This is a genomic window from Pseudomonas sp. OE 28.3 (assembly GCF_014268205.2).
Taxonomy (GTDB): Bacteria; Pseudomonadota; Gammaproteobacteria; order Pseudomonadales; family Pseudomonadaceae; genus Aquipseudomonas; species Aquipseudomonas edaphica.
In genome coordinates, this window is sequence record NZ_CP077082.1 from 629,064 (window position 1) to 686,734 (window position 57,671).

Sequence of the window (57,671 nt, forward strand, 5' to 3'; positions counted from 1 at the left end):
ATGCCAGGGCCTGGACCTGCGCGATGGCTTGAAGACTTCGACCAAGCTGGAAAAAGCCCGCGGGATCCTGCGCGACAAAGTGGCGTTTTATGAGAAGGACCGCTTCTTTGCCCCGGACATCAATGCCGCCAGCGAACTGCTCGCCAGCCGCTGCCTGAATGAGCTGGTGCCGGCCAAGCTCCTGCCGAGCTTGTAACCGCAACGCAACCCAGTGTGGGAGCTGGCTTGCCTGCGATAGCTATCTGTCAGTTGAAACATGTGTGACTGACATACGATCGTTCCCACGCTCTGCGTGGGAATGTTGCCCTGGACGCTCCGCGTCCGCTTTAAGAGTCGTGACGCGGAGCGTCACAGGATGTGTTCCCACGCGGAGCGTGGGAACGATCTTCTCCTCATAAAAATAATAGGGACGAGAAATGCACCAGCAAGAAAAGGGTTTGAAACGCGGGTTGAGCGCCCGACATATTCGCTTCATGGCACTCGGTTCCGCGATCGGCACCGGGTTGTTCTATGGTTCCGCCTCTGCCATCCAAATGGCCGGCCCTGCCGTGCTGCTGGCCTACCTGATCGGCGGCGCTGCCGTGTTCATGGTGATGCGTGCTCTCGGTGAAATGGCCGTGCACAATCCGGTGTCAGGCTCCTTCGGCCAGTACGCCAGCACCTACCTGGGGCCTATGGCCGGGTTTGTGCTCGGCTGGACCTACGCATTTGAAATGATCATCGTCTGCCTCGCCGACGTCACCGCCTTTGGCATCTACATGGGCTTCTGGTTTCCCGAGGTCGCGCGTTGGGTCTGGGTGCTGGGTATCGTGTTTTTGATCGGCGGCCTGAACCTGTGCAACGTCAAAGTGTTTGGCGAAATGGAGTTCTGGCTGTCGCTGCTCAAGGTCGGCGCGATTGTGGCGATGATCCTCGGCGGCTTTGGCATCATGCTGTTTGGCATTCATTCTGCTGGCGAAACCCAGGCCAGCGGCTTGAGCAACCTGTGGGCCCACGGCGGCTTCATGCCTAACGGCATTGGCGGCCTGATCGCCTCGTTCGCGGTGGTGATGTTTGCGTTTGGCGGCATCGAAATCATCGGCATCACGGCCGGTGAAGCCAAAGACCCGCAGCGCGTGATCCCCAAGGCGATCAATGCGGTGCCGCTGCGCATCCTGCTGTTCTACGTGCTGACCCTGTTTGTGCTGATGGCCATCTACCCGTGGCCACAGATTGGCAGCCAGGGCAGTCCGTTCGTGCAGATCTTCAGCAACCTTGGCATCGGCTCGGCAGCGACCATCCTCAATATCGTGGTGATCTCGGCCGCCGTCTCGGCCATCAACAGCGACATTTTTGGCGCCGGCCGCATGATGTATGGCCTGGCCCAGCAAGGGCAGGCGCCCAAGGGTTTTGCGCAGCTGTCCAAGCAAGGCGTGCCGTGGATGACCGTACTGGTAATGGGCGCGTCGTTGCTCGGCGGCGTGGTGCTCAACTACCTGATCCCGGAAAACGTGTTCCTGTTGATCGCCTCGATTGCCACTTTCGCCACCGTGTGGGTGTGGTTGATGATTTTGTTCACTCAGGTCGCGATGCGTCGTTCGATGACCAAGGCGCAGGTCGCTGAGCTGAAGTTCCCGGTACCGTTCTGGCCCTACGCGCCAGCGGCCGCCATTGTGTTCATGCTGTTCGTGTTTGGCGTGCTGGGTTACTTCCCGGACACCCAGGCCGCTTTGCTGGTCGGCGCCGTCTGGATCGTGTTGCTGGTCCTCGCCTACCTGCTGTGGGTCAAGCCCGCTGCCGGGCAGGGGGCCAAGGTCCATTACGACCCGGCTTTGTCTCATCGATAACTTAGGGAGGCGTTGATGAAAACGCTTTGGCAACACTGCCACGTCGCAACTATGGCCCAGGGCAAATACTCGATCATCGAGGATGCCGCCATGGTCACCGCGGGTTCGCTGATCGAGTGGATCGGCCCCCGCAGCCAGGCGCCAGTGGCGGATTACGCCCAGGTGCAGGACCTGCAAGGCGCGTGGGTCACCCCCGGGCTGATCGACTGCCACACCCACACGGTGTTCGGCGGCAATCGCAGCGGTGAATTCGAGCAGCGTCTTGAAGGCGTGAGCTACGCCGAAATCGCCGCCAAGGGTGGCGGTATTGCCAGCACCGTGCGCGCCACCCGTGCCGCCACGGAAGATGAATTGTTTGCCAGCGCTGAAAAGCGCCTGCGCAGTTTGCTGCGTGACGGCGTGACCACGGTGGAGATCAAGTCCGGCTACGGCCTGGACCTGGCCAACGAGCGCAAGATGCTGCGGGTTGCGCGGCGCCTTGGCCAGATGCTGCCGGTGAGCGTGCGCGCCACGTGCCTGGCGGCTCACGCGCTGCCGCCGGAGTACAAGGATCGCGCTGACGACTACATCGACCACATCTGCACCGAGATGCTCCCGGCGCTCGCGGCCGAAGGGCTGGTGGATGCGGTAGACGCCTTCTGTGAGTACCTGGCGTTTTCCACCGAACAAGTGGAGCGTGTATTCAAGGTCGCCCAGCAGTTGGGCTTGCCGGTGAAACTGCACGCCGAGCAGTTGTCCTCTTTGCACGGCTCCAGCCTGGCGGCGCGTTACCACGCACTGTCGGCGGACCACCTGGAGTTCATGACCGAAGAAGACGCCATCGCCATGGCCGCGTCCGGCACTGTCGCGGTGTTGCTGCCGGGCGCGTTCTACTTCCTGCGTGAAACCCAGTTGCCGCCGATGGATGCGCTGCGCAAGCACGGCGTGAAAATCGCCATCGCCAGTGACCTCAACCCCGGCACCTCGCCGGCGCTGTCGGTACGCCTGATGCTGAACATGGCCTGCACCCTGTTCCGCATGACCCCGGAAGAAGCCTTGGCCGGCGCCACGCAACATGCGGCCACCGCGCTGGGCATGGGTGACACCCACGGTTCGCTGGAAGTGGGCAAGGTCGCGGATTTCGTCGCCTGGCAGATTGATCGCCCCGCCGACCTGGCTTACTGGCTGGGCGGCGAGCTGGATAAACGCGTCGTGCGCCATGGCGTCGACGTCACCGTCTGAGGAGTGTTGTTGTGGATAAGGTTCTGAGTTTCAAACAAGGCCGTGTGCCGCTGCTGATCAGCATGCCCCACGCGGGGTTGCGCCTGACGCCTGCGGTCGAAGCCGGGCTGATCCCCGAGGCGCAAAGCCTGCCGGACACCGACTGGCACATCCCCACGCTGTATGACTTTGCCGAGGCATTGGGCGCCAGCACCTTGTCGGCCGAGTACTCGCGGTTTGTGATTGACCTGAACCGGCCGTCCGACGACAAACCGCTCTACGCCGGCGCCACCACCGGGCTGTACCCGGCGACCCTGTTCGATGGCGTGCCGTTGTTCCGTGAAGGGCAGGTGCCGTCCGAAGAAGAACGCGTAACCTACCTGCAAAAAATCTGGGGCCCGTACCACCGCACCCTGCAAGAAGAGCTGGCGCGCCTCAAGGCCGAGTTCGGCTACGCCTTGCTGTTTGATGCGCACTCGATCCGCTCGGTAATCCCGCACCTGTTCGACGGCAAGCTGCCGGACTTCAACCTCGGCACCTTCAACGGCGCGGCGTGTGACCCCGAGCTGGCCAGCCAGCTGGAAGGCATCTGCGCTCAGCATCCGCAGTTCACCCATGTGCTGAACGGGCGCTTCAAGGGCGGGCATATCACTCGCCACTATGGCGACCCGGCGCAGGATATTCATGCGGTGCAGTTGGAGCTGTGCCAGAGCACGTATATGGAAGAGGTTGAGCCGTTCCGGTATCGCCCTGATTTGGCTGCGCCGACCCAGGTTGTGTTGAAGCAGTTGCTGGAAGGGTTGTTGGCCTGGGGGCAGAAGCGCTACGGCTGATATCGCTATCGCAGGCAAGCCAGCTCCCACATTTGGATGTATTCACAGATCAAAATGTGGGAGCTGGCTTGCCTGCGATGGGGCCTTCCGGGTCGCCCCAGTGCAACTGCCGGTCGCCACAGTTCGTGTCAGCACAGGTTCCGCTGGGTAAGGTTGTGGGTACGGCGCACCAGACGCCACTTCCCACAATAAAAGCTGCCCAGTGAGACCTCATCCATGAAAAGACTGTTGTTGATCCTCACCGGCGTGGCTTTGATCAGCGCCAACGCCATGGCCGCAGAACCTGCATCCTGTAAAACCATCCGCATGGGCGTGGTCAGCTGGACCGACGTCGTCGCTACCTCAGGCATGGCCGACGTGCTGCTCAATGGCCTGGGCTACGACAGCAAGCAGACCAGCGCGGTGCAGCAGATCATCTTTGCCGGCATTCGCGACAAACGCCTGGATATCTTCCTCGGCTACTGGAAACCGGCGATGGATAACAACATCGCGCCGTTCCTGGCCGCTAAGCAGGTCAAGGTGTTCGACACGCCCAGCCTCGCCGACGCCCAAGCCACCCTGGCCGTGCCGCAATACGTGGCGGATGCCGGGCTGAAGACGTTTGCCGACATCGCCCGCTTCAAGGACAAACTCGGCGGCAAGATCTACGGCATCGAGCCGGGCAGCGGTGCCAATACCGATATCCAGAAGATGATCGACACCAATCACTTCGGCCTCGGTGGCTTCAAGCTGGTAGCTTCCGGTGAAGCCGGCATGCTCGCGGCGGTGCAGCGAGCGGTGAACCGCAAGGAGTTCGTGGTGTTCGTCGGCTGGACCCCGCACCCGATGAACATCAATATGAAAATGGCCTACCTCACCGGCAGTGAAGATGTGTTCGGCCCGGACGAAGGTCGCGCCACGGTTTCCACCGTCACCGCGCCGGACTTTGGCGAACGCTGCCCCAACGCCAACCGCCTGCTGGCAAACCTGACCTTCACCGCCGCCCAGGAAAGCCAGTTGATGGTGCCGATCATGGAGCGCCAGTCGCCGCAGGAGGTGGCCAGGCAATGGTTGCGTGACCACCCAGAGGATTTGCAGCGCTGGTTGGCCGGGGTCAAGGCGTTTGATGGCAGCGATGGCGTGGCGGCAGTGCAGGCCAGCCTCAAACCCTGAAAACACCGCCGGGCAAAAAATGCGGGAGCTGCGGTGCGACGATTCGACTGGCCTGCGATAGCGGTGTATCAGTGAATGAAGAGGTGACTGACACACTGCTATCGCAGGCAAGCCAGCTCCCACGTTTAGATCTCCATTCTCAGGGATATTGAGCATGTATCCGATTTCAGCGCAGCTTGCCGCCTTCATCGCCAAAACCGAATCCTTCACCAGTGACGACTCTTCGCTGGCGGGCTTGCGCCATAACTACGACCGTATGTGCCAGGCCTTCACGCCACCGAAGCCTGAAGGGCTGCAACTGTCGGACTTTTCCCTGGGCGGTGTAGGCGTGCGCAGTTACCTACCCACGGCGCCAGCGCCGACGGAGGGCTGGCCCTGTCTCCTTTATATGCACGGTGGCGGCTGGGTGGTCGGCGGGTTGGACTCCCACGACTTTATCTGTTTCGAACTGGCGAGCGCGTTGCAGGTCCTGGTGATCGCCATCGACTACCGTCTGGCGCCGGAGTACCCGTTCCCGGCAGCCTACCAAGACTGTCGCGCCGTATGGCAGGCAATCCAGGCCGCGCAGGGGCCGCACGCCATCAACCTGCAACGCCTGGTGGTGATGGGCGACAGCGCGGGCGGCAATCTGGCGGCGGCGCTGTGCCTGGGGCTGCGCGACGACGGCCAGCCGCTGCCCGTGGCCCAGGTGCTGATTTACCCCGGCCTGGGCGGGCCTGCCGATTTGCCCTCGCGGCGTGACTGCATGGACGCACCGCTGCTCAGTACTGCCGACACCGACTGCTACCTGGCAATGTACCTGCATGCTGCGGGCACGCCATCGGCCTATGCCATGCCTTTGTTGGCCGAGTATTTCGGCGGCTTGCCCAAGGCGTTGATCGCCGTGGCCCAGTTCGACCCGTTGCGCGATGACGGCATGCTCTATGCCGAACGGCTGCAACAGGCGGATGTGCCCGCCGTGCTGTATCCCGGCAAAGGTCTGGTTCACGGTTGCTTGCGCGCACGCGGCCAAGCCCCGGAGGTGGATCAGCTTTATAACTATCTGCTGCATTACCTCAGGAGCGAAGGGCTGACACAGGTCTAAGTATTCAAGGACATGCTCATTGCACAATTCGGGTTTATGATGCCAGACGGCAAGAATAATAGACGTCCCCTCAGGGATGAACCCGACACCCTATGGAGCGCGCAATGCAGACTTGGTACCCGCAGATCAAACCCTACGCCCGGCACGATCTGGCAGTCGATGACACCCACACGCTGTACGTCGATGAAAGTGGCTCCCCCGAAGGTTTGCCTGTCGTCTTCATCCATGGCGGCCCCGGCTCCGGTTGCGATGCCCAGAGCCGCTGCTATTTCGACCCGAACCTGTACCGCATCGTTACCTTCGACCAGCGTGGCTGCGGGCGTTCCACGCCGCGCGCGAGTCTTGAAAACAACACCACCTGGGATCTGGTCGCCGACCTCGAGCGCATCCGCGAACACCTGGGCATCGACAAATGGGTGCTGTTTGGTGGTTCCTGGGGCTCGACCCTGTCGCTGGCCTATGCGCAAAGCCACCCTGAGCGTGTGCATGGTTTGATCCTGCGCGGCATCTTCCTGGCCCGCCCGCAGGATATTCACTGGTTCTACCAGGAAGGCGCGAGCCGCATGTTCCCGGATTACTGGCAGGACTACCTTGCCCCGATCCCGGCGGACGAGCGCCACGACATGGTTGCCGCCTACCACAAGCGCCTCACCGGCAACGACCAGATCGCCCAGATGCACGCAGCCAAAGCCTGGTCCGGTTGGGAAGGGCGCATGCTCGGCCTGTGCCCGAGCCCGCAGCACGTCGAGCGTTTTTCCGAGCCGCAGCGCGCCCTGTCGATTGCGCGTATCGAGTGCCACTACTTCACCAATAACTCTTTCCTGGAGCCCAACCAGCTGATTCGCGATATGCACAAGATCGCCCATCTGCCTGGGGTCATCATCCATGGCCGCTACGATATGATCTGCCCGCTGGACAACGCCTGGGAGCTGCATCAGGCCTGGCCCAACAGTGAGCTGCAGGTGATTCGCGAGGCTGGCCATGCGGCATCCGAGCCGGGCATCACCGATGCGTTGGTGCGTGCGACCGGCGAGATGGCACGGCGCCTGCTTGATCTGCCGCCAGAAGAAGCATGAAGGGCCTGTTGCAACGGGTGCGTGGCGCCCGGGTCGAGGTGGCGGGTGAAGTCGTAGGCTCGATAGACCAGGGATTACTGGTGCTGGTCGCCGTGGAACCTTCAGATACGCCCGAGAGTGCCGACAAACTGTTGCACAAGCTGCTTAACTATCGGGTGTTCAGCGACGATGAGGGCAAGATGAACCTGTCCTTGAAGGACATTGGCGGTGGTTTGCTGCTGGTATCGCAGTTCACTCTGGCGGCGGACACCAAAAGCGGGTTGCGGCCCAGCTTCTCCACAGCGGCCCCACCGGCCCTGGGAGCCGCGCTTTTTGAACACTTGTTGTTACAAGCGCAACAATTGCATGGCAAGGTGGCATCGGGGCGTTTTGGCGCTGATATGCAGGTGCATTTGGTCAATGATGGCCCTGTGACCTTCCTCTTACAGACATGAATGTATTAAAAACGACTTTAATGCCTAAAAACGCAGGGTTTCGCTACAAATACTTCGTTGTCCCTGATGCGTTGTTTCGCGGGCTACTAGATAATCGCGCGCTATGGGGATCAGCGTAAATTGGTCCATTTTTGACTTAGGTAGAGACTTGTCCGACGGCCTTTGGGGAATCATTTTGACCCAGAGGAGTCGGAACAATGCTCGCCAACCTGGCATATAGATAGCTGGCCGTTGGTTTTTTGATCTGTTTTCGGCGAGGGTTGCTCGTGATTGTTAGTCCCTGTAATGCACCAAAATTGTCTGCCAAACGGTTACGAAACGCACTGGTAACGGGCTCTGCCCTGTTTTGCCTGTTCGGGGCGGGTCAACTGTGGGCATTCAGTCTGGATGATGTGTCGGCCAAGGCAAAAGAGCTGGCCGGGCAGAAATACGAAGCTCCGCGCAGCAATCTGCCGAACGAATTTCGCGAAATGAAATTCGCGGACTATCAGAAGATTCGTTTCCGCAACGAAAAAGCCGAGTGGGCCGATCAGAACACGCCATTCAAGCTGTCCTTCTATCACCAGGGCATGCACTTTGACACGCCGGTGAAAATCAACGAAGTGACCGCCGACAGCGTCCAGGAAATCAAGTACGACCCAAATCGTTTCGATTTCGGCGACGTGAAATTTGATCCTAAAGCCACCGAACAGCTGGGTTATGCCGGTTTCCGTGTGCTGTACCCGATCAACAAGGCCGACAAGCAAGACGAAATCATGACCATGCTCGGCGCCAGCTACTTCCGCGTCGTCGGCAAAGGCCAGGCCTATGGCCTGTCGGCCCGTGGCATGGCGATCGACACTGCATTGCCGTCCGGTGAAGAATTCCCGCGTTTCACCGAGTTCTGGATTGAGCGCCCAAAACCGGGCGAGAAACAGCTGGTGATCTTCGCCCTGCTGGACTCGCCACGCGCAACCGGCGCCTATCGCCTGACCCTGCGCCCGGGCACCGACACCATTGTCGACGTCAAATCCCAGATGTTCCTGCGTGACAAGGTCAGCAAGCTGGGCATCGCCCCGCTGACCAGCATGTACTTGTTCGGCGCAAACCAGCCGTCCAAGGTGCTCAACTACCGTCGTGAATTGCACGATTCCAGCGGCCTGTCGATCCATGCCGGCAATGGCGAGTGGATCTGGCGCCCTCTGAACAACCCTAAACACCTGTCGGTCAGCAACTTCGCCGTTGAAAACCCGCGTGGTTTCGGCCTGCTGCAACGTGGCCGCGACTTCAGCCACTACGAAGACCTGGACGACAACTACGACAAGCGCCCAAGCGCCTGGATCGAACCTGAAGGCGACTGGGGCAAGGGTTCTGTCGACCTGGTAGAGATTCCGACCGCCGACGAAACCAACGACAACATCGTTGCGTTCTGGAGCCCGGCCGAGCTGCCGAAAGTCGGCGAGCCGCTGGACGTCAGCTACCGCCTGCACTGGACCATGGACGAGAAAGACCTGCACCCGGCCGACAGCGCCTGGGTCAAGCAGACCTTGCGCTCCACCGGTGACGTGAAGCAATCCAACCTGATCCGCCAGCCTGACGGCAGTGTGGCCTACCTGGTGGACTTCGAAGGCCCGTCCCTGAAGAACCTGCCACCGGATGCGCCAGTACGTAGCCAGGTGAGCGTGGGCGACAACGCCGAAATCGTTGAAAACAGCGTGCGCTACAACGAGCACACCAAAGGCTGGCGCCTGACCCTGCGCATGAAGATCAAGGACGCAGGCAAGCCTACCGAAATGCGTGCCGCGCTGGTCGAAGACATCGTGAAGCCTGAGCCTGAGAAGGTTTCGACCCAGGTGCTCAAGGCCGACAAGCTGCTGGCCAAGCAACACGAAAAACAGGCCAGGAAAGACGCCAAGGAAGCGAAAGACAAGGACGCCAAGCAGCCAGAGGCTGCCCCCGCCAATCCGGAGCCGGAAAAGACCGAACACGTCCTGACCGAAACCTGGAGCTATCAGTTGCCTGCCGATGAGTAATTCTCAAGCCACGCCAGAGACCCTGTCCGAGTACCTGGCGCACCTCCCGATGACCGCAGAGCAGCGCGCCGAACTGGCGGGCTGCACCTCCTTCAGCGAGCTGCACGAACGCTTGTCGTCAAAGACTTTCGACGCACCCACCGAGGCCGCCCAAGCCTCGGTCGGCCGCCGGTTGACGCTCAATACCGCCGAAGAGCTGCAAGACGCCGAGATGCTGGCGCTTGACGCCAACGGCCGGGTTTGCCTGAAGGCCACGCCGCCGATCCGTCGGACCAAAGTGGTGCCGGAGCCATGGCGTACCAATATCCTGGTGCGTGGTTGGCGCCGGATGACCGGTCGCACCAACCCTCCGGCCCCGCCGAAGGATGAGCGCGTATTGCCGGCAGCACGCTGGCGTACCGTGGGTTCGATCCGTCGCTATATCCTGCTGGTGCTGATGCTCGGCCAGACCATTGTGGCCGGCTGGTACATGAAAGGCATCATGCCGTACCAGGGCTGGTCGCTGGTCGACTTCGACGAAATCCGCAACCAGACCCTGCTGCAAACGGCCACCCAGGTGCTGCCTTACGCCTTGCAAACCAGCATCCTGATCATGTTCGGGATTCTGTTCTGCTGGGTCTCGGCCGGTTTCTGGACCGCGCTGATGGGCTTCCTGGAGCTGCTGACCGGCCACGATAAATACCGGATCTCCGGTAAAAGTGCTGGTGACGAGCCGATTCCAAAGGATGCCCGCACCGCGCTGGTGATGCCGATCTGCAACGAAGACGTGCCCCGGGTATTTGCCGGCCTGCGCGCTACTTTCGAATCGGTAGCCGCCACTGGCGACCTGGACCGTTTCGATTTCTTCGTGCTCAGCGACAGTAACGAAGCCGATATCTGCATCGCTGAACAGCAAGCCTGGCTTGATGTGTGCCGCGAAGCCGGTGGTTTCGGCAAGATCTTCTATCGCCGCCGTCGCCGTCGCGTAAAGCGCAAGAGCGGCAACCTCGACGACTTCTGCCGTCGCTGGGGCGGTGAATACAAGTACATGGTGGTGCTCGACGCCGACAGCGTGATGAGTGGTGAATGCCTCACCAGCCTGGTGCGCTTGATGGAAGCCACGCCGGATGCCGGGATCATCCAGACCGCGCCACGTGCGTCGGGCATGGACACCCTGTATGCGCGCATGCAGCAGTTCGCCACCCGTGTTTATGGCCCGCTGTTTACCGCTGGCCTGCACTTCTGGCAGTTGGGTGAATCCCACTACTGGGGTCACAACGCCATCATTCGTATGAAGCCGTTTATCGAGCACTGCGCCCTGGCGCCGTTGCCGGGTAAAGGCGCGTTTGCCGGTGCGATCCTCTCCCACGACTTCGTTGAAGCCGCGCTGATGCGCCGTGCCGGCTGGGGCGTGTGGATTGCTTATGACCTGCCGGGCAGCTACGAAGAACTGCCGCCGAACCTGCTGGATGAACTCAAGCGTGACCGTCGCTGGTGCCACGGCAACCTGATGAACTTCCGCCTGTTCCTGGTCAAAGGCATGCACCCGGTGCACCGTGCGGTGTTCCTGACCGGCGTGATGTCCTACCTGTCGGCGCCGTTGTGGTTCTTCTTCCTGGTGCTGTCGACGGCGTTGCTGGCGGTGAACACCTTGATGGAGCCGCAGTACTTCATGGCGCCACGCCAGCTGTACCCGCTGTGGCCACAATGGCACCCGGACAAGGCGGTGGCGCTGTTCTCCACCACCATCGTGCTGTTGTTCCTGCCTAAATTGCTCAGCATCATCCTGATCTGGGCCAAGGGCGCGAAAGAGTTCGGTGGCAAGTTCAAGGTGACCTTGTCGATGCTGCTGGAGATGCTGTTCTCCATGCTGCTGGCGCCGGTGCGCATGATCTTCCACACCCGTTTCGTGCTCGCCGCGTTCCTGGGCTGGGCTGCGACCTGGAACTCGCCGCAGCGTGACGACGACTCCACGCCATGGAGCGAGGCAGTCAAGCGCCACGGTCCACAGACCCTGCTGGGCTTTCTGTGGGCACTGTTGGTGGTGTGGTTGAACCCAAGCTTCCTGTGGTGGCTGATTCCGATCGTCGGCTCGCTGATGCTGTCGATTCCGGTGTCGGTGATCTCCAGTCGGGTCAAGCTGGGCCTCAAGTCTCGCGACGAGAGCCTGTTCCTGATCCCAGAGGAATACAACCCGCCGCAAGCTTTGCTGTCGACCGAGCAATACACCCACGAAAACCGTTGGCACGCCCTCAATGACGGGTTTGTGCGCTCGGTGGTCGACCCGCAGCAAAACGCACTGGCCTGTGCCCTGGCGACCTCGCGTCACCGTGAGGCGGAGCCCATCGAGCACTTGCGTCAGGAACGTGTGCGCCACGCGCTGAAAGTCGGCCCCGCCGGCCTCAACAACGGCGAGCGCCTGGCATTGCTCAGCGACCCGGTAGCCTTGGCTCGCCTGCATCAGCAAGTGTGGACTGAAGGTCACGCCGAGTGGCTCGGTGCCTGGCGTGCTTCGGTCAAGGCTGATCCGCACGCGCCATTGCTGCCGCTGCAACCGCTGTCTTCCCAGGCCCAACCGGCCTGATTCCGACGCCCCCGAGGGCTCACCTCGGGGGCGTTAGATGCGCTGGTCCTACAGCGTTTAGAACATCTTCTTGATAACGCTAACCCCTTGTTATTTCGAAACAAAAGACCTTTGTTCGAAGCGTATTGCCGTGCCTGTCGCTGGGGTAGCATCGCCCCCAAATTGACTAGGTCGCAGGGGGATTAATGATCAAAAGGTATTGTTTGGCGGTGCTGAGCGGCGTCATCGCATTGATTTACGCAGGCTGGTTGAGCGCTGGTGCCCTCGATGAAGCGGTTCGACGCGGTGTGCTTAAAGTCGGCACCACGCCCACCTATGTGCCCTTTGAAATGAAGGACAAGCAGGGCCGTATCGTCGGTTTCGAAATCGACTTGCTGCAGGCGATGAGCCGCGCGTTGGGCGTCGAGCTTGAACTGGTCGCGGTGCCATATACCGAGTTGCTACCGGGGCTGATGGCGAAGAAGTTCGACCTGATCGGCAGCGGTATGACGGTGACGCAGGAGCGCAACCTCAAGCTGAACTTCAGCGACTCCTTTATTGTGGTCGGCCAGACCGTGCTGCTGAACCCCAGCCTGGCCGGCAAGATTGCCAGCATCGAAGATCTCGACGAGGCGGGTTACCGCATCGCCGCGACTGAAGGCACGACCGGCGAAGCGGCTGCGCAGCGGTTTTTGGGCGCGGCGCGCCTGAGCACTTTTACCACGCCGGAAGAAGGCGTGCGCCAAGTGGTCGAGGGCAAGGCCGACGCCTTCGTCCATGACGCACCCTACAACCTGATTGCGCTGGCCAGGCCGGAAAACCACCGGCTCTTTGCCCTTGAGCAACCGTTTACCTTTGAGCCTCTGGCGTTTGGCCTGAAAAAAGGCGACTACGACAGCCTCAACTGGATCAACCACTTCCTCAATCAAATTGCCCAGGATGGCACCTACGATCGGCTGCACGACAAGTGGTTCAAGGACACGGACTGGATGGCGGAGATCGACTAAGCGTCATAACTGCTTACACATCAATGAATTGCCGGCCTGTTGCACTGATGTGTCTAGCCCCTGCGCAGTGATGCACCATTGTGGGGCTTTTGCGACATGCGCCGATAACATTTACCCGTGAAACCTTTGTGACGGGCAACGAGTGGGTTAGGATCGCACCCCGAATGGGTGCAGCCCTTTTGCGCGCCGGCCTTATAAGAATCTTTCAGGGGACTTGATGATGAAAAAGTATCTTTCGATGCTGATGCTCGGCGTCACCGCGCTGGTCGCGGCCACTGCGGCGCATGCGGGCGCCATCGACGATGCGGTCAAGCGCGGCACGCTGAAAGTCGGCATGGACCCGACCTACATGCCGTTCGAGATGACCGACAAGCGCGGTGAAATCATCGGCTTTGAAGTCGACATTCTCAAGGCCATGGCCAAGTCCATGGGCGTCAAGCTGGAGTTGGTGTCCACCGGCTATGATGGCATTATCCCGGCCTTCCTGACCGGCAAGTTCGACATGATCGGCAGCGGTATGACCCTGACTCAGGAACGCAACCTGCGCCTGAACTTCAGCGAACCCTTCATCGTGGTCGGCCAGACCCTGCTGATTCGCAAGGACCTGGAAGGCACGATCAAGTCCTACAAAGATTTGAACGACGAGAAATACCGCCTGACCTCCAAGCTCGGCACTACCGGCGAGATGGTTGCCAGGAAACTGATCTCCAAAGCCAAGTACCACGGCTATGACAACGAGCAGGAAGGCGTGCTGGACGTGGTCAACGGCAAGGCCGATGCCTTTGTGTATGACGCACCTTACAACGTGGTCGCCGAGAAGAAAGTCGGTAATGGCAAGCTGGTGTTCCTGGAAGAACCCTTCACCTTCGAGCCCCTGGCGTTCGGCCTGAAAAAGGGCGATTTCGACAGCATCAATTACATCAACAACTTCCTGCACCAGATCCGCAACGACGGCACCTACGATCGCATCCATGACAAGTGGTTCAAGAGCTCCGAGTGGCTCAAGGACATGGAATAAGGGCTGACACCGAGTCGACTTCATCGCAGGCAAGCCAGCTCCCACAGTTGAAATGCGTTCCCTTGTGGGAGCGGGCTTGCCCGCGATGACGACATGCCAGGCGATACATCTTCGGAAAGTGAAATGAAACAGAAAAAAGCCCAATGGCCCTGGCACCTGCTGACCGTGGTCGTGCTGGTTGGCCTGGCCGGCGCGTTGTACTACGCCACCTCGTTGATGTCCTACGAGTGGCGCTGGAACCGCGTGCCGCAGTACTTCGCCTATCAGGCCGAAACCTCCCAGCGCGCCGCCGACATCTCCACTGTCATTGAGCTGGTGCGCAAAGGCGATGTGGCCGAAGTCACCTTGCGCAACGACGCAGGCGCCGAGCAAAAGCTGACCGTGGCCGACAACAGCCTGCAAGTGTCACGTGGCGATGACGTGGCCGAAGGCGATGTTATTGGCGTAACCCGGCATTGGGCGCTGGGCCCGCTGATGTGGGGCTTGTGGACGACCTTGTGGTTGTCGGTGGTCTCCGGAATCCTCGGCCTGGCGATTGGCCTGGCAACCGGCTTATGCCGTTTGTCGAGCAACCCGACCTTGCGCGATCTGTCGACGATCTACGTCGAACTGGTGCGCGGTACGCCGCTGTTGGTGCAAATCTTTATTTTCTACTTCTTCATCGGCACGGTGCTCAACCTGTCCCGCGAATTCGCCGGTATTGCCGCGTTGTCGCTGTTCACCGGCGCCTATGTGGCGGAAATCGTCCGCGCCGGCGTGCAGTCCATCACCCGTGGTCAGAACGAGGCCGCCCGTTCCCTGGGGTTGAGCGCCAGCCAGTCGATGCGTCATGTGGTGTTGCCGCAAGCGTTCAAACGCGTGCTGCCGCCATTGGCTGGGCAATTTATCAGCCTGGTGAAAGACACTTCGCTGGTTTCGGTGATCGCGATTACCGAGCTGCTTAAAAGTGGTCGTGAAGTGATAACCACCTCGTTCTCGCCCTTTGAAATCCTGTTCTGTGTGGCAGGCCTGTACCTGCTGATCAACCTGCCGCTGTCGAAAATGGCCAGCCGGCTTGAGCGGAGGCTCGCGCAAAGTGATTGAAGTTCGCGATCTGGTAAAAGTCTTCGACACCCGTGGCCAAGTGGTGCGCGCCGTGGACCACGTCACCACCCGGGTAGCCAAGGGCGAAGTGCTGGTGGTGATCGGTCCTTCAGGTTCGGGCAAGTCCACGTTCCTGCGCTGCCTTAACGGCCTGGAAGAGTTCGACTCGGGCTCGGTGAGCATCGATGGCCTGCAATTGGCCGACCCGAAAACCGACGTGAATGCCTACCGTCGTGAAGTCGGCATGGTGTTCCAGCACTTCAATTTGTTCCCGCACATGACCGTGCTGGAAAACCTTTGCCTGGCGCAAAAAGTCGTGCGCAAACGCGGCAAGCAAGAGCGTGAAGCCAAGGCTTTGGCACTGTTGGAAAAGGTCGGTATCGCGCAGAAGGCCAACGAGTTTCCATCACGCTTGTCCGGCGGCCAGCAACAACGGGTAGCCATTGCCCGTGCGTTGGCCATGGAACCCAAGGTAATGCTGTTTGATGAGCCCACCTCGGCGCTGGACCCGGAAATGGTCGGCGAAGTGTTGGACGTGATGAAGACCCTGGCCCTGGAAGGCATGACCATGGTCTGCGTCACCCACGAGATGGGCTTTGCCCGTGAAGTGGCAGACCGCGTGCTGTTCTTCGACCACGGCAAATTGCTCGAAGATGCGGCCCCGGCCGAGTTCTTCGATGCGCCCAAAGACCCGCGCGCCCAAGCGTTCCTGCGCCAGGTCCTGTAATTGAAGGCCGAGCTTCCTGTGGCGAGCAAGCTCGCTCGCCACAAGGGCCGTGAGTATCAAAGCCTGAATTTGCCCACCAGCGTCTGCAAATCCAGGCTCAATCGGGTCAACTGAACACTCGCAGCGGCCGTTTCCTCACTGGCCGCAGCGGTTTGTTCGGTGACATCGCGCACCTTCAGCACACTGCGATTGATCTCTTCCGCCACCGCGCTTTGCTGCTCGGCGGCGGCGGCAATCTGCGGGTTCATTTCCTGGATGATCGACACGGTACGCGTGATCGCTGCCAAGGCATCGCCGGCATCGCGGGTCAGGCCGACGCTGTTGTCGGTCAGGCTGCGGCTGTTGTCCATGATGTCCGCGACCTGCTGGGTGCCGGTATTCAGGCCGAGAATCAAACCTTCAATTTCTTCGGCGGATTCCTGGGTGCGCTGGGCCAGGCTGCGCACTTCGTCGGCCACTACCGCAAAACCCTGGCCGGCACTGCCCGCACGCGCCGCTTCGATGGCAGCGTTCAGGGCCAGCAGGTTGGTTTGCTGGGACACTGATTTGATCACGTCGAGCACGCTGCCGATTTTCTGGCTTTCATGTTGCAGCGCAATCATCGCCTGGCTCGAACGCGCCATCTCATGGGCCAGGTGCCCGATTTGCTCGACGGCCTGGGTCACCACTTTTTCGCCGGCGCTGGCCTCCTGGTCGGCTTCATTGGCCGCGACGGAAGCCTGCTCGGCATGCCGGGCGACCTCCTGGGCGGTGGCGAGCATTTCATTCATCGCCGTGGCCACTTGATCGGTTTCCTCCTTCTGGTCATTGACCCCGGCGCGGGTCTGCTCGGTGACGGCTGATAGCTGCGTTGCGGCACTGGCGATCTGCCGGGCGCTGTCGCCGATACCGCTGATCAGGTTGCGCAGGTTGCGGGTCATTTGCCCGATGCTCTGCTGCAACTGGCCCAGTTCATCGCGGCGGTCCTCTTGAATGTCTCGACTCAGGTCGCCGTCAGCAATGCGGTGGGCGGCGGTGAGGATCGCGCGTAAAGGCACGACTATTTGCCGCGCGATCCACCAGGCGGCCAGTACACCGAGTAGCAAGGCCGCCACGGTGACGCTCAGCAGTCGTGTGTGGGTCTGCTCGGCTTCGCTGTCACGCTTGCTGTTCTGGCCGTCACTCAGTTGATGGCTTTGCTCGCGTAAATCATTGAGTTGCTGTTCAAAGCGGTTTTGCAGGGTTTCGGTGTTGAGCTGTGCGTCCTTGAGCTTGGTCAATTGTTCGCGATAGTTGGCCAGGTCGGCTTTGAGCAGGGCCGCGTCCACGGGCAGTGCGGTCACCGCTGCTTGTGCCACGTTCAGGGCTTCGAGCGCCTGGGTGAGTGCGTCGGTGTAGGCTTGCAGCGACTCGGCCGCCCAGGCGGGGCTTTGGGCGCGATCTTCGGCCTGCTCCATGGCCTGGCGCAGGTTTTCGATAGCATCCAGAGCCTTTTCGTCTTCCTGGTTCGGTAAGTCGCTGGCGAACTGGGCGAGAGTATCGCTGGCTTGCAACGCGGTTTTCTTGAGGGTCGGGCGGATGCTTTCGCGTTGCTCAATCAAAGCGGGCAAGGCCGCCAGCGCTGTCTTGAAGCTCGCCACCAAGCGTGTTGCTTCCTGCAGTCGCTGCAAGTCGGCCGGGTGTTTGAGGCGGCTTGAAAGGTCGGCCAGATGCTGGTCGATCTTTTCGGTCTGCGTGTTCATTTTGGCCAGGCTGCTGGCGTCCGTCAGGGTCCGGTACACGATCCTGTCGGCGCGCATGGACTCGGCGTCCAGGGCCAATTGCCCCAGGATCGCCAGGCTGTGTGAGCGATAAAGCACGTCGTTCAAGGCCTGCCAGCCGGTCGCGGCAATCAGGATGCTTAACATCAACACTTGGCCGAAACCCAGTGCGAGTTTGAGACGGACGCTGGCGTTGACCAGCAAGCGGGTCAGCCGAGGAAACATGGTGAACCTCCAAATCTGAGGAAGCATTTCGCAACAGCTGAAACGCTAAATCGATTCGAGGTTGTGGCGGGCTGATAACCGCGTAGGAAATTTCACAAGTTACGGCGGCCTTGCTCTGGCCGCCGTGTGGGGGCGGGTCAGATGCGGAAGCGCCCGACCAGAGACTGCAAATAGATCCCCAAGCGTGCCAGTTCGGCACTCGATGCGGCAGTTTCCTCACTGGCCGAGGAGGTCTGCTCAGACACGTCGCGCACATTCAACACGCTGCGGTTGATCTCTTCGGCCACAGCGCTTTGTTGCTCGGCGGCAGTGGCGATCTGCGAGTTCATCGCCTGAATGGTTGAGACCGTGCGCGTGATATTGCTCAGCGCGTTGCCGGCACGTCGGGTCAGCTCGACGCTGCTGTCGGTGAGCCCCCGGCTGTTGTCCATGATGGTCGCCACCTGCTGAGTGCCGTTTTGCAGGCCGACGATCAGCTCTTCGATCTCCTCGGTGGACTTCTGTGTGCGCTGGGCCAGGCTGCGCACCTCGTCGGCCACCACCGCGAAGCCGCGACCGGCTTCACCGGCACGCGCCGCTTCAATCGCCGCGTTCAGCGCCAGCAGGTTGGTTTGCTGGGCGACAGACTTGATCACATCGAGCACGCTGCCGATCTTGTCGCTTTCGCGCTTGAGGTCGCCCATGGCCACCGTGGAGTTACCGACCTCGGTAGCCAGGCGCTCAATCTGCGCGATGGCCTCACCGACTACCTTGTCGCCTTCACGGGCCTGTTGGTCCGCTGCAACGGCAGCTTCGGAGGCTTCTTCGGCGTTGCGCGCCACTTCCTGCACGGTGGCGGCCATTTCGTTCATGGCGGTGGCCACTTGGTCGGTCTCAACCTTTTGGCTGTTAACCCCGGCGCTGGTCTGTTCGGTCACGGCCGACAGTTGTTCGGCAGCGCTGGCAATCTGGGTGACACCGTCGCTGATACCGCCGATCAACTCGCGCAGGCCCAGGGTCATGCTCTGCATGGCGCGTTGCAGTTGGCCCAGCTCGTCCTGGCGGGCGGAGTTGAGGTTATGGCTCAGATCGCCCGAGGCCACACGCTCGGCGACTGTGAGGGTCTGGTTAAGCGGGATCACGATCTGGCGGGTGATAGCCCAGGCGGCGAGAATGCCGAAGATCAGCGCCAGCACGGTGGCCAGCAGCAACAGCTGTTTAGCCTGCGCGGCATCGGCATCGCGCACGGCGGTCTGGGAGGTGGTGAGTTTTTCGCTGTGCCCCAGCAGGATATCGCCTTGGGCGGTCATGATTTTCAGCGCGGCGGCGCTGGCCACTTGGGAGTCACGGTACTGGCTGACCGCGGCGCGGTAGGCTTGCAGTGACACGCCGGCCTCTTGCAGGTTGGCCTGGTATTGCTCAGGCAGCTTGCCTTGCAGGTCAGTGATTTTCTTCAGGGCATTGTCGATGGCATCCAGGGCTGGTTGCTCGGCCTCGGTCTTGCCGCTGTAGGTATAACCGCGCACCTGGAAGCGCGACTGTTGGATCAACTTGCTCAGCTCGACCACGCTGTTGAACTGCGTGACGCTGTCGCCTTGCAGCAGGCTCGCTTCGATTTCATTGATCTTGGCCACGGCGTTGTCGGCGGTGTCGCCGAGTTTGCTGCGTGCACCCTCACGCTTGAGGCCGGCCAGGACCATTGTGCCAAAGGCTTTTTTGTATTGGCCCAAGGCTTCCAGCTGTTGCTCTACCAGGGCTTTGTCGCCGGGTTGTTCAATCAGCGTTTGGGCGGTTTTGAGGCCATCGTCCAGTTGCTTCAGCAGACCGTTGACGGCATCGGTGCCTTGTTCGCCCCGGCGCATTTCAAAGTCCAGGCGCGCCAGGCGCAGGTCTTTGGTCAGGCCGTTGAGGCTGGAGATAAAGCCCAGTTTGTCGCCGCGACTGATCACGTCGCCCAAGCCGGTCCAGCCGGTGAAGGTGATCAACAGCGTCAGGATCAACACCAAGCCAAAGCCTATGCTCAGCTTGCGATTGACGCTCACATTCCCCAGTTTTTCGGCTAACCAACGATACATGCTGCGATCTCCTTTGGAACAAGGCTTGGACTTATTCAGAGGCTATCGGCAGCGTAGGAAGTTTCTGTAGGTTCTCAGAACCAATGTGGGAGCTGGCTTGCCTGCGATGCAGGCACCTCGGTACATCAGGCATACCCAGGTGATGCAATCGCAGGCAAGCCAGCTCCCACTTTTTTCGGGGCGGGTCGGTGTTCAGAACAACCGGGCGAGCAGGGCGGTCACGGCGGTTTCTACGCGCAGGATGCGCGCACCCAGTTGCACCGGTTGCAAGCCGGCCTTGGCCAACAGCTCCACTTCGTAGGGGATCCAGCCGCCTTCCGGGCCGATGGCCAGGGTCACCGGTTCGTCCAGCCCACGTGGGCAGGCCGGGTAATCGCCGGGATGGCCGATCAGGCCCAGAGTCCCTGCGGTCATGGCCGGCAGGCGGTCTTCGACGAACGGCTTGAAGCGCTTTTCGATGCTGATCTCGGGCAGCACCGTGTCCCGTGCCTGCTCCAGGCCGAGGATCAGTTGCTCGCGAACGGCCTCCGGTTCCAGGAACGGGGTTTGCCAGAAGCTTTTTTCGACCCGGTAACTGTTGACCAGCACCACCTTCGGCACGCCCATCGCCGCCACGGTTTGCAGCACCCGGCGCAGCATCTTTGGACGCGGCAGGGCCAGCAGCAGGGTCAGCGGCAGTTTGGTCGGTGGCGGCTGGTCGAAGCTCACGTGCAGCTCGGCTTCACCGGCTTCCAGGCGCAGCAATTGCGCATTGCCCATTAACCCGCCGATTCGCCCGACCCGCAGGTTGTCGCCCACCACCGCGCGGTGGACTTCCTGCATATGCACCAGGCGCCGATCACGCAGGATCACCCGGTCGGCCGCGATAAAGTCGGCCCCCTCAAGCAACAGCAGGTTCACGGGTGCGTCGCTGGCGGCTGGTCGTCGTCGACGGGTTGGTCATCCGGGTGGTCGCCACGCTTGCTGATCAGGCTGCCAAACAGGATGCCGATCTCGAACAGCATCCACATCGGCACGGCCAGCAGGGTCTGCGAGAAAATGTCCGGCGGCGTGAGGATCATGCCGACCACGAAGCAGCCGATGATCACGTAGGGGCGCACTTTCTTCAGGTATTTGACGTCGACCACGCCGATCCACACCAGCAGCACCACGGCCACCGGGATTTCGAAGGCCACGCCAAAGGCGAAGAACAGCGTCATCACGAAATCGAGGTAGCTGGTGATGTCGGTCATCATTTCGACGCCAGCCGGAGTGGCGGCGGCGAAGAATTTGAAGATCAGCGGAAACACCAGGAAATACGCGAAGGCCATGCCGGTGTAGAACAGCAGGATGCTCGACACCAGCAACGGCACCGCAATGCGCTTTTCATGCTTGTACAGGCCCGGCGCAATAAAGCCCCAGATCTGGTGCAGGATCACCGGGATCGCCAGGAACAGCGAGACCATCATGGTCAGCTTCAACGGCGTCAGGAACGGTGACGACACGTCGGTGGCGATCATCGTCGCGCCGGCCGGCAGGTACTGGCGCAAGGGCGTGGAGACGAAGGTGTAGATCTGCTGGGTAAAGGCGAACAGCCCGGCAAAGATGATGAAAATGGCCGCTACGCAACGCAGCAGGCGGGTCCGCAGCTCGGTGAGGTGCGAGACCAGCGGCATATGCTGGTCGTTTTCCGGTTTATCAGCGCTCATGGGGCTCGCGGCGGCAATGTAGGGTCATGGGGAGCGGGCGACGCCACGGGCGTCGGCGCTGGCTCAGTCGGGGCGGGCGCGGTTGGCGATGCTTCGGCGGCCGGAGCAATGCTGTTTTCGGGCACAGGTTCCACCGGTTTGGCGGGTTCCTGAACCGGCGACAGAATCTTGCGCGCCTCCTGCTCCAACGACAGGATATGTTCGTTGTGCAGCTGGCGGCGGATCTCGTCGGCGCCGATTTCCCGTTCAACTTCCTGTTTGATGGCGTTGAAACTGCGTTTCAGGCGCCCGATCCACAGGCCGGCCGTGCGTGCGGCACCGGGCAGGCGTTCCGGCCCCAGTACCAGCAAGGCCACGAGGCCGACGAGCAGCAGTTCAGAGAAGCTGATACCAAACATTAGTCAGTGCTCACGAGTCTTTGCGGGTCGGCTCTTGGACTTTTTCAGCCTGCACGTCGAAGGTACGACGCTCGGTGATCGGCTGGGTGGCCTGTGGGTGTACAGGCTGCGCCGGTGGTACCGGATTGGCCATCGGGTCGGCCGGTTTTTCATCGTCGTTCATGGCTTTACGAAAGCCCTTGATCGACTCGCCCACGTCAGTGCCCAGGTTCTTGAGTTTCTTGGTGCCGAACACCAGTACCACGACCACCAGAATGACGATCCAGTGTTTCCAGTCAAAAATGCCCATGCTGCAATTCCTCTGTAAAAGTTATTCAGGCGGACGGGCGCGAGGCCTTTTCTGCATGCCCGGACAAGCCGAAGCGACGGTCCAGTTCATCCAACACGGCCTGTGGGTGCTGCCCCAGTTGGGCGAGCATGACCAGGCTATGGAACCACAAGTCTGCGGTCTCGTAGATTACATCGCTGTAATCACCGCTGATTTGCGCATCTTTGGCGGCAATAATCGTCTCGATCGACTCTTCGCCAAGTTTTTCCAGAATCTTGTTCAAGCCCTTGTGGTAAAGGCTTGCGACATAGGAGCTGTCGGCGTCCGCGCCTTTGCGGTCTTCCAGCACCTGGGCCACACGGTTCAGGGTATCGCTCATGTTCAGTGTCCTGCGGAATAAATGGCGTGCGGGTCTTTGAGCACCGGTTCCACAACCTTCCACTCGCCGTTCTCGAACACGCGATAGAAGCAGCTGTGACGGCCGGTATGGCAGGCGATATCGCCGATCTGCTCGACCTTCAGGATCACCACGTCGGCGTCACAGTCGATGCGCATCTCATGCAGGGTCTGCACGTGCCCGGACTCTTCGCCCTTGCGCCACAGTTTGCCACGCGAACGTGACCAGTAAATGGCGCGCTGCTCAGTGGCGGTGAGGCTCAAGGCCTCGCGGTTCATCCAGGCCATCATTAATACGCGCCCGGTCTTGTAGTCCTGGGCAATGGCCGGCACCAGGCCGTCACTGTCCCACTTGATCTCGTCCAGCCAGTCTTTCATGTTCGGCTCCGGCAATTTGCGACAGTGTATAACCGGATCGGCTATCGGCGCACGATCAGATAAACACCCACGGCGACCATGATGCCAGCCGGCCAATGGCCCAGTTGGTTCAGCGGCCCGCCAATCGCCAGCATCACGCCGCCGACCAAATGGGCGGCGCCCAACAGGCGCAGGAACCAGTCGTCCTTGCGCCTGTGCCACGGCGGTGCAGGGTCTTTGGCGTGGGGCTGGGACATGCGCTCCAGCAGGTCGCGGGTCATGTTGGCCAGGTGCGGCAGTTGTTCGAACTGGCTGTGCAGGTTGCCCAGCAGGGTTTTCGGGCTGACGCGCTCGCGCATCCAGCGTTCCAGGAACGGCTGCGCGGTGTTCCACAAGTCCAGGTCCGGGTACAACTGGCGGCCCAGGCCTTCGATGTTGAGCAAGGTTTTTTGCAGCAGTACCAGCTGCGGCTGCACTTCCATATTGAAGCGCCGCGCGGTCTGGAACAGACGCATCAGCACCTGGCCGAAGGAAATATCTTTTAACGGTTTTTCAAAGATCGGCTCGCACACCGTGCGGATCGCGGCTTCGAATTCGTTGAGCTTGGTTTCGGCTGGCACCCAGCCCGAATCGATGTGCAACTGCGCCACGCGGCGGTAATCGCGCTTGAAAAAGGCGAACAGGTTGCGTGCCAGGTAATCCTGGTCTTCCGGGGTCAGGCTGCCGACGATGCCGCAGTCGATCGCAATGTATTGCGGGCTCCACGGGTTGACGGTGCTGACGAAAATGTTGCCCGGGTGCATGTCGGCGTGGAAGAAGCTGTCGCGAAACACCTGGGTGAAGAAGATTTCCACGCCGCGCTCGGCAAGCATCTTCATGTCGGTGCGCTGGTCGGCAAGAGTGGCGAGGTCGGTGACTTGCACGCCGTAGATGCGCTCCATCACCAGCACTTTGGGACGGCACCAGTCCCAATACACCTGCGGCACGTACAGCAGCGCTGAACCTTCGAAGTTGCGTTTGAGCTGGCTGGCGTTGGCCGCTTCGCGCAGTAGGTCGAGTTCGTCGTAGATGGTCTTTTCGTAGTCGGCAACCACGTCCACCGGATGCAGCAGGCGCGCATCGGCGGAGAAACGTTCGGCGGCGCGGGCGAGGATAAACAGCCACGCCAGGTCCTGGCCGATGATCGGCTTGAGGCCGGGGCGAATCACCTTCACCACCACTTCTTCGCCGGTCTTCAATTGTGCGGCATGCACCTGCGCCACCGAGGCCGAGGCCAGTGGCTCGACGTCGAAACGGCTGAACACCTCGCTGATCTTCTTGCCCAGTTGTTCTTCGATCAGCTTCATCGACTGCTGGGAATCAAACGGCGGCACGCGGTCCTGCAACAGCATCAGCTCGTCGGCAATGTCTTCGGGCAGCAAATCGCGGCGTGTCGAGAGGATCTGCCCGAACTTGATAAAGATCGGCCCCAGGTCCTGCAACGCCAGGCGCAGGCGCGCGCCACGGCTCAGTTCCAGCGGTTTGCGCGGGAACCAGCGCCACGGCAACACATAGCGCACGGCCAGCAAAAACCACGGCAACGGCAGGGCGAACAGCAGGTCATCGAGGCGGTAGCGGATTACGACGCGCTGGATACGAAACAAACGGCGGACGGCGAGCAGCTTCATGCGTTATCGCTTGGATCAAGGGAACGGCTCAGGCGCTCGAAGCGTGCCTCAAGGCGTTCCAGGTCGATTTTGGCCTTGTCGAGTTCGCGAAAGCGCGCTTGCGCTTCCCGTTCTCCGACCAGGGTGCGCGATTCTTCGCTCAGGTATTCGGCGAGGTTCTGGTTGAGGCTGGCGAACCCTTGCTGGTACCAGCGCGAGCGGCTGCGCAGGTGCCCGCTGATCAGTTGGGTGGCCACCGGACCAATCCAGCGTGACAGCTCGTATTCCCAATCCAGTTCCAGGTCTTGCAGCACGGCGGCCAGGTCCATCAGCACGGCGCTGTCGCCTTCCAGCTCCACGTCGGGGCTGTGCAGGATCGCGGTCTTGTTGCGGCTCAGCGCCAGGTGCAACAGGCTCGAGGCGGGTGCGCGCAGGGTGCAGTCGGCCTCGGCGGCCCAATCGCCGGCGAGCAGCAGGCCTTCATCGCTGGGCAGGATAAACAGCTGCAGGGCGGGGCTGGTGCAATCGACGGCAATGACTTTGCCGTTCAAGTGCGCAAGCCGCGCCAGGGCGGTGCTGTCCAGGCGCAGGACACGGTTGATGCCGTGTTCGACGCTGGCGAGGAGGCCTGCGAACAGCATCAGGGCTTGATGCCGCGGTGCAGGGCGACGATGCCTGAGGTCATGTTGTGGTAGGTCACGCGGTCGAAACCGGCTTCTACCATCATCGACTTCAGGGTTTCCTGGTCGGGGTGCATGCGGATCGATTCGGCCAGGTAGCGGTAGCTTTCGGCGTCATTGGTGATCAGCTTGCCCATCAGCGGCATGAAGGCGAACGAGTAGGTATCGTAGACCTTGGACATCAGCGCGTTGGTCGGCTTGGAGAACTCCAGCACCAACAGGCGGCCGCCCGGCTTGAGTACGCGCAGCATCGAGCGGATGGCGTCCTCTTTATGGGTCACGTTGCGCAGGCCGAAGGCGATGGTCACGCAGTCGAAATGGTTGTCCGGGAACGGCAGCTTTTCCGCATCGGCCTGGACGAACTCGATATTGCCGGCCACACCTTTATCCAGCAGGCGATCACGGCCGACCTTGAGCATCGAACCGTTGATGTCCGCCAGCACGACCTGGCCGGTCGGGCCAACCAGCTTGGAGAACTTGGCCGCCAGATCGCCCGTGCCGCCGGCGATGTCGAGCACGCGGTTGCCGGTGCGTACACCCGACAACTCGATGGTGAAGCGCTTCCACAGGCGGTGCATGCCGCCCGAGAGTACGTCGTTCATCAGGTCGTACTTGGCCGCAACGGAGTGGAACACCTCAGCGACTTTTTCCGCTTTCTGGCTTTCCGGAACGTTCTTGAAGCCGAAGTGAGTGGTGGGTTCGGCATCGCTGCCTTTGCGCTGATCAGTCATATCGCTGTCACCAAAAGAGAATGCGGGACATGATAATCCCCACCGCCTGCTTTGTCTTGGCAAGGCTGAAGGTAAGATAGGTGTTCATCGAGACCTTTTGCCGCATGGCAGGTGTTCTGAGTCGATATAAAAGAGGAGTCATTGCAATGGCCCGTATTACCGTTGAGCGTGCACATTCCCTGGGTAAAGAAGGCGCGCGCGCGAAGGCCGAGAAGTTGGCGCACAAACTCAAGGAGCAATATGGCCTGGAGTCATCGTGGTCGGGCGATAGCCTGAACCTCAAGCGTTCGGGGGTTAAAGGCACGGTGTTAGTCGCCGATGAATCGCTGCGCATTGATGTTGAATTGGGCCTGTTGATGTCGGCCATGAGCGGCACCATCAAGTCTGAAATCGAGAAAGCCCTGGATAAGGCGCTGGCCTGATCAATGTGTTCTTAGGGTGCCGATTCTAATTTTCCAGCCTACTTTGTGCCCAAGCCCTCAACTCCTGCGGGCCGTTCCTCGACCCTAATCTGCGTGAGGTGCACCATGGCCAAAGTTATTTTGAAGAAAAAAATCGACCTTCAGTCCACTGCCCTGAGTGACGTTAAAAGCTACGCCCGCAAGATCTGGCTGGCAGGACTTGGCGCCTATGCCAAGGTCGGCAGCGAAGGCGGCGAGTACTTCAAAGAGCTGGTTAAGACCGGTCAACATGTTGAAAGTAAAGGCAAAAAAGTTGTGGTTGAACAACTTGATGCTGCCAACAGTCAGATTGACCAAGTAAAGAGTAATGTCTCCAGCGTCAAAGGTTTGGTTGAAGTTCAACTGGATAAAGTTGAAAAAGCTTTTGACACGCGTGTTGCAAGTGCCTTGAATCGAATCGGCATTGCGTCTAAACATGACGTGGAGACACTCTCTGCTAAGCTCGAAGAGCTGACGACATTGCTAGAACGTGTCGCGCGTAAACACTAAGGAGACATCGGGATGGCTGTTAAAAAGACTACTCAGAAAGAAGGCAGCTCGTGGATCGGGGAGGTTGAAAAATATTCCCGTAAGATCTGGCTTGCTGGTTTAGGCGTGTACTCGAAGGTTAGCAGTGACGGCGGCAAATACTTCGAGACATTGGTCAAGGACGGCGAAAAGGCCGAGAAGTTGACCAAGACCACGGTTGGTAAAAAAGTTGAAGCGGCCAAGGCCACTGCCGGCTCTGCCAAGTCGAGCATTTCTGACACTTGGGGCAAGTTGGAAGAAACCTTCGACAAGCGTCTCAACAGTGCCATTTCGCGACTGGGCGTGCCCAGCAAAGCGGAACTGAAGACGCTGCACAGCAAGGTCGATACCCTGACCAAGCAAATCGAAAAACTCACCGGCGCTAAAGTGGCTCCAGCCAAAACCGCCGCCGCTAAACCGGCTGCCAAGCCTGCGGCTAAAACTGCGGCTGCTAAACCGGCTGCCAAAACCGCCGCCAAGCCTCTGGTTAAAGCGGCCGCCAAGCCAGCTGCCAAACCTGCGGCCAAGGCCCCGGCTAAAGCTGCGGCAAAACCCGCTGCAAAAACCGCAGCTGCCAAACCGGCTGCCAAGCCTGCAGCAAAACCCGTGGCCGCTAAAGCCGCTGCCAAGCCTGCGGCTAAGCCGGCTGCCAAAGCAGCAGCAAAACCAGCGGCCAAGCCTGCGGCTAAAACCGCCGCTGCCAAACCTGCTGCCAAGCCGGCCGCTGCGAAACCTGCAGCCAAACCAGCCGCCGCTAAAGCCGCTGCCAAGCCTGCTGCAGCAAAACCTGTGGCTGCCAAGCCTGCGGCAAAACCTGCCGCCGCGAAGAAGCCAGCAGTAGCCAAGAAGCCAGCAGCGTCCAAACCTGCTGTTGCGGCCAAGCCTGCAACTCCAGCGCCAACCGCTTCTACAGCCAATTCGGTGTCCGCACCGACACATGCTCCTGCCGCCCCGACTGCAACGCCGGTAACCCCGACGCCATCCAGTCAGTCCTGATTTTTTCAGGGCACAAAAAACGCCCGGCCTGTGAAGGTCGGGCGTTTTTTTATGGAAGTCTCATATACACCGCATTTCCAATGTGGGAGCGGGCTTGCCCGCGATGGCGGAGTGTCAGCCACCCAGGTATTGGCTGATAAATTGCTATCGCGGGCAAGCCCGCTCCCACATTTTTAATCGATATCATCCAGGTATTTGAGCGCAAACCGCTCAGTCGCCTGCCGCGCCGGCAACAACAGGTGCGGCGCCACCAGCATCATGACCTGGTACACCACCACCCGCACCTCGCCCTCGCGGTCGAGAATCCGCTGGTAGTCCAGGGAAAACAGCAGGGTCATGGTGATCTGTTCCACCAATTGCCCCAATGCCTGGGTATCACTGACCAGTTGCCCCGCCGCCTTCAAGCGCGCAAGCAGTGAAGCCAGGGTGCGCTTGAGCGCCGTGAGCAAGTTGCGAATGCCCTTGGCCAGCTTTGGCAGGCGCCCGGCCAGGTTCGACAGGTCCTGGAACAGGAACCGGTAGTGGGCCATGCGCTCGATGATCAGGTGCAGGAACAGCCAGTAATCTTCGGGTTTGAGTTGCGCATCTGCCGGCGGGTCGAGCAGCGGCGCCAGTTCATTCTGGAAACGCTCGAACAACCCGAGCACCAAGGGCTCCTTGCCATGGAAATGGTAATAAAGGTTGCCGGGGCTGATCCCCATTTCATTGGCCACCTCCATGGTCGACACGTTCGGTTCGCCCTTGTGGTTGAACAACTGCAGGGCACATTCAAGGATACGGTCGCGGGTCTTCATCCAGTCTTCTTAATGTGATCGTTGAGCTCAACGCACCCGCACGTAAGTGCCTGGCGCCGCTTCCATCGGTGGGTAATTCTGGTTGCCCAGGGCGGTGAGTGTTTCGCGTTGCACGCCCGAACGTTGCTGGATCCACGCAAGCCACTGCGGCCACCAGCTGCCTTCGACGTGACTGGCGTCGTAGTACCAGGCACGCGGGTCGCTGCTCAGCTTGGGGTTCTCGACGTAGTTGGCCTTGGGGTTGCCCGGCGGGTTGAGAATGCTTTGGATATGCCCGCTGTTGGACAGCACAAAGCGCCGCTCGCCGCCCAGCAGTTGCGTGGAGCGATACACCGCGTCCCACGGCGTGATGTGGTCGTTGATCCCGGCCACGCTGAAGCTGTCCACTGTGACCTTCTGCAGGTCGATGGGCGTGCCGCACACCTCAAGGCCACCCGGATGGCTGAGCGGGTTGTGCTTGAAGAAGTCCAGCAGGTCGCCATGCAACGCGGCGGGCAGGCGCGTGTTGTCGTTGTTCCAGTAGAGGATGTCGAACGCCGGCGGTTCTTTGCCCAGCAGGTAATTATTGATCCAGTAGTTCCAGATCAGATCGTTGGGGCGCATCCAGGCGAAGACCTTGGCCATGTCGCGACCCTCCAGCACGCCTTGCTGGTAGGAGCGGCGCTTGGCGGCCTCCAGGGTCTGTTCATCGGCAAACAAGGTGGCGGGGCTGTCGATCTGGCTGTCCAGCAGGCTCACCAGGTAACTGGCGCTGGAGATGCGCCGCAGCTGGCGCTTGGCTTGCAGGTGGCCTTGCAGCGCGGCGATGGTCAAGCCACCGGCGCAGGCGCCCATCAGGTTGACCTCACGGGCACCGGTGATGGCCCGGCACACGTTCAGCGCTTCCTCCAGCGCCGCCACATAGGTGGACAGGCCCCACTCGCGGTGACGCACATCCGGGTTGCGCCAGCTGACCATAAACGTCTGCAGGCCGTTTTTCAGGGCGTACTGCACAAAGCTGTTGGCGGGGCTGAGATCGAAGATGTAGTACTTGTTGATTTGCGGCGGCACGACCAGCAACGGCTTGGCGTACTGCTTTTCGCTCATGGGCTTGTACTGGATCAGTTCCAGCAGCTCGTTGCGAAACACCACGGAGCCCGCGGTCGTTGCCACCGTTTTGCCCACTTCAAAAGCGTGTTTGCTGACCTGGCTGGGCAGGCCGTTGTTGTGCAACAAATCGTTAAACAAATTACTCACGCCGCGCACCACACTGTTGCCGCCGGAGTTGAGCAGCTCCTTGATGGCCAGCGGGTTGAGCAAGGTGTTGGAGGGCGAGACGGCATCGTTGATCAGCGAGAAGGCAAAGTGCGCGCGGGCGCGGTCATCGGCGCTCATCGAGCTGTCGTCGATCCAGTGACGCGTTTGTTTCTGCCAGCTCAAATAGGCTTGCAGGCTGCGCCGGTACAGCGGATTAAGCGTCCAGGTGGGGTCGGAGAAGCGGCTGTCAGCGGGGTTGGGGGCCTGTACGGTTTCACCCAGCAGCACGCGACCGAGTTGGCCGCCCAAGGCCAGGGCGTGCCGAGCGGTGTACAGCGGGTTGCGCAAGCCATGGTTGGCGACACTGCGCAGCGTCGCCAGCAAATCGCGGCCCCGCAGGCCACTGATCGCATTTTGCGCGTTGATGAACGCGGCCGGGGTGGGCGCCGGGTTCGTCACGGGTCTTTCTCGCATGAGCCAACACTCCTTCGTCAAGCCATCAACAGGCACGCCAATTCAGAACCATAGTCGGTTCCTGGCAAGTTGCGCGGCGGCGTAGTCCTTACACCGCTGGTCGAGGGTGAATCACCGCACGCAGGCGCTCCTCTTCAAGAAACTTCATGATGATCGGCGCCACGGCTTCGGCGCGGGTGATCAGGAACAAGTGGCCATCATCGATGATGTGCAACTGTGCGTTGGGAATGCGCCAGGCAAGCATGCGCATATTGATCAGCGGGATCAGCGGGTCGTCGTCGCCGGCCAGCACCAGCGTCGGCTGGCGGATCTTGTGCAGCCAGTGAATGCTGGTCCAGCCAAGGCCCGCAAACAGCTGCCAGTAGTAACCGAGCTTGCCCGCCGAGCGCACCTTGCTGGCGTGTTCGGCGGCCAGTTTGGAGTCGCGGCGGAACGAGCCGCCATAAATCATCGGTGCAATGCGCACCACGTGGGACGGTTGGATATAGCGCCTGGGGCTTGCCATCAGCCATAGCACCTTGGGTTTGCCCGGCACCATAAAGGCCCCGGCTGCCGTCGCCGCCAGGATCAGTTTTTTGCAGCGCTCGGGGTAATCATAGGCAAACTGCTGCGCCAACGCGCCGCCCCAGGACACACCCACCGCATTCACCTGGCCATAGTCCAGGTAATCGAGCATGCGTGCGGTGAGCTTGGCCAAGCCGGGAAAACGATAGGGCACGCTGGGTGTGGAAGACCCCCCCACACCTGGCACATCGAAGGCGATCACTTCCAGGTCCGGGTCCAGCGCCTGGACGAACGGAAACACCAGCTCAAGGTTGGCGCCGATGCCGTTGAAGATCAGCAACGGCGTCAAGTGAGGCTTGCCCGGGCGTACCGCCGTACGGATGGTCTGGCCATCCAGGTCGATGGTACGGAAGATGAACGGTTGCGGCATGCTCAAGCCCTGTGAAGTGGCGCTATTTGTCTGGAAAAACTCGGTTCCTGTGGGAGCTGGCTTGCCTGCGATAGCAATCTTTCAGTTAGCTCATCATCTAGCTGGCCCACCGCTATCGCAGGCAAGCCAGCTCCCACATTGATCGCATTTCTACCGCAAAATCTGCTTATCGTTCGTGCACATAAGTACCCGGTGCCGCCTCAGCTGCGGCATAGGCTTTGTTACCCAGGCTTGTAGGTGCTTTCTTCAGTTTGCCCGCCCGCTCGGCCTGCCACGCCTGCCAATGCAGCCACCATGAGTCAGTGTGCTTGGTGGCATTCTCCTGCCACTCCAGCGGCTTGCCCGCCAAACCATCGCTGGTCTGGTAACGCGCCTTGGGGTTGCCTGGCGGGTTGAGGATGCTCTGGATATGCCCGCTGCTGGACAACACAAACTCCACTTTGCCACCAAACAGCTGCGCCGATTTGTAGCACGACTGCCACGGCGTGATGTGGTCGTTGGTGCCGGCCAGGGAATAGATATCGGCGGTCACCTGCTTGAGGTCGATCGGCGTGCCGCACACCTCCAGGGCATTGGCGCGTACCAGCGGGTTGTTCTTGAACAGCTCAATCAAATCGCCATGGAAGGCGGCCGGCAAACGTGTGGTGTCGTTGTTCCAGAACAGGATGTCGAACACCGGCGGCTCGTTGCCGAGCAGGTAGTTATTGACCCAGTAGTTCCAGATCAGGTCGTTGGGGCGCATCCAGGCGAAGACCTTGGCCATGTCGCGGCCCTCCAGCACACCGGCCTGGTAGGAGTGGCGCTTGGCGGCTTCCAGGGTCTGTTCGTCGACAAACAGCGCCACCTGGGTGTCCAGGGTGGTGTCCAGCACACTCACCAGCAGGGTCAGGGCGTTGACCTTCTTCTCGCCCAGCGCCGCGTAGTGGCCCAGCAGGGCGGTGCAGGTGATGCCGCCCGAGCAGGCGCCGAGCATGTTCACGTCTTTGCTGCCGGTAATCGCCGTGACCACATCGACCGCCTCCTTGAGCGCCTCGATATAGGTCGACAGGCCCCACTCGCGCTGCGCCTTGGTCGGGTTGCGCCAACTGACGATAAACGTCTGCTGGCCATTGCGCAGGCAGAAGCGCGCCAGGCTCTTCTCCGGGCTCAGGTCGAATACATAGAATTTGTTGATCTGCGGCGGCACCACCAGCAGTGGGCGCTCGTGCACTTGCTCGGTGATGGGCTTGTACTGGATCAGCTCCAGCACGTCATTGCGAAACACCACGGCGCCTTCAGTGGTGCCCAGGGTCTTGCCGACTTCGAAGGCGCCCATGTTGACCTGGCTGGGCATGCCGCCGTTGTGCACCATGTCTTTGGCCAAGTGGGACAGGCCATCAAGCAGGCTTTTGCCGCCGGTTTCAAAGAAGCGCTTGACCGCCGCCGGGTTGGCCGCGCTGTTGGTGGGGGCCATGGCTTCGGTCATCAGGTTGATCACGAAGTGGCCGCGGCTGATGTCCTGTTCCGACAGGTTACTGTCGCCGATCCAGTCGTGCAGTTCCTTGCGCCACGCCAGGTAAGTTTGCAGGTAACGCTTATAGAGCGGGTTCTGGCTCCACGCCGGGTCGTTGAAGCGACGGTCGTCGCCTTCGGGGGCCAGTGCGGATTTGCCGAACATCACGTTCTTCAATTCCACGCCAAAATGCGCGACGTGTTTGACGCTGTGCAACGGTTGCTTGATGGCTTGGGTCAGTACCATCTTCGCTGAGGCCAATAAATCCTTTTTGCGTAACGCGATGATCGGGTTCAGCCCCAGGGTGTTTTCCGAGGCCTGGCGTTTCAAGTCATCGTTATTCTTGTTACTCATCTACGACGCTCCATTGTCCGAAAGACGAGTACCGGCGATTGCTGCGCACCCAATTTCGATACACGACACCAGCCTGGTACTGCGACTCGGGTGACCGTTGATACCGCATCGTCAAATGCAGGGAACTTGCCAGTTCCATTGGTTACCCGAGTTTAATTTTTTTCGCAAGCGGGCCAATCGTTGACCACGCGACAGGGCATTCAAGCAGATGAAATTAGAAAATGCCCTCTAAAGAGCGAGACGCCTGAGTTAGAGCATCAGCCGCACGACCGATTCGCTCGGGTCGCGGGTTTTGCCGGCGGCTTTAAGCTCAGCCAGATAATCGGCCCACAACGCATCCTGGCGTACGGCCAACTGGTAGAGGTAGTCCCAGGTGAACAGTCCGCTGTCATGGCCGTCGTCGAAGGTCAATTTCAGTGCGTATTGGCCGGCTGGTTCTATCTTGATCAGCCGCACGTTGAGCTTGCCGAACTGCAGGATGGGTTTGCCGTGGCCCTGGACCTCGGCGGAAGGCGAGTGGGTGCGTAGCAGCTCAGCGGGGAGCTGGTAGACCTCGCTCGGCCCATAGGTAAGGCCGAGGGTGTTGGAGGTTTTGTGCAGGTTTACAGCGGTGGGGAATTTGGTCATTGGAGAACCGCCCAGAGATAGTCCTGAGAACCGGCTTAAAACTGTAGGAGCTGGCTTGTGTGGGAGCCGGGCTTGCCCGCGATGCAGACACCTCGGTGTTTCAGAAACACTGAGGTGATGCTATCGCAGGCAAGCCAGCTCCCACACAAGTCCGGCTCCGACACAAGCCGTTTTCTGTGAGGCTTACAGGATATAACGAGACAGATCTTCGTTCTGCGCCAATTCGCCCAGGTGGCTATTGACGTACTCAGCGTCAATCTTGATCGCTTCGCCATTCTGCGAACCGGCCATGTCGCCAGCACTGAAGGACACTTCCTCCAGCAGACGCTCAAGCAGGGTGTGCAGGCGACGGGCACCGATGTTTTCGGTCTTCTCGTTGACCTGCCAGGCAATCTCCGCCAGGCGCTTGATGCCGTCCGGCTGGAATTCGATGCCCAAACCTTCGGTTTTCAGCAGTTCGCGGTATTGCTCGGTGAGCGAAGCATGCGGCTCGCTGAGGATGCGTTCGAAGTCGCCGGGGGTCAGCGCCTTGAGTTCCACGCGAATCGGCAGACGGCCTTGCAGCTCCGGCACCAGGTCGCTGGGCTTGCTCAGGTGGAACGCGCCCGAGGCGATAAACAGGATGTGGTCGGTCTTGACCATGCCCAGCTTGGTGTTCACCGTGCAGCCTTCGATCAGCGGCAACAGGTCGCGCTGTACGCCTTCGCGGGACACATCGACGCCGCCGGAGTTGCCGCGCTTGGCCACCTTGTCGATCTCGTCGATAAACACGATACCGTGCTGCTCCACCGCTTCCAGGGCTTTGGCCTTGAGCTCTTCCTCATTCACCAGGCGCCCGGCTTCTTCGTCGCGCACCAGCTTCAGCGCGTCCTTCACCTTGAGCTTGCGGCTTTTCTTCTTGCCCTTGCCCATGTTGGCGAACAGGTTCTGCAACTGGCTGGTCATTTCTTCCATGCCAGGCGGTGCGGAGATGTCGACGCCGGACACTTCGGCCACTTCGATCTCGATTTCCTTGTCGTCCAGCTGGCCTTCACGCAGGCGCTTGCGGAACAGCTGGCGGGTGTTGGAATCCGAGCTTGGCGCGGCGTCTTCGTTAAAGCCCATGCGTGCCGGTGGCAGCAGGGCATCCAGGATGCGTTCCTCGGCGGCGTCTTCGGCGCGGTGGCTGACCTTGGTCACTTCCTGCTCGCGCAGCATTTTCAGGGCTGCGTCGGCCAGGTCACGGATGATCGACTCGACGTCACGGCCTACATAGCCCACTTCGGTGAACTTGGTGGCCTCGACCTTGATGAACGGAGCATTGGCCAGTTTGGCCAGGCGTCGGGCGATTTCGGTTTTACCCACGCCTGTCGGCCCGATCATCAGGATGTTCTTGGGCGTTACTTCAACGCGCAGTTCTTCAGGCAGTTGCATCCGGCGCCAGCGGTTACGCAGCGCAATGGCAACGGCGCGCTTGGCATCGTCCTGGCCGATGATATGGCGATTAAGTTCATGGACGATTTCGCGGGGAGTCATGGACATAGTGTTTGGCGGCCTCAAGCGGAATAAGCCTACGGCTTACTCGGCGAGGTCCTGCTCCTCAATGGTGAAGTTGTGGTTGGTGAACACGCAGATATCGCCGGCGATACCCAGGGCGGTCTCGACGATTTCGCGGGCCGACAGGTCGGTTTTCTTCAGCAGGGCGCTGGCTGCCGCCTGGGCGTAGCCGCCGCCGGAACCCATGGCGATCAGGCCGTGCTCGGGTTCAACCACATCGCCGTTACCGGTGATGATCAAGGATGCGTCTTTGTTGGCGACCGCCAACATGGCTTCCAGGCGGCTGAGGGAGCGGTCGGTGCGCCATTCTTTGGCGAGTTCGACAGCGGCGCGAACCAGGTGGCCCTGGTGTTTTTCCAGCTGGCCTTCGAAGCGTTCGAAGAGGGTGAAGGCGTCGGCAGTGGCGCCAGCGAAACCGGCGAGAACCTGGCCGTGGTACAGGCGACGCACTTTCTTGGCGTTGCCTTTCATCACGGTGTTGCCCAGGGAAACCTGGCCGTCGCCGCCCATGACGACTTTGCCGTGGCGACGTACTGAAACGATGGTGGTCAAGGGGAGAGTCTCCACGCAGCGGGGCGAAAATGCCCTGATGGAATCTCATATGGGGGTGGCGGGGGGGATTTCAACCGTAGGACGTGTGTGCGGACGAGTGGTGTTTATGGGGCTGACACCTTCCAGAGAACACCACAAAACCAACTGTGGGAGCTGGCTTGCCTGCGATAGCGGTGTGTCAGTCACTGAAAATATGGACTGTTACATCGCTATCGCAGGCAAGCCAGCTCCCACATTTTGATCGGCGTTGAGCCGGAATCAACGGCTCTGGCGTTGTTGTAACAACAGATTGCTAAAGCCTGCACCCGCCAGTTGCTTCTGCGCCACGGTCAGCTGTTCACGGTTGCTGAACGGTCCGACCAATACGCGATACCAGGTCGCATCCTTCACGGTGCCGGACTCCACTGTTACCGACTGGCCCAGCAGGATGATCTGCGCACGCACACGATCCGCATCCGCCTGTTTCGGGAACGAGCCCGCTTGCAGGAAGAACTTGGTCACCGGCGCCGCCTTGGTGGTCGCCACCGGTGGCGGTGGCGGCGGAGTGATCCCGGCCAACGCGGCTTGAGCGCGTGCGGTGTCGATTTTCGCGGCTTCCGCTGGTGTCACCGGTGTGGTCGGCACTTGTGGCGTCGGCAGGGTTTTCTCCGGCACGGCGTCAGGCGGCACGATCACTTCCGACTCCGGCAGCAGCGTGTAGAAGTCGTACTTGGGCTTTACCGGCGCGGTCGGGCTCGGCGCAGTCTTGTTGGCCTCGGAGATTTTTGTGGCCTTCTGCTGTTCTTGCTTGACCCGTTTGACGTCATCACCCTTGCCGGGCTCCAGCTTCATCAGGATCACCACAAACGCGCCGACCGCCAGGCCGATAGCCATCCACAGCCAGCCCGGGATTGGCTTCTTCGCCGGTGCCTGATAGCGGCTGGCGCCGCGCTTGGGTGCAGGTTTTTTCTTGGCAGCCAACTTACATACGCTCCAGGGTTTCCAGGCCTAACAGTTCCAGGCCTTGCTTGAGGGTCCGTCCAGCCAGTGCGGCGAGGCGCAGGCGACTTTGCTTTTGGGCTTCGTCGTCTGCCGTAAGGATCGGGCAGTTCTCATAGAAACTGGAGAACAGACCGGCGACTTCGTACAAATACGTGCAGAGGATATGCGGCGTGCCTTTTTCACCGACGCTGTTGAGCACTTCGCCGAACTGCGCCAGCTTGGCCGCCAGGTCCTGTTCATGCGGGGCATCCAGCACGATTTGGCCTTCGACCTCGCTGAAATCCTTGCCCAGCTTGCGGAACACGCCGGCCACACGGGTGTAAGCGTACAGCAGGTACGGCGCGGTGTTGCCTTCGAAGTTGAGCATCAGTTCGAAGTTGAAGCTGTAGTCGCTGGTGCGGTGCTTGGACAGGTCGGCGTACTTCACCGCACCAATACCTACCACGCGGGCGATATTGCGCAGGTCGGCTTCGGCCAACTCCGGGTTCTTTTCCTTCACCAGGTTGTAGGCACGGTCCTGGGCTTCGTTGAGCAGGTCGATCAGCTTCACGGTGCCGCCGTCGCGGGTCTTGAACGGGCGGCCATCGGCGCCGTTCATGGTGCCAAAACCCATGTGTTCCATGTGCATCGGGTGGGTGACGAAGCCTGCGCGGCGCGCCACTTCGAACACTTGCTGGAAGTGCAGGGCCTGGCGCTGGTCGACAAAATACAGCGCGCGGTCGGCCTTGAGCACGCCGCTGCGGTAGCGCACGGCTGCCAGGTCAGTGGTGGCGTACAGGTAGCCGCCGTCGGCCTTGACGATGATCACCGGCAGCGGCTCGCCGTCGGCGGTCTTGAATTCTTCGAGGAACACGCACTGCGCGCCGTTGCTCTCAACCAACAGGCCGGCAGCCTTGAGGTCGTTGACCACGTTGATCAGGTCGTCGTTGTAGGCGCTTTCGCCCATCACGTCGGCCATGGTCAGCTTCACGTTGAGCAGCTCGTAGATTTCCTGGCAGTGCGACAGCGAAATCTCACGGAAACGGCCCCACAGCGCCAGGCAATCTTCATCGCCGGCTTGCAGCTTGACCACCAGGCCACGGGCGCGGTCGGCGAACTCTTCGGAATCGTCGAAGCGCTTTTTGGCGGCGCGGTAGAAGTTTTCCAGGTCGGCCAGCTCGTTGCTGGTGATCGGGTTTTCCTGCAGGTAGGCCATCAGCATGCCGAACTGGGTGCCCCAGTCGCCCACGTGGTTCTGACGGATCACGTCGTCACCCAGGAACTCCAACACCCGCGCCACGCCGTCACCAATGATGGTCGAGCGCAGGTGGCCCACGTGCATCTCTTTGGCCAGGTTGGGTGCCGACAGGTCAATCACCACACGCTCCACGGGGCCGGCCTTGCGCACGCCAATGTTGGCGTCGGCCAGGGCCGCGTCCAGGCGCGAAGCCAGGGCCTGGGTGTTCTGGAAGAAGTTGATAAAGCCTGGGCCGGCGATTTCGGCCTTGGTCACACTCTCGTCGGTCGGCAGCGCGGCGATGATTTTCTCCGCCAGGTCACGCGGTTTCATGCCGGCAGGCTTGGACAGCATCATCGCAATGTTGCTGGCAAAGTCGCCATGGGTCTTGTCGCGAGTGTTTTCCACCTGGATCGCCGGCGACAGGCCTTCAGGCAACACACCTTCGTTGACGAGTTGGGTGAGGGCTTGTTGGATCAGCTGGCGAATGGTGTCTTTCATGGTGTTCTCTTTCGACCGCAAGCGGCGGTGCGCGATGCGCAGGTGGAAAAACTCGGCATTATCCGTGGCGAGGGCGGGCTTGCCAACCGTTCAGACAGGTTGATGGACCTGCGGACCTCATCGCGGGCAAGCCCGCTCCCACATTTAAGGGGGTTCATATTTCAAAATGTGGGAGCTGGCTTGCCTGCGATAGCGATTTCGCAATCAATACAGGTCTACCGGATCCACATCCAACGACCATCGCACTTGGCGGGCGCTGGGCATTTGCTCCAGGGCAAGCATCCAGCTATTTAATAGTCGATGCATCGGTGCACGGGACGTTGCCTGCAAGAGTAGCTGAGCGCGATATCGCCCGGCGCGCCGCTCCATCGGCGCGGGGACTGGGCCGAGCAATTCGATGCCGGCCAGACTCAACTCACCGAGCAAACGTTCGGCGGCGCTGCATGCCTCGTCGAGAAAATTTTCGGCCTGCCCTGGCTTGTGCGCTTCGGCGCGCAACAGTGCCAGGTGTGCAAACGGCGGCAGGCCGGCGGAGCGGCGTTCGCTCAGGGCCTGTTCGGCGAAAGCGAAGTAGCCCTGTTCTGTCAGTTGAATCAGCAAGGGGTGGTCGGCCAGATGCGTCTGGATAATCACCTTGCCCGGCTCTTCGGCGCGCCCGGCACGGCCTGCCACCTGCACGATCAGTTGCGCCATGCGTTCGCTGGCGCGGAAGTCGCCGGAGAACAAACCACCGTCGGCGTCCAGGATCGACACCAGCGTTACCCGTGGGAAGTGGTGCCCTTTGGCGAGCATCTGCGTGCCGATCAGGATGCACGGCTGGCCTTTCTGAATGGTCGCGAACAGCTGGTTCATCGCGTCTTTGCGCGAGGTGCTGTCGCGGTCGACGCGCAGCACCGGGTAATCCGGAAACAGAATGCCCAGGCGCTCCTCGGCACGCTCGGTGCCCGCACCCACGGGGCGCAAATCCACTTTGCCGCATTGTGGGCAGTGGCGCGGCACGCGCTCCACATGGCCGCAGTGGTGGCAGCGCAGCTCGCCGTGGCGCTGGTGTACGGTCATGCGCGCATCGCAGCGTTCGCACTCGGACATCCAGCCGCAGTCGTGGCACAGCAGCGTCGGCGCAAAGCCCCTACGGTTAAGAAACACCAGGACTTGCTGGCCGGCGGCGAGGGTTTGGCCGATGGCTTGCTGCATCGGCCCGGAAATGCCGCTGTCCAGTGGGCGGCTTTTTACATCCAGGCGCAGAAACCGTGGTTGCTTGGCGCCGCCGGCGCGCTCGTTGAGGCGCAGCAGGCCATAACGGCCGGTGTAGGCGTTGTGCAGGCTTTCCAGGGACGGTGTAGCCGAGCCGAGCACAATCGGGATGTCTTCCTGGCGCGCGCGTACCAGCGCCAGGTCGCGTGCGTGGTAGCGCAGGCCTTCCTGCTGTTTATAGGAGCCGTCGTGCTCCTCGTCGATGATGATCAGCCCGGGGTTTTTCATCGGCGTGAACAGTGCCGAGCGGGTGCCGATAATAATGTCGGCCTCGCCGTCCCGCGCCGCCAGCCAGGCTTCCAGGCGCTCGCGGTCGTTGACCGCCGAATGCACCAGCGCGATGCGCGCGTTAAAACGTTGCTCGAAACGCGCCAGGGTTTGCGGGCCGAGGTTGATCTCCGGGATCAACACCAGTGCCTGCTTGCCGGCTTGCAGGGTTTCGCGGATCAGTTGCAAATACACTTCGGTCTTGCCGCTGCCGGTGACGCCGGCGAGCAGGAAGGCATGGAAGCTGTCGAAACCGGCGCGAATGGCTTCATAGGCGGCGCGTTGCTCGGGGTTCAGCGGCAATTCCGGCTGAGCCAGCCAGTGGTCATGGCGCGGGTCCGGCGCGTGCTTGCGGATTTCCACCTGCACCAAGCCCTTTGCCAGCAGCAAGTCGAGGCTGTCTTTGCTCAGCATCAGCTTGCTTAACAGCTGGTGGGCCACGCCATGGGGGTGTTGGGCCAGGGTCGCGAGGGCTTCGCGTTGGCGTGGCGCGCGGGCGATGCGTGGGTCATCCAGGCGCGCGCCGGGCACCATCGACCAGAAACGCTCCTGGCGTGCTTCAGCCAGTTCGCCCTGGCGCAACAGCACCGGCAGCGCCCAGCTCAGGGTATCGCCGAGGCTGTGCTGGTAATACTGTGCGGTCCACAGGCATAACTTGAACAGCGCGGGCGGCAGCGGCGGTGTAGCGTCGAGGATGGCCAGGGCCGGCTTGAGCTTTTCGGCGGGGACTTCGCTGTGGTCGGCCACCTCGATCAGGATGCCGATCATCTCGCGACGGCCAAACGGCACGCGCACGCGCATGCCCGGCTGCAACTGCGCCCGCAACACGCCGGCCGGGGCTCGGTAGTCGAACAGGCGGCGCAGGGGCGAGGGCAGGGCTAGGCGCAAAATGGCGTCGGGCACGCGGGGAGTCTCATCTAAAGGCAGGCAGTGGCGCAGGGGCGGGAGCCTAGCAGACCTGCGGTGTGGGTGTCCTGTCTTGCGGCACTTCTGTGGGCGCCGGGCTTGTTGTGGCGAGCAGGCTTGCCCTGCGCAGGGCAAGCCTGCTCGCCACAAAAAAGTGCGGCCTTGCAGATAGGCGGTGGTGAGTTGGGTTTTTCTGATGAAAGGGGCTTTTATGTAGGCAAAGCACGGGAGGCGCCGCTTGCGCGTTTAAAAAGGTCTGGTAGAATCCGCGGCCTAATTACGTGCGGTATTCGACAATAGTGTCGAGTGGCGGCACGCTAGCCCGAGGAAGTCACCATGAAAGCCGATATCCATCCAGCGTACGAAACTATCGAAGTAACCTGCAGCTGCGGCAACAAGTTCGAAACGCGTTCGAACCTGTGCAAGCCACTGGGTACTGACGTATGCAACGAGTGCCACCCGTTCTACACCGGTAAGCAGAAAACTCTGGACACCGGCGGCCGTGTACAGCGCTTCGCAGATCGCTTTGGTGCTTTCGGCAAGAAGCCTGCTGCTGCAGAGTAAGGCTCAAAAGCCCCCAGGGTTTTTGCAAGCTGTTGAAAAAGGCGCCCCTTGTGGGCGCCTTTTTTGTGCCTGCGATTTGACCGTGCTGCACTCAAAGCGATTTTAATAAAATAATTGTAGACATTTTTTATCGTAATTGTGAACAGTTAAGCCCTTGTATCCCGTGGCTCTTGGCCGAAAGTCGTAGTGCGCGGCCCTTGACGGCAGTGACTGACCAGTCTTGTGGGGACTTTCTCACACGCGTATCCTCGGCGGTCCGTCGACCAACAGTAAAAGCGGAATGCCGATATGTCTGATTTGAAAACTGCCGCTCTCGAATATCACGCCCATCCTCGTCCAGGAAAGCTGAGTGTAGAGCTCACCAAAGCCACTGCCACTGCCCGCGACTTGTCGCTGGCCTACAGCCCTGGCGTTGCCGAGCCCGTACGTGAAATCGCCCGCGACCCTGAACTGGCGTACAAGTACACCGGCAAAGGCAACCTGGTTGCAGTGATTTCCGATGGCACCGCGATTCTCGGCCTGGGCAACCTCGGCCCATTGGCTTCCAAGCCAGTAATGGAAGGTAAGGGCGTGCTGTTCAAGCGCTTTGCCGGCATCGACGTTTTCGACATCGAAGTCGATTCCGAAAGCCCGCAAGCTTTCATCGACACTGTAAAGCGCATCTCCATCACTTTCGGTGGCATCAACCTGGAAGACATCAAGGCACCTGAGTGCTTCGAGATCGAAAAGGCCCTGATCGAACAGTGCGACATTCCGGTATTCCACGATGACCAGCACGGCACCGCGATCGTTACTGCGGCCGGCATGATCAACGCCCTGGAAATCGCTGGCAAAACCCTGGCTGACGCCCAGATCGTCTGCCTGGGCGCTGGTGCTGCGGCCATCTCCTGCATGAAGTTGCTGGTGAGCATGGGCGCCAAGCTGGAAAACATCTTCATGGTCGACAGCAAGGGCGTTGTTCAGTCCGAGCGTACCGACCTGAACCAGTACAAGGCGATGTTTGCCCACGCTACCGACAAGCGCACCCTGGCTGACGCCCTCGACGGTGCCGACGTGTTCGTTGGCCTGTCCGGCCCGAACCTGCTGAGCGCCGAAGGCCTGAAGTCCATGGCGGCCAACCCGATCGTGTTCGCCTGCTCCAACCCGGACCCGGAGATCTCGCCTGAGCTGGCCCACGCCACTCGCAACGACGTGATCATGGCCACCGGCCGTTCGGACTACCCGAACCAGGTCAACAACGTGTTGGGCTTCCCGTTCATCTTCCGTGGTGCCCTGGACGTTCGCGCCAAGCGCATCAACGAAGAGATGAAAGTGGCTGCCGCCAACGCCCTGCGTGAACTGGCCAAGCTGCCGGTACCTCAGGATGTCTGCGATGCCTACGGTGGTGCCCCACTGGCATTCGGTCGTGAGTACATCATCCCGAAACCAATGGATAAGCGCCTGATCACCCTGATCTCGGATGCCGTGGCCAAAGCCGCGATCGAGACCGGTGTGGCTACCCTGCCGTATCCGAAGCACTACCCGCTGAAAAGCGTGGATGATGTGTTCAACGGCTAAGCCGTTGTAGCGCACCAACAAAAAGCCCCGGCTCTTGCGAGTCGGGGCTTTTTTTGTGGCTGATGAATACGGTCTTCAGGCGCCAGGTAAACCCTGTGGGAGCCGGGCTTGCCCGCGATGGCGGTGTACCAGGGGGTGAATCAGTGGCTGATACACCGCCATCGCAGCATAGGTTACACAGCCGGTTAGCACGAAGTCTGTGGCAGGTGGGCTGTTGTGGCGAGCAGGCTTGTCGAATCGTCGCCCCGCCGGCGTTGGGCTGCGAAGCGGCCCCAGTAAAGGCGCTGCAATTTTCCTGAAAGTACTCAGTGTCAGGGTTTGGGGCCGCTTCGCGGCCCAACGCAGGACAAGCCTGCTCGCCACAGGAGAAAGTGGCGGCCTTCAAAAGTTGTGTAGATGCCTATGGCCATCGCAGGCAAGCCAGCTCCCACAGTGGAGCTGTGTCACATTAGAAGAGATCGATCGGCGCCGCCTCATCCGCCGGCAGTGGGCTGCCCGGTGCAACGCCGTTGCCCAGCTCGTTGACCGACGGCGGCGTGTCTTCGCTCTTGAACAGCTCGAAGTACGCATTCGGCGTGCTGGGTGATGCCGCACGGCCGCTGACCGGGTCTATCCGCAGGCTGAGAATACCTTCCGGCTCAGCCTGGGTATGCAGCGGCTTGTCCTTCAAGGCCGCGCCCATGTAGCTCATCCAGATCGGCAGTGCGACGGTGCCACCAAACTCACGGCGGCCCAGGCTTTCCGGTTGGTCGTAGCCGGTCCACACAGTGGTCACGTAGTCGGCGTTGTAGCCGGAGAACCAGGCATCCTTGGACTCGTTGGTTGTACCGGTCTTGCCGGCGATATCCGCGCGACCCAAGGCCAGGGCGCGGCGGCCGGTGCCTTTCTTGATCACGTCTTCCAGAATGCTGTTGAGGATGTAGGTGGTACGACCATCCACCACACGCTCGGCCACTGCTGGTGCCTGTGGCTCGGCGGGCACGGCGGCATTGGCGGTCGGTGCTGCGCCTGGCGTCGGCTCAATGGTGATGCCGCCGTTGTTCGGTGCTGCAATGCCATCGGGTGCAGCCACACCGTTTACCACGTCGCCCGGCACGCGTGGCGGGTTGGCGGTGAACAGCGTGTCGCCATTGCGGCTTTCGATCTTGTCGATCAGGTACGGCGTGATCTTGTAGCCGCCGTTGGCAAAGGTGCTCCAGCCGGTAGCAATTTCCATCGGCGTGAGGGTCGCGGTGCCCAGCGCCAGGGACAGGTTCGGTGGCAGGTCCGACTTGGCGAAACCGAAACGCGTCATGTAGTCGATGGTCTTGCCCACGCCCATCGCCTGCAGCAGGCGGATCGAGACCAGGTTGCGTGACTTGTACAGCGCCTCGCGAATACGGATCGGGCCGAGGAAGGTATTGGTGTCGTTCTTCGGGCGCCAGACCTTGTCCAGGTACTCGTCGACAAACACGATCGGTGCGTCGTTGACCAGGCTGGCGGCGGTGTAGCCGTTATCCAGCGCGGCGCTGTAGACGAACGGCTTGAAGCTCGAGCCCGGCTGGCGCTTGGCCTGGGTGGCGCGGTTGTAGTTGCTCTGCTCGAAGGCAAAGCCGCCGACCAGCGCACGGATTGCACCGTTCTGCGGGTCCAGGGACACCAGTGCGCCTTGGGCCACAGGCACTTGGCTGAATTTAAGGCTGTCGTCTTTCTGGCGTTGCACGCGGATCAAGTCACCGACCTGCGCCACGTCCGACGGCTGCTTGGGCATCGGGCCCATGCTGTTGGTGTTCAGGAACGGGCGTGCCCATTTCATGCTGTCCCACGACACATGGCCTTCGCCGCTGCGGGTGAGCACTTGCACGCCATCCTTCTTCACCTGAGTGACGATGGCGGGTTCCAGGCCGCTGATCGGGCGCTGTTTACCCAGCTCGGTGGTCCAGGCGCTCAGGGTCTTGCCCGGCAGGCGCGATTCGGGGCCACGGTAGCCATGGCGCTGGTCGTAGGTCACCAAACCGTCGCGTACTGAGTTATTGGCGATTTCCTGCAGGTTGCTTGGAATGGTCGTGGTCACGCGGAAGCCTTCGGTGTAGGCCTCGCTGCCATAACGGCCGACCATCTCGGCACGTGCCATTTCAGCGATATACGGCGCATTCACTTCCGGAGTCGGCACGTGGTAGCTGGCGTTCAGCGGCTCGGCCACGGCGCTCTCGTAGGCGGCCTGGTCGATTTTGCCCAGCTTGTACATGCGCCCCAGGATCCAGTCGCGACGCTCCTTGCTGCGCGCCGGGTTGGCCAGCGGGTTGAAGCGCGACGGCGCCTTGGGCAGGCCGGCGATCATTGCCATCTGCGCCAGGCTGGCGTCACGAATCGACTTGCCGTAGTACACCTGCGAAGCCGCCTCGATCCCGTAGGCGCGGTTGCCCAGGTAGATCTTGTTGACGTACAGCTCAAGGATTTCGTCCTTGGTCAGCTGACGTTCGATCTGCAGCGCCAACAGAATTTCGGTGGCCTTGCGCGAAAAACTGCGCTCGCTGGTGAGGAAAAAGTTCTTCGCCACCTGCATGGTGATGGTACTGCCGCCAGATTGAATGTGTCCGCTTTTTACCAGCTGGGTGGCTGCGCGCACCAGGCTGCCTGGGTCGACGCCGTAGTGGTTGGCGAAATTATCGTCTTCAGCCGAGAGCAGGGCGTTGATGAAATTGGGTGGAATGTCGGCGAAACGGATCGGTGTGCGGCGCATTTCGCCGAACTCCGCGATCAGTTTTTCATCGCTGCTGTAGACCCGCAAAGGAATCTGCAACTGGATGCTTCTGAGTGCCTCTACTGAGGGCAAACCCGGACTAAGGTAGAGGTAGGCCCCGCTGAGTACGAGCAGCAGCCCGCAGACGATCGCGACAATGGAGTACCCGAAAAACTTCAGCAGACGAATCAAGGCTTTTGGATTTCCAGAGAAAAGAATGAGTTACGCGTCGGGGCATGCATGGCAAACGATGGATCGACCCGAGCAGCAGGAAAAAGCGGGAAAAAACGCTGGGCATTAAAGCATTTTCGGCCTGGGGCGTCATTCGTGGCGGCCAAACAAGTCGACCGAATGCACGATTCCCAGCGGCAATCAGGCGGTATGACAGGCAAAGTTTTAGGGAGTTTTATGAGAAAGGGATTTTTCAGGCGCAAAGCCGACACCCTGCTGGGCGTCGACATCAATGACACTGGAATCAAGCTGATTGAACTGGACCACACCGCCGGCGCCTACAGCGTCAAGGCATACGTCGCGCAGGGGCTGCCCGCCAATGCGGTCGTCGATGGCACGTTGTTGGACCTTGAAGGGGTGGGGCAGGCACTGCAGCAGGCATTGTCCCGGTTGCACTCGTCCGTCCGGCAGGCGGCAGTGGCGGTATCGGGGCCATCGGTTATCACGCGGGTGATCGACATGGAGGCGGGGCTCAGTGACGAAGAGATGGCCTGGATGATCCAGATGGAAGCCGATCAGTACATCCCTTACCCACTGGATGACGTCGCCATCGATTTTCAGGTGCGCGGCCCTTTAGCTCAGGACTCGGCGCGGGTCGAGGTGGTGCTGGCTGCGTGCCTGAAGGAGCAGGTCGAGGCCCGCGCAGCGGTTTTGGCCCTGGCCGGGCTGGTTGCGCGGGTGGTGGACGTCGAAGGGTTTGCATTGGAGCGCGCTTGCCGTCAGGATTTCGCCAGCTTCATGCCGGGCCATCGAGTCGATGGCGCACAATGGGCCGTGGATGCCCACGGGATGGGAATTGCTTGCGGGCTGGCCCTGAGGAGTTTCGCTGGATGACACGAATCAATCTTTTGCCTTGGCGCCAGGCGCAGGCAGAACGGCGGCGCAAATACTTCCTGCTATTTCTGCTGGGGTTCGCCGGTGTGGCACTCGCGGCGGTGTGGCTGGCGAACCAGGTCATCGATCAGGCGATCGACCGGCAAGTGACACGCAACAGCCACCTCAACAAAGACGTCGCCATCCAGGACTCGCGCCTCAAGACCATCGATGACTTGCAGGAGCAGAGCCAGCAATTGGCCGCGCGAATGAAGGTCGTACAGGACCTGCACGAATCTCGCTCGGCCGGCGCCCAGCTATTGGACCAACTCGCCCGTGCCGTGCCCGATGGGGTGCACCTGCATGAGGTGGTTGCCAAGGGCAATACGGTGAGTGTCAGTGGCAGTGCCGAGTCCAGCCAGGATATCGCTCAACTGATGCGCCGCCTCGAGGCCTCTGAAGGTGCCCACGCAACCCGACTGCAGCACGTGCGTGCGCAAGGCCAAGGCGGAGGCAACGAATTCCAGTTGATGGTGCGCCAAGGGGAATCCACCGAGGCCCAGCCTTGAGCCTGCCCAGGCTCGACTTTTCCACGCTTTCTCACAACGCTGCCAAATGGCCCCTACCGGCCAAGCTTCTGCTCGGCTGCGCGCTGGGGGGATTGGTGTGGGTGGTGGGCGATGGATGGCTGCTGGCTCCGGCACGTGAACAGTTGCAAGGGTTGCAAGCGCAGACGCTGATGTTGCAACAGCAACTTACGCAAAAGACCAGCCTGGCCGCCGATCTTGAGGTGCGTGCCCATCAGGCCCAGGGAGCCCAGGCGCAGGTTGCCGAGCTGTTGCGGCAGTTGCCCGGCGAATCGGACATGCCGGGCTTGCTCGAAGACATGGCGCGGCTGGCGGCGGCCAACGGTTTGGTGGTCGAAGGTGTCACGGTACTGGATGAACAGACGCAGCCGTACTACATCGAGGAGCCGGCACAAGTCGGTGTGTTGGGTGCCTACCACGACCTGGCGAGCTTCGTGACTGCCCTGGGTGATTTGCCGCGGATCGTCACTGTGCAGGATGTGGTGCTTCGGTCTGAAGGGGCGTTATTGCGCCTTGATTTGCTGGCCAAGACTTACCGTGGCCTGTCCGCGCGCGGCAAGCCTGGAATGGCTGTCGAGCAGGGGGCGCACTTTGTCTATGAGGCAGCGCCCCAGCGTGACCCGTTCCAGCCGCCTGCGGCGCAGGTCGACCATATGCCGGGCCAACCCGCTCTTGCGCCGGACTTGGCGCGCAAGCGCGGCCCACTGGAAGGCCTGGCTGTCGACCAGTTCGAAATGGTCGGCACGCTTTCAATCGATGCAGTGTCGGTCGAAGCACTGCCCCATGGCCTGCAGACATTCGCCCTGCTGCGCACATCTTCTGGCGTGCACCGGCTGGCGGTCGGCGACTACCTGGGGCCTAACCATGGCCGGGTCACGGCCATTCATTCCGGCCACATCGAACTGGTCGAACTGTTCCCGGACGAACAGGGCGCATGGCTTGCGCGTTCGCGAACCCTGGTTTTAAACGTCAACTCATAACGGAATCAAACAATGAAAAGGACTTTCTCGTCCTTCGGTGTGGCGCTATGGATAGCGTTCACGGCACCGATGGCATTTGCTGTGCCCAATCGCGTCGATCTGATCCAGCTGCCGCCTCCTGGCAGCGTGGTTCCCAGTGGCGCCTACAACGGCGACACGCTGACCCTCAACTTCCAGAACATCGAATTGCGCGCCGTGTTGCAGCAAATTGCGGATGTGGCCGGGCTTAATCTGGTGGCCAGTGATGAAGTGCAAGGCTCGATCACTTTGCGGCTCAAGGATGTGCCCTGGGACCAGGCGCTGGATCTGGTGCTGCAAACCAAAGGCTTGGATAAGCGCGTGAAGGCCGGCGTTTTGCTGGTGGCACCCGCCGAAGAATTGGCGGCCCGCGAGCTGCTGGCGCTGGAGTCGCGCAAGCAGATGGAAGAGCTGGCGCCCTTGCGGCGCGAGCTGTTGCAGGTCAATTACGCCAAGGCGGCGGACCTGGCCAAGTTGTTCCAGTCGGTGACAGGCGTTGACGGCTTTACCGATGAGCGCGGCTCGGTGGCGGTGGATGATCGCACCAATAACATCATCGCCTACCAGACCCGCGAGCAAATTGACGAGCTGCGGCGCATCGTGGCGCAGCTGGATGTACCGGTACGCCAAGTGATGATCGAGGCGCGGATTGTCGAGGCTAATGTCGATTACGACAAAAGCCTGGGCGTGCGCTGGGGCGGGCGGCTCAATCGCGGCAACTGGGGCGCGGGCGGTATCAGCAAGCCGTTGGCCGAGGGTGCGGAGCCACCGGAGAATCCGCCCAGCTCGCCGTTTGTCGATATGGGCTCGCTGGCCGGTACGTCTGGCTTGGGCATCGCTTTTATTACCGACAACCTGTTGCTCGACCTGGAACTGACGGCCATGGAAAAAACCGGCAACGGCGAAATCGTCTCACAGCCCAAGGTGGTCACTTCCGACAAGGAAACCGCGCGCATCCTCAAGGGCACCGAGATTCCTTACCAGGAGTCCAGCTCGCGTGGCGCCACCTCAGTGTCGTTCAAGGAGGCCTCGCTGTCGTTGGAGGTGACCCCGCAAATCACCCCGGATGGCTGGGTGATTATGGAGGTCAAGGTTACCAAGGACGAGCCGGACTACCTGAACAAGCTCAACGACGTACCGCCGATCAAGAAAAACGAAGTCAACGCCAAGGTGCGGGTCAAGGATGGCGAGACCATCGTCATTGGCGGGGTTTTCTCCAATACGCAAAGCAAAGTGGTAGATAAAGTGCCATTTTTGGGCGATGTACCGTATCTTGGCCGCCTTTTCCGGCGCGATGTGCTGGCGGAGAAAAAATCCGAGCTGCTGGTATTCCTGACTCCGCGTATTATGAATAACCAGGCGATTGCTGTGAGTCGTTGATTCTGTGCGAAATTTGATTCTTGTAGGACCGATGGGGGCTGGAAAAAGCACCATCGGCCGTTTGCTGGCCAAAGAGCTGCGCCTGCCGTTCAAAGATTCCGACAAGGAAATTGAATTGCGCACGGGTGCCAATATCCCATGGATCTTCGATAAGGAAGGCGAGCTGGGCTTTCGCGACCGCGAGCAGGCGATGATTGCCGAGCTGTGCGGCTGCGATGGCGTGGTATTGGCCACCGGCGGCGGTGCAGTGATGCGCGATGAAAACCGCCGGGCGCTGCATGCCGGTGGTCGCGTGGTTTATTTGCATGCATCGGTCGAGCAGCAGGTGGGGCGTACCGCCCGCGATCGCAATCGCCCATTGCTGCGCACCGCAGACCCGGCAAAAACCTTGCGGGACTTGCTCACGCTGCGCGATCCGCTGTATCGGGAAATCGCCGATCTGGTGGTCGAAACCGATGAGCGGCCGCCTCGAATGGTGGTTCTCGACATTCTTGAGCGTTTGCAGCAATTGCCACCCCGTTAAAGCCAGGCCCGAAATGCGCTATTCTCGGCGGCGCGCCATCATCCTCCGGGGTATGGCGCAGAGCCATCAGGCGACGAAATTCCGAGCGTTGCCGATCGTACATATTTCTTCACGCGGGGACACATGCAGACACTTAAGGTCGATCTAGGCGAGCGCAGCTACCCAATCCATATTGGCGAAGGTTTGTTGGACCTGCCCGAGTTGCTCGCACCGCATATTGCCGGTCGGCAAGTGGCGATCATCTCCAATGAAACGGTCGCGCCGCTGTATCTTGAGCGTCTGAGCCGCAGCCTTGCGGCCTACGCGGTGATTTCGGTGATCCTGCCCGATGGCGAGGCCCACAAGAACTGGGAAACCCTGCAACTGATCTTTGACGGCCTGCTGACTGCACGGCATGACCGACGTACCACGGTGGTCGCCCTGGGCGGCGGCGTGATCGGCGACATGGCCGGCTTTGCCGCAGCGTGCTACCAGCGCGGCGTGGACTTTATCCAGGTGCCGACCACCTTGTTGTCCCAGGTCGATTCGTCGGTGGGCGGCAAGACCGGCATCAACCACCCGCTGGGCAAGAACATGGTGGGTGCGTTCTATCAACCACAAGCCGTGCTGATCGACACCGCGACCCTCAACACCTTGCCGCCGCGCGAGCTGTCGGCCGGTCTGGCAGAGGTCATCAAGTACGGGCTGATTTGTGACGAGCCGTTCCTGACCTGGCTCGAAGAACACATGGACGCCCTGCGTGCCCTGGACCAGGTGGCACTGACCGAAGCGATTTCCCGTTCATGCGCCGCCAAGGCGCTGGTGGTGAATGCCGACGAACGGGAGTCCGGTGTGCGCGCCACCCTGAACCTGGGCCACACCTTCGGCCATGCGATCGAAACGCACATGGGCTATGGTGTGTGGTTGCACGGGGAAGCCGTGGCGGCTGGCACAGTAATGGCACTGGAAATGTCGCAACGCCTGGGCTGGATCAGCGCCCAGGAGCGTGATCGCGGCATCCATCTGTTCCAGCGCGCCGGCTTGCCGGTTATTCCGCCGGAAGAGATGACCGAGGCGGATTTCCTCGAACATATGGCAATCGACAAGAAAGTGATCGACGGTCGCCTGCGACTGGTGCTGCTGCGCCACATGGGTGAAGCGGTAGTGACCGACGATTATCCGAAAGAGATTTTACAGGCCACGCTGGGAGCGGATTACCGCGCCCTGGCCCAGCTTAAAGGTTAATAAGATCCCGATGACTAGTTTGCATGCCGACGAGGCGTTCCTCGGCCACTACCAGTTAAGCCACGACCCTTTTGCTCCACGGGTGCCTGGCTTCAAATTTTTCCCTGCCCAGCGCAAGCCGGTGCTCGGTCAGTTGCACCACCTGGCGCGCTACAGCCAACTGTTGCTGGTTGTGACCGGCCCGTTGGGCAGCGGCAAGACCCTGCTGCGCCAGGCGCTGGTTGCCAGCACCAACAAGCAATCGGTACAGAGCGTGGTGGTATCGGCCCGTGGTGCCGGTGATGCAGCCGGCGTGCTGCGCCAAGTGGCCCAGGCGCTGAACGTTGCCAATGCCGAGCCGAACGCGATCCTCAAGCAGGTTGTGCAGTTGGGCCTCACCGGCCAGGAAGTCTACTTGCTGGTGGACGATGCCGAGCAGCTCGACGAATCCGCCCTGGAAGCGCTGCTGGCGCTGGCGGCGGGTACGCCGGAAGGGCGCCCGCATGTGTTCCTGTTTGGTGAGTCGTCCTTGATCGCCGATCTGGAGCAGATCAGCGGTGAGCAGGAGCTGTTTCACGTCATCGAATTGCAGCCGTACGAAGAGGAAGAAACCCGCGAATACCTGGCTCAACGCCTCGAAGGCGCCGGTGCCGGTATCGAACTTTTCACGGCAAATCAGATCTCTGATATTCACGAAAGCGCAGGCGGCTGGCCTGGCACCATCAACCAGGTTGCCCGCGATGCCTTGATCGAAGCCATGATTGCCAGCCGCTCTGCGGTTAAGCGTCCAAAGATGGGGTTTACTATGCCTAAGAAGCACGTATTGGCGATTTCTGCCGTGGTCGTGGTCGCTGTCGCTGCTGCCTGGTTGATCCCGGGTCGCAGCAAGGCACCCGCCACCGCCGGCGCGCCAACCGAACAGGCGCAGTTGCCACTGGGCAAGCCCACGCCAAATGTCGAATTCGCCAACTCCGGCCAACCGACCAACCTGCCGATGGTCGGCCAGCCAGTCATGCGCGGCCCGCTCGCTGAAGCCGCCGGTGGTATCTCCGAAGGTGACGACGGTGTGCCGGTGGAAGGCTCCAGCGCCACGCCGCCAACCGTAACCACCACCGCACCGCCTGCCGGCGTTCCGGCTGGCCCGGCAGCCGCTCCAGTTGCCAAGCCGACGCCAGCGCCGACCGTTGCCACTGCCAAGCCTGCCCCGGTTGCCAAGCCTGTCGCGCCTGCGCCAGTGGCCAAGCCGGCACCGGCCGCCAAGCCTGCTGAAAAACCTGCCGCTGTTGCCAAGGCCGCTGCCCCTGCCGCCGCCGGCAGCAGCTGGTACACCAGCCAGCCAACCGGTAATTTCGTCGTGCAGATCCTGGGCACCAGCTCCGAAGCCAACGCCCAGGCGTTTGTGAAAGAGCAGGGCGGCCAGTACCGTTATTTCAAGAAAGTGCTCAACGGCAAGCCTCTCTACGTGATCACCTACGGCAGCTTCCCAAGCCGTGCAGCAGCTGATTCCGCTATCAAAGCCTTGCCAGCGAAGGTTCAGGCTGGTAAACCTTGGCCTCGCACTGTTGCCAGCGTTCAACAAGAACTCGCAACAAGTCGCTGAAGATTCGGCGGCCTTACCCAGGCCGCCTCTCCCGGCACCTCAAAATTAAAACCGCAAGTGCGTGCTGCCCTCAAGGCCGCGCGCCCTGCGGTGTCTGCGTCACAGTAGCTTTTGAGTCGTAGCGGTCAGAATTAAAAAAGTTTTGACTAGCACAGCATATCGCTTTAAACCTTTCATAAATGCGACATAGATTTGCGACATTTCGTCGCTAAATTTGTGAGCGTTCGTGTCGGTGTGTACAATGACCTCCCTTTTGCCCCCGCTAAGCCGGCGTACGTTCGGCGTGGAAGGTAACCGGTTGAATTGAAAAGAAATTTGCCTCGATATAAGAGGCAGCCTGGTGAGAAAGTGTCTATGAAAGCAGGTCTGTACCAACCCGATGAATTCAAGGATAACTGCGGTTTCGGCCTGATAGCCCACATGCAGGGCGAGCCCAGTCATACCCTTTTGCAAACGGCCATCGAGGCCCTGACCTGCATGACCCACCGCGGTGGGATCAACGCCGACGGCAAGACCGGTGACGGTTGCGGATTGCTGATTCAAAAACCCGACCAGTTCCTGCGCGCTGTCGCAAAAGAGCAATTTGCTGTCGACCTGCCCAAGCAGTACGCCGTGGGCATGGTGTTTTTCAATCAGGACCCGGTAAAAGCCGAGGCCGCTCGCGAGAACATGAACCGCGAGATCCTGGCTGCTGGCCTGCAACTGGTGGGCTGGCGCAAAGTGCCGATCGACACCAGCGTGCTCGGCCGCCTGGCCCTGGAGCGCCTGCCGCAGATCGAACAAGTGTTCATCGCAGGCGATGGCCTCAGCGATCAGGACATGGCGATCAAGCTGTTTACCTCGCGTCGTCGTTCATCGGTGTCCAACGCCGCCGACACCGACCACTACATCTGCAGCTTTTCGCACAAGACCATCATTTATAAAGGCCTGATGATGCCGGCGGATTTGACCGCCTTCTATCCAGACCTGAGCGACGAGCGCCTGCAAACCGCAATCTGCGTGTTCCACCAGCGCTTCTCCACCAACACCCTGCCAAAATGGCCGCTGGCTCAGCCATTCCGCTTTCTCGCCCACAACGGCGAGATCAACACCATCACCGGCAACCGCAACTGGGCCGTGGCCCGTCGCACCAAGTTCGCCAACGATTTGATGGACCTCGAAGAGCTCGGCCCGCTGGTTAACCGCGTGGGTTCCGACTCCTCCAGCATGGACAACATGCTCGAATTGATGGTCACCGGCGGCATTGACCTGTTCCGTGGCGTGCGCATGATCATTCCGCCTGCGTGGCAGAACGTCGAGACCATGGACCCGGACCTGCGTGCGTTCTACGAGTACAACTCGATGCACATGGAGCCGTGGGACGGCCCGGCCGGCGTGGTGATGACCGACGGCCGCTACGCGGTGTGCCTGCTCGACCGTAACGGCCTGCGCCCGGCGCGTTGGGTGACCACCACCAACGGCTTCATCACCCTGGCGTCGGAAATCGGCGTGTGGGACTACAAGCCTGAAGACGTGATCGCCAAAGGCCGTGTAGGCCCGGGCCAGATCCTGGCCGTGGACACCGAAACCGGGCAGATCCTCGACACCGACGCCATCGACAACCGCTTGAAGTCGCGTCACCCGTACAAGCAATGGCTGCGCAAGAACGCCCTGCGCATCCAGGCGACCATGGAAGACAACGACCACGGTTCGGCTTTCTATGACGTCGACCAGCTCAAGCAGTACATGAAGATGTACCAGGTCACGTTCGAAGAGCGCGACCAAGTGCTGCGCCCGCTCGGTGAGCAAGGCTATGAGGCGGTCGGCTCCATGGGCGATGACACGCCAATGGCCGTGCTGTCCCAGCGCGTGCGCACGCCGTATGACTATTTCCGCCAGCAGTTCGCCCAGGTGACCAACCCGCCGATCGACCCGCTGCGTGAAGCCATCGTGATGTCGCTGGAAGTGTGCCTCGGTGCCGAGCGCAACATCTTCCAGGAGTCGCCTGAGCACGCCTCCCGTGTGATCCTCAGCTCGCCGGTCATTTCCCCGGCCAAATGGCGCTCGTTGATGACCCTGGAGCGTCCAGGTTTCGACCGCCAGATCATCGACCTGAACTACGACGAGAGCCTCGGCCTTGAAGCCGCTGTGCGCAACGTCGCCGATCAGGCCGAAGAGGCTGTGCGCGCCGGTCGTACCCAGATCGTGCTGACCGACCGTCACATCGCGCCAGGCAAGCTGCCGATCCACGCCTCCTTGGCCACCGGCGCGGTGCACCATCGCCTGACCGAAAAAGGCCTGCGTTGCGACTCCAACATCCTCGTGGAAACGGCTACTGCCCGCGACCCGCATCACTTCGCAGTGTTGATCGGTTTCGGCGCCTCGGCGGTTTACCCGTTCCTGGCCTACGAAGTGCTGGGTGATTTGATCCGTACCGGTGAAGTACTGGGCGACCTCTATGAGGTGTTCAAGAACTACCGTAAGGGCATCACCAAGGGCTTGCTGAAGATCCTGTCGAAGATGGGCATCTCCACCGTCACGTCTTACCGTGGCGCACAGCTGTTCGAAGCCATCGGCCTGTCCGAAGAGGTTTGCGAGCTGAGCTTCCGTGGTGTGCCAAGCCGTATCAAGGGCGCACGTTTCGTCGATATCGAAGCCGAACAGAAAGCTCTGGCAGCCGAAGCCTGGAGCGCGCGCAAGCCGATCCAGCAAGGCGGCCTGCTGAAGTTCGTACACGGTGGCGAATACCACGCGTACAACCCGGACGTGGTCAACACCCTGCAAGCCGCCGTGCAGCAGGGCGACTACGCCAAGTTCAAGGAATACACCGCGCTGGTGGATAACCGCCCGGTGTCGATGATCCGTGACCTGTTCAAGGTGAAAACCCTGGACACGCCGCTGGCCATCAGTGAAATCGAGCCATTGGAATCGATCCTCAAGCGCTTCGACTCCGCCGGTATCTCTTTGGGCGCCTTGTCGCCCGAGGCTCACGAAGCCCTGGCCGAAGCCATGAACCGCCTGGGTGCGCGTTCCAACTCCGGCGAAGGCGGCGAAGACCCGGCGCGCTACGGCACCATCAAGAGCTCGAAAATCAAGCAAGTGGCGACGGGTCGTTTCGGTGTAACGCCGGAATACCTGGTCAACGCCGAAGTGCTGCAGATCAAAGTCGCCCAGGGCGCCAAGCCCGGCGAAGGCGGCCAGCTGCCAGGCGGCAAGGTCAACGGTCTGATCGCCAAGCTGCGTTACGCAGTGCCGGGCGTCACCCTGATTTCGCCGCCGCCGCACCACGACATCTATTCGATTGAAGACTTGTCGCAGCTGATTTTCGACTTGAAACAAGTCAACCCGCAGGCATTGGTTTCGGTGAAACTGGTAGCAGAAGCTGGCGTCGGCACCATCGCCGCTGGTGTGGCCAAGGCCTATGCCGACCTGATCACCATCTCCGGCTATGACGGCGGCACCGGCGCTTCGCCGCTGACTTCCATCAAGTACGCTGGCGCACCGTGGGAACTCGGCCTGGCTGAAACCCACCAGACCCTGCGCGGCAACGACCTGCGCGGCAAGGTGCGGGTGCAGACCGATGGCGGCCTGAAAACCGGCCTCGACGTGATCAAGGCCGCGATCCTTGGCGCCGAAAGCTTCGGCTTCGGTACTGCGCCAATGATCGCCCTGGGCTGCAAATACCTGCGCATCTGCCACCTGAACAACTGCGCCACCGGCGTCGCCACTCAGAACGAGAAGCTGCGCAAGGATCACTACATCGGCACCGTCGACATGGTGGTGAACTTCTTCACCTACGTCGCCGAAGAAACCCGTGAGTGGCTGGCCAAGCTGGGCGTGCGTTCGCTGGAAGAGCTGATCGGCCGTACCGACCTGCTCGACATCCTCGAAGGCCAGACCGCCAAGCAGAACCATCTGGACCTGACGCCGCTGTTGGGCAGCGATCACATCCCGGCAGACAAGCCACAATTCTGCCAAGTGGACCGCAACCCGCCGTTCGACAAGGGCCTGCTGGCCGAGAAGATGGTCGAAATGGCCAGTTCCTCGATCAATGACGCCAGCGGTGGCGACTTTGCCCTGGATATCTGCAACTGCGACCGCTCGATCGGCGCACGCATCTCCGGCGAAATCGCGCGCAAGCACGGCAACCAAGGCATGGCGAAAGCGCCGATCACCTTCCGCTTCAACGGCACAGCCGGCCAGAGCTTTGGCGTGTGGAACGCCGGCGGCCTGCACATGTACCTCGAAGG

Annotated in this window: 48 protein-coding genes and 1 pseudogene (2 of these 49 cut by a window edge); 27 read left to right on the forward strand and 22 right to left on the reverse strand. The window is 60.8% G+C overall.

All coding sequences use genetic code 11. The features are described 5' to 3' along the window. The 14 genes and pseudogenes from hutH to HU759_RS02820 all read left to right on the forward strand — a co-directional run. On the forward strand, window positions 1–196 hold the end of the coding sequence (hutH, locus tag HU759_RS02755; protein ID WP_017138610.1) for a histidine ammonia-lyase. 1,343 nt of this gene lie to the left of the window's left edge; only the last 196 of its 1,539 coding nucleotides appear in the window; its start codon lies off the left edge, out of view; its stop codon occupies window positions 194–196. 220 nt (window positions 197–416) lie between these two features. After that, window positions 417–1,826, forward strand: coding sequence for an amino acid permease (locus HU759_RS02760; RefSeq protein WP_169986613.1), 1,410 nt, complete (start codon window positions 417–419; stop codon window positions 1,824–1,826). Window positions 1,827–1,841: 15 nt separating this feature from the next. Continuing rightward, a complete protein-coding gene (hutI, locus tag HU759_RS02765; protein WP_186617957.1) occupies window positions 1,842–3,047 on the forward strand; it encodes an imidazolonepropionase in 1,206 nt (401 codons plus the stop codon). An 11-nt stretch (window positions 3,048–3,058) separates the two neighbouring features. Beyond that, complete coding sequence (gene hutG / locus HU759_RS02770; RefSeq protein WP_017138607.1) at window positions 3,059–3,859, forward strand: N-formylglutamate deformylase; 801 nt, start codon at window positions 3,059–3,061, stop codon at window positions 3,857–3,859. A 216-nt stretch (window positions 3,860–4,075) separates the two neighbouring features. After that, window positions 4,076–5,011, forward strand: a complete 936-nt coding sequence (locus tag HU759_RS02775; protein ID WP_186617956.1) for a choline ABC transporter substrate-binding protein — start codon at window positions 4,076–4,078, stop codon at window positions 5,009–5,011. Window positions 5,012–5,165: 154 nt separating this feature from the next. After that, window positions 5,166–6,095: an alpha/beta hydrolase gene (locus HU759_RS02780; protein ID WP_186617955.1), complete on the forward strand. Its 930-nt coding sequence runs from the start codon at window positions 5,166–5,168 to the stop codon at window positions 6,093–6,095. A gap of 104 nt (window positions 6,096–6,199) precedes the next feature. Then, a complete protein-coding gene (gene pip, locus HU759_RS02785; RefSeq protein WP_017138604.1) occupies window positions 6,200–7,171 on the forward strand; it encodes a prolyl aminopeptidase in 972 nt (323 codons plus the stop codon). Then, entirely contained in the window at window positions 7,168–7,605 is a 438-nt protein-coding gene (gene dtd / locus HU759_RS02790; protein WP_017138603.1) for a D-aminoacyl-tRNA deacylase, read from the forward strand. Before pip ends, dtd begins: the two co-directional genes overlap by 4 nt. A 266-nt stretch (window positions 7,606–7,871) precedes the next feature. Next, window positions 7,872–9,617 (forward strand): glucan biosynthesis protein G, encoded by a 1,746-nt coding sequence (locus HU759_RS02795; RefSeq protein ID WP_026013804.1) that lies wholly within the window; start codon window positions 7,872–7,874, stop codon window positions 9,615–9,617. Beyond that, window positions 9,610–12,254: pseudogene (mdoH, locus tag HU759_RS02800) on the forward strand (glucans biosynthesis glucosyltransferase MdoH). Before HU759_RS02795 ends, mdoH begins: the two are co-directional and overlap by 8 nt. A 111-nt stretch (window positions 12,255–12,365) precedes the next feature. Further along, a complete protein-coding gene (locus tag HU759_RS02805) occupies window positions 12,366–13,166 on the forward strand; it encodes a transporter substrate-binding domain-containing protein (RefSeq protein WP_138452866.1) in 801 nt (266 codons plus the stop codon). A 220-nt stretch (window positions 13,167–13,386) separates the two neighbouring features. After that, complete coding sequence (locus HU759_RS02810) at window positions 13,387–14,184, forward strand: transporter substrate-binding domain-containing protein (RefSeq protein WP_099549483.1); 798 nt, start codon at window positions 13,387–13,389, stop codon at window positions 14,182–14,184. Window positions 14,185–14,307: 123 nt separating this feature from the next. Beyond that, entirely contained in the window at window positions 14,308–15,267 is a 960-nt protein-coding gene (locus HU759_RS02815) for an amino acid ABC transporter permease (protein ID WP_017138598.1), read from the forward strand. Then, entirely contained in the window at window positions 15,260–15,994 is a 735-nt protein-coding gene (locus tag HU759_RS02820; protein WP_176991724.1) for an amino acid ABC transporter ATP-binding protein, read from the forward strand. Before HU759_RS02815 ends, HU759_RS02820 begins: the two co-directional genes overlap by 8 nt. A gap of 56 nt (window positions 15,995–16,050) precedes the next feature. Here the strand turns inward: HU759_RS02820 and HU759_RS02825 are convergent, their stop codons facing one another. From HU759_RS02825 to ubiE, 11 genes are all read right to left on the reverse strand, one after another. Further along, window positions 16,051–17,958 (reverse strand): methyl-accepting chemotaxis protein, encoded by a 1,908-nt coding sequence (locus HU759_RS02825; protein ID WP_099549482.1) that lies wholly within the window; start codon window positions 17,956–17,958, stop codon window positions 16,051–16,053. A gap of 137 nt (window positions 17,959–18,095) precedes the next feature. Further along, on the reverse strand, window positions 18,096–20,012 hold the full coding sequence (locus HU759_RS02830) for a methyl-accepting chemotaxis protein (protein ID WP_186617954.1): 1,917 nt from the start codon (window positions 20,010–20,012) through the stop codon (window positions 18,096–18,098). Window positions 20,013–20,204: 192 nt separating this feature from the next. Further along, a complete protein-coding gene (locus tag HU759_RS02835; protein ID WP_058422360.1) occupies window positions 20,205–20,912 on the reverse strand; it encodes a 16S rRNA (uracil(1498)-N(3))-methyltransferase in 708 nt (235 codons plus the stop codon). Beyond that, window positions 20,909–21,700: a twin-arginine translocase subunit TatC gene (tatC, locus tag HU759_RS02840; protein ID WP_017138593.1), complete on the reverse strand. Its 792-nt coding sequence runs from the start codon at window positions 21,698–21,700 to the stop codon at window positions 20,909–20,911. Before tatC ends, HU759_RS02835 begins: the two co-directional genes overlap by 4 nt. After that, window positions 21,697–22,098 (reverse strand): Sec-independent protein translocase protein TatB, encoded by a 402-nt coding sequence (gene tatB / locus HU759_RS02845; RefSeq protein ID WP_017138592.1) that lies wholly within the window; start codon window positions 22,096–22,098, stop codon window positions 21,697–21,699. The genes tatC and tatB overlap by 4 nt, the downstream gene beginning before the upstream one ends. Before the next feature lie 10 nt (window positions 22,099–22,108). Further along, the gene (locus HU759_RS02850) at window positions 22,109–22,387 is read right to left on the reverse strand and encodes a twin-arginine translocase TatA/TatE family subunit (RefSeq protein ID WP_056860633.1); all 279 of its coding nucleotides are present in this window, start codon (window positions 22,385–22,387) and stop codon (window positions 22,109–22,111) included. A gap of 25 nt (window positions 22,388–22,412) precedes the next feature. Continuing rightward, window positions 22,413–22,745 (reverse strand): phosphoribosyl-ATP diphosphatase, encoded by a 333-nt coding sequence (locus HU759_RS02855; protein WP_017138590.1) that lies wholly within the window; start codon window positions 22,743–22,745, stop codon window positions 22,413–22,415. Between the two features lie 2 nt (window positions 22,746–22,747). Beyond that, a complete protein-coding gene (gene hisI, locus HU759_RS02860) occupies window positions 22,748–23,140 on the reverse strand; it encodes a phosphoribosyl-AMP cyclohydrolase (protein ID WP_012721796.1) in 393 nt (130 codons plus the stop codon). Window positions 23,141–23,181: 41 nt separating this feature from the next. Then, the gene (ubiB, locus tag HU759_RS02865) at window positions 23,182–24,786 is read right to left on the reverse strand and encodes a ubiquinone biosynthesis regulatory protein kinase UbiB (RefSeq protein ID WP_017138588.1); all 1,605 of its coding nucleotides are present in this window, start codon (window positions 24,784–24,786) and stop codon (window positions 23,182–23,184) included. Next, the gene (locus HU759_RS02870; RefSeq protein ID WP_017138587.1) at window positions 24,783–25,406 is read right to left on the reverse strand and encodes an SCP2 sterol-binding domain-containing protein; all 624 of its coding nucleotides are present in this window, start codon (window positions 25,404–25,406) and stop codon (window positions 24,783–24,785) included. The genes ubiB and HU759_RS02870 overlap by 4 nt, the downstream gene beginning before the upstream one ends. Beyond that, complete coding sequence (ubiE, locus tag HU759_RS02875; RefSeq protein WP_003171186.1) at window positions 25,406–26,176, reverse strand: bifunctional demethylmenaquinone methyltransferase/2-methoxy-6-polyprenyl-1,4-benzoquinol methylase UbiE; 771 nt, start codon at window positions 26,174–26,176, stop codon at window positions 25,406–25,408. The genes HU759_RS02870 and ubiE overlap by 1 nt, the downstream gene beginning before the upstream one ends. A 146-nt stretch (window positions 26,177–26,322) precedes the next feature. Here ubiE and HU759_RS02880 point away from each other — a divergent pair, with 146 nt between their 5' ends. The 3 genes from HU759_RS02880 (at window position 26,323) to HU759_RS02890 (ending at window position 28,140) form a co-directional block, all read left to right on the forward strand. Continuing rightward, complete coding sequence (locus HU759_RS02880; RefSeq protein WP_017138585.1) at window positions 26,323–26,598, forward strand: polyhydroxyalkanoic acid system family protein; 276 nt, start codon at window positions 26,323–26,325, stop codon at window positions 26,596–26,598. A gap of 105 nt (window positions 26,599–26,703) precedes the next feature. Further along, complete coding sequence (locus tag HU759_RS02885) at window positions 26,704–27,126, forward strand: phasin family protein (protein WP_017138584.1); 423 nt, start codon at window positions 26,704–26,706, stop codon at window positions 27,124–27,126. A gap of 12 nt (window positions 27,127–27,138) precedes the next feature. Further along, the gene (locus tag HU759_RS02890) at window positions 27,139–28,140 is read left to right on the forward strand and encodes a phasin family protein (RefSeq protein WP_138454123.1); all 1,002 of its coding nucleotides are present in this window, start codon (window positions 27,139–27,141) and stop codon (window positions 28,138–28,140) included. 173 nt (window positions 28,141–28,313) lie between these two features. Here the strand turns inward: HU759_RS02890 and HU759_RS02895 are convergent, their stop codons facing one another. The 10 genes from HU759_RS02895 to HU759_RS02940 all read right to left on the reverse strand — a co-directional run bounded on the left by HU759_RS02895 (window position 28,314) and on the right by HU759_RS02940 (window position 41,261). Further along, entirely contained in the window at window positions 28,314–28,934 is a 621-nt protein-coding gene (locus HU759_RS02895) for a TetR/AcrR family transcriptional regulator (RefSeq protein WP_017138582.1), read from the reverse strand. A 27-nt stretch (window positions 28,935–28,961) separates the two neighbouring features. Further along, complete coding sequence (phaC, locus tag HU759_RS02900) at window positions 28,962–30,644, reverse strand: class II poly(R)-hydroxyalkanoic acid synthase (protein ID WP_170039051.1); 1,683 nt, start codon at window positions 30,642–30,644, stop codon at window positions 28,962–28,964. An 88-nt stretch (window positions 30,645–30,732) separates the two neighbouring features. Next, a complete protein-coding gene (phaZ, locus tag HU759_RS02905; RefSeq protein ID WP_017138580.1) occupies window positions 30,733–31,578 on the reverse strand; it encodes a poly(3-hydroxyalkanoate) depolymerase in 846 nt (281 codons plus the stop codon). A 166-nt stretch (window positions 31,579–31,744) separates the two neighbouring features. Then, a complete protein-coding gene (gene phaC / locus HU759_RS02910; RefSeq protein ID WP_099549478.1) occupies window positions 31,745–33,424 on the reverse strand; it encodes a class II poly(R)-hydroxyalkanoic acid synthase in 1,680 nt (559 codons plus the stop codon). Between the two features lie 249 nt (window positions 33,425–33,673). After that, window positions 33,674–34,051, reverse strand: a complete 378-nt coding sequence (locus HU759_RS02915) for a DUF971 domain-containing protein (RefSeq protein ID WP_017138579.1) — start codon at window positions 34,049–34,051, stop codon at window positions 33,674–33,676. A 183-nt stretch (window positions 34,052–34,234) separates the two neighbouring features. Then, window positions 34,235–35,572, reverse strand: coding sequence for an ATP-dependent protease ATPase subunit HslU (gene hslU, locus HU759_RS02920; protein WP_017138578.1), 1,338 nt, complete (start codon window positions 35,570–35,572; stop codon window positions 34,235–34,237). 36 nt (window positions 35,573–35,608) lie between these two features. Then, window positions 35,609–36,139 (reverse strand): ATP-dependent protease subunit HslV, encoded by a 531-nt coding sequence (gene hslV / locus HU759_RS02925; protein ID WP_010563201.1) that lies wholly within the window; start codon window positions 36,137–36,139, stop codon window positions 35,609–35,611. A gap of 258 nt (window positions 36,140–36,397) precedes the next feature. Then, a complete protein-coding gene (locus tag HU759_RS02930) occupies window positions 36,398–37,099 on the reverse strand; it encodes an SPOR domain-containing protein (RefSeq protein ID WP_186617949.1) in 702 nt (233 codons plus the stop codon). A 1-nt stretch (window position 37,100) separates the two neighbouring features. Then, entirely contained in the window at window positions 37,101–38,837 is a 1,737-nt protein-coding gene (gene argS, locus HU759_RS02935; RefSeq protein ID WP_186617948.1) for an arginine--tRNA ligase, read from the reverse strand. A 204-nt stretch (window positions 38,838–39,041) separates the two neighbouring features. Continuing rightward, complete coding sequence (locus HU759_RS02940; protein ID WP_186617947.1) at window positions 39,042–41,261, reverse strand: primosomal protein N'; 2,220 nt, start codon at window positions 41,259–41,261, stop codon at window positions 39,042–39,044. 339 nt (window positions 41,262–41,600) lie between these two features. Between HU759_RS02940 and rpmE the strand changes: the two genes are divergently transcribed. Together rpmE and HU759_RS02950 are read left to right on the forward strand one after the other, a co-directional pair. Further along, complete coding sequence (gene rpmE, locus HU759_RS02945; RefSeq protein ID WP_017138574.1) at window positions 41,601–41,828, forward strand: 50S ribosomal protein L31; 228 nt, start codon at window positions 41,601–41,603, stop codon at window positions 41,826–41,828. A 288-nt stretch (window positions 41,829–42,116) separates the two neighbouring features. After that, window positions 42,117–43,385 carry a malic enzyme-like NAD(P)-binding protein gene (locus HU759_RS02950; RefSeq protein ID WP_099548044.1) on the forward strand — a complete coding sequence of 423 codons (1,269 nt, stop codon included), beginning with the start codon at window positions 42,117–42,119 and terminating at the stop codon, window positions 43,383–43,385. Between the two features lie 448 nt (window positions 43,386–43,833). Here the strand turns inward: HU759_RS02950 and HU759_RS02955 are convergent, their stop codons facing one another. Then, entirely contained in the window at window positions 43,834–46,299 is a 2,466-nt protein-coding gene (locus HU759_RS02955) for a penicillin-binding protein 1A (RefSeq protein WP_176991728.1), read from the reverse strand. Between the two features lie 216 nt (window positions 46,300–46,515). Here HU759_RS02955 and pilM point away from each other — a divergent pair, with 216 nt between their 5' ends. The 8 genes from pilM to gltB all read left to right on the forward strand — a co-directional run. Then, complete coding sequence (pilM, locus tag HU759_RS02960; RefSeq protein WP_099548046.1) at window positions 46,516–47,172, forward strand: type IV pilus assembly protein PilM; 657 nt, start codon at window positions 46,516–46,518, stop codon at window positions 47,170–47,172. Then, window positions 47,169–47,720, forward strand: coding sequence for a PilN domain-containing protein (locus HU759_RS02965; protein ID WP_170039053.1), 552 nt, complete (start codon window positions 47,169–47,171; stop codon window positions 47,718–47,720). Before pilM ends, HU759_RS02965 begins: the two co-directional genes overlap by 4 nt. Further along, window positions 47,717–48,718 (forward strand): pilus assembly protein PilP, encoded by a 1,002-nt coding sequence (locus HU759_RS02970; RefSeq protein ID WP_186618465.1) that lies wholly within the window; start codon window positions 47,717–47,719, stop codon window positions 48,716–48,718. The genes HU759_RS02965 and HU759_RS02970 overlap by 4 nt, the downstream gene beginning before the upstream one ends. Before the next feature lie 69 nt (window positions 48,719–48,787). Beyond that, window positions 48,788–50,116: a type IV pilus secretin PilQ family protein gene (locus tag HU759_RS02975; RefSeq protein WP_017138568.1), complete on the forward strand. Its 1,329-nt coding sequence runs from the start codon at window positions 48,788–48,790 to the stop codon at window positions 50,114–50,116. A gap of 4 nt (window positions 50,117–50,120) precedes the next feature. Next, window positions 50,121–50,639 (forward strand): shikimate kinase AroK, encoded by a 519-nt coding sequence (gene aroK, locus HU759_RS02980; protein ID WP_017138567.1) that lies wholly within the window; start codon window positions 50,121–50,123, stop codon window positions 50,637–50,639. Window positions 50,640–50,762: 123 nt separating this feature from the next. Next, window positions 50,763–51,863, forward strand: coding sequence for a 3-dehydroquinate synthase (gene aroB, locus HU759_RS02985; RefSeq protein WP_186618467.1), 1,101 nt, complete (start codon window positions 50,763–50,765; stop codon window positions 51,861–51,863). Window positions 51,864–51,873: 10 nt separating this feature from the next. Beyond that, window positions 51,874–53,442 carry an AAA family ATPase gene (locus HU759_RS02990; protein ID WP_017138565.1) on the forward strand — a complete coding sequence of 523 codons (1,569 nt, stop codon included), beginning with the start codon at window positions 51,874–51,876 and terminating at the stop codon, window positions 53,440–53,442. A gap of 354 nt (window positions 53,443–53,796) precedes the next feature. Then, window positions 53,797–57,671: the 5' portion of a glutamate synthase large subunit gene (gene gltB, locus HU759_RS02995; protein WP_169986593.1), read on the forward strand. It continues 571 nt past the right edge of the window; 3,875 of the gene's 4,446 nt are visible here — the first part of the coding sequence; it begins with the start codon at window positions 53,797–53,799; its stop codon lies off the right edge, out of view.

Coding starts and splice junctions, on each gene's coding strand:
- HU759_RS02760 (WP_169986613.1), top strand. CDS start 417: ATGCACCAGCAAGAAAAGGGTTTGAAACGCGGGTTGAGCGCCCGACAT.
- hutI (WP_186617957.1), top strand. CDS start 1,842: ATGAAAACGCTTTGGCAACACTGCCACGTCGCAACTATGGCCCAGGGC.
- HU759_RS02775 (WP_186617956.1), top strand. CDS start 4,076: ATGAAAAGACTGTTGTTGATCCTCACCGGCGTGGCTTTGATCAGCGCC.
- HU759_RS02780 (WP_186617955.1), top strand. CDS start 5,166: ATGTATCCGATTTCAGCGCAGCTTGCCGCCTTCATCGCCAAAACCGAA.
- pip (WP_017138604.1), top strand. CDS start 6,200: ATGCAGACTTGGTACCCGCAGATCAAACCCTACGCCCGGCACGATCTG.
- dtd (WP_017138603.1), top strand. CDS start 7,168: ATGAAGGGCCTGTTGCAACGGGTGCGTGGCGCCCGGGTCGAGGTGGCG.
- HU759_RS02805 (WP_138452866.1), top strand. CDS start 12,366: ATGATCAAAAGGTATTGTTTGGCGGTGCTGAGCGGCGTCATCGCATTG.
- HU759_RS02810 (WP_099549483.1), top strand. CDS start 13,387: ATGAAAAAGTATCTTTCGATGCTGATGCTCGGCGTCACCGCGCTGGTC.
- HU759_RS02815 (WP_017138598.1), top strand. CDS start 14,308: ATGAAACAGAAAAAAGCCCAATGGCCCTGGCACCTGCTGACCGTGGTC.
- HU759_RS02825 (WP_099549482.1), bottom strand. CDS start 17,958: ATGTTTCCTCGGCTGACCCGCTTGCTGGTCAACGCCAGCGTCCGTCTC.
- HU759_RS02830 (WP_186617954.1), bottom strand. CDS start 20,012: ATGTATCGTTGGTTAGCCGAAAAACTGGGGAATGTGAGCGTCAATCGC.
- tatC (WP_017138593.1), bottom strand. CDS start 21,700: ATGAGCGCTGATAAACCGGAAAACGACCAGCATATGCCGCTGGTCTCG.
- tatB (WP_017138592.1), bottom strand. CDS start 22,098: ATGTTTGGTATCAGCTTCTCTGAACTGCTGCTCGTCGGCCTCGTGGCC.
- HU759_RS02850 (WP_056860633.1), bottom strand. CDS start 22,387: ATGGGCATTTTTGACTGGAAACACTGGATCGTCATTCTGGTGGTCGTG.
- HU759_RS02855 (WP_017138590.1), bottom strand. CDS start 22,745: ATGAGCGATACCCTGAACCGTGTGGCCCAGGTGCTGGAAGACCGCAAA.
- hisI (WP_012721796.1), bottom strand. CDS start 23,140: ATGAAAGACTGGCTGGACGAGATCAAGTGGGACAGTGACGGCCTGGTG.
- ubiB (WP_017138588.1), bottom strand. CDS start 24,786: ATGAAGCTGCTCGCCGTCCGCCGTTTGTTTCGTATCCAGCGCGTCGTA.
- HU759_RS02870 (WP_017138587.1), bottom strand. CDS start 25,406: ATGCTGTTCGCAGGCCTCCTCGCCAGCGTCGAACACGGCATCAACCGT.
- ubiE (WP_003171186.1), bottom strand. CDS start 26,176: ATGACTGATCAGCGCAAAGGCAGCGATGCCGAACCCACCACTCACTTC.
- HU759_RS02880 (WP_017138585.1), top strand. CDS start 26,323: ATGGCCCGTATTACCGTTGAGCGTGCACATTCCCTGGGTAAAGAAGGC.
- HU759_RS02885 (WP_017138584.1), top strand. CDS start 26,704: ATGGCCAAAGTTATTTTGAAGAAAAAAATCGACCTTCAGTCCACTGCC.
- HU759_RS02890 (WP_138454123.1), top strand. CDS start 27,139: ATGGCTGTTAAAAAGACTACTCAGAAAGAAGGCAGCTCGTGGATCGGG.
- HU759_RS02895 (WP_017138582.1), bottom strand. CDS start 28,934: ATGAAGACCCGCGACCGTATCCTTGAATGTGCCCTGCAGTTGTTCAAC.
- phaC (WP_170039051.1), bottom strand. CDS start 30,644: ATGCGAGAAAGACCCGTGACGAACCCGGCGCCCACCCCGGCCGCGTTC.
- phaZ (WP_017138580.1), bottom strand. CDS start 31,578: ATGCCGCAACCGTTCATCTTCCGTACCATCGACCTGGATGGCCAGACC.
- phaC (WP_099549478.1), bottom strand. CDS start 33,424: ATGAGTAACAAGAATAACGATGACTTGAAACGCCAGGCCTCGGAAAAC.
- HU759_RS02915 (WP_017138579.1), bottom strand. CDS start 34,051: ATGACCAAATTCCCCACCGCTGTAAACCTGCACAAAACCTCCAACACC.
- hslU (WP_017138578.1), bottom strand. CDS start 35,572: ATGTCCATGACTCCCCGCGAAATCGTCCATGAACTTAATCGCCATATC.
- argS (WP_186617948.1), bottom strand. CDS start 38,837: ATGAAAGACACCATTCGCCAGCTGATCCAACAAGCCCTCACCCAACTC.
- rpmE (WP_017138574.1), top strand. CDS start 41,601: ATGAAAGCCGATATCCATCCAGCGTACGAAACTATCGAAGTAACCTGC.
- HU759_RS02950 (WP_099548044.1), top strand. CDS start 42,117: ATGTCTGATTTGAAAACTGCCGCTCTCGAATATCACGCCCATCCTCGT.
- pilM (WP_099548046.1), top strand. CDS start 46,516: ATGAGAAAGGGATTTTTCAGGCGCAAAGCCGACACCCTGCTGGGCGTC.
- HU759_RS02965 (WP_170039053.1), top strand. CDS start 47,169: ATGACACGAATCAATCTTTTGCCTTGGCGCCAGGCGCAGGCAGAACGG.
- HU759_RS02975 (WP_017138568.1), top strand. CDS start 48,788: ATGGCATTTGCTGTGCCCAATCGCGTCGATCTGATCCAGCTGCCGCCT.
- aroB (WP_186618467.1), top strand. CDS start 50,763: ATGCAGACACTTAAGGTCGATCTAGGCGAGCGCAGCTACCCAATCCAT.
- HU759_RS02990 (WP_017138565.1), top strand. CDS start 51,874: ATGACTAGTTTGCATGCCGACGAGGCGTTCCTCGGCCACTACCAGTTA.